General features: G+C 70.0%; 49 protein-coding genes, 1 tRNA gene, 2 rRNA genes, 1 other RNA gene and 1 pseudogene (1 of these 54 running past the window's edge). 21 read left to right on the top strand and 33 right to left on the bottom strand.

The features are described from left to right. The 3 genes from NYF13_RS33865 to NYF13_RS33855 form a co-directional block, all read right to left on the bottom strand. Positions 1–736, bottom strand: the 5' portion of a protein-coding gene (locus NYF13_RS33865) for a ThuA domain-containing protein (RefSeq protein ID WP_315662051.1). 566 nt of this gene lie to the left of the window's left edge; only the first 736 of its 1302 coding nucleotides appear in the window; the start codon lies at positions 734–736; its stop codon lies off the left edge, out of view. Between the two features lie 351 nt (positions 737–1087). Beyond that, entirely contained in the window at positions 1088–1900 is an 813-nt protein-coding gene (locus NYF13_RS33860) for a thioredoxin domain-containing protein (protein ID WP_315662050.1), read from the bottom strand. A 6-nt stretch (positions 1901–1906) separates the two neighbouring features. Beyond that, entirely contained in the window at positions 1907–2434 is a 528-nt protein-coding gene (locus tag NYF13_RS33855) for a MauE/DoxX family redox-associated membrane protein (RefSeq protein ID WP_315662495.1), read from the bottom strand. An 87-nt stretch (positions 2435–2521) separates the two neighbouring features. Here NYF13_RS33855 and NYF13_RS33850 point away from each other — a divergent pair, with 87 nt between their 5' ends. From NYF13_RS33850 to NYF13_RS33835, 4 genes are all read left to right on the top strand, one after another. After that, entirely contained in the window at positions 2522–3352 is an 831-nt protein-coding gene (locus NYF13_RS33850; RefSeq protein ID WP_315662048.1) for a glutamate ABC transporter substrate-binding protein, read from the top strand. Next, the gene (gene hrpB / locus NYF13_RS33845; RefSeq protein WP_315662047.1) at positions 3349–5781 is read left to right on the top strand and encodes an ATP-dependent helicase HrpB; all 2433 of its coding nucleotides are present in this window, start codon (positions 3349–3351) and stop codon (positions 5779–5781) included. Before NYF13_RS33850 ends, hrpB begins: the two co-directional genes overlap by 4 nt. Positions 5782–6207: 426 nt before the next feature. Beyond that, on the top strand, positions 6208–6417 hold the full coding sequence (locus NYF13_RS33840) for a hypothetical protein (protein ID WP_315662046.1): 210 nt from the start codon (positions 6208–6210) through the stop codon (positions 6415–6417). Next, on the top strand, positions 6414–7142 hold the full coding sequence (locus tag NYF13_RS33835) for a hypothetical protein (RefSeq protein WP_315662045.1): 729 nt from the start codon (positions 6414–6416) through the stop codon (positions 7140–7142). Before NYF13_RS33840 ends, NYF13_RS33835 begins: the two co-directional genes overlap by 4 nt. Here the strand turns inward: NYF13_RS33835 and NYF13_RS33830 are convergent. The 7 genes from NYF13_RS33830 to hutH all read right to left on the bottom strand — a co-directional run bounded on the left by NYF13_RS33830 (position 7124) and on the right by hutH (position 15522). Continuing rightward, positions 7124–7345 (bottom strand): hypothetical protein, encoded by a 222-nt coding sequence (locus tag NYF13_RS33830; RefSeq protein ID WP_315662043.1) that lies wholly within the window; start codon positions 7343–7345, stop codon positions 7124–7126. The two genes, NYF13_RS33835 and NYF13_RS33830, sit on opposite strands and share 19 nt — an antisense overlap. 10 nt (positions 7346–7355) lie before the next feature. Next, positions 7356–8483: an inorganic phosphate transporter gene (locus NYF13_RS33825; RefSeq protein WP_315662041.1), complete on the bottom strand. Its 1128-nt coding sequence runs from the start codon at positions 8481–8483 to the stop codon at positions 7356–7358. Between the two features lie 212 nt (positions 8484–8695). Next, positions 8696–9841 (bottom strand): imidazolonepropionase, encoded by a 1146-nt coding sequence (hutI, locus tag NYF13_RS33820; RefSeq protein ID WP_315662039.1) that lies wholly within the window; start codon positions 9839–9841, stop codon positions 8696–8698. Further along, positions 9829–11133: a formimidoylglutamate deiminase gene (locus tag NYF13_RS33815; RefSeq protein ID WP_315662038.1), complete on the bottom strand. Its 1305-nt coding sequence runs from the start codon at positions 11131–11133 to the stop codon at positions 9829–9831. Before NYF13_RS33815 ends, hutI begins: the two co-directional genes overlap by 13 nt. Further along, positions 11130–12326 carry an allantoate amidohydrolase gene (locus NYF13_RS33810; RefSeq protein ID WP_315662037.1) on the bottom strand — a complete coding sequence of 399 codons (1197 nt, stop codon included), beginning with the start codon at positions 12324–12326 and terminating at the stop codon, positions 11130–11132. Before NYF13_RS33810 ends, NYF13_RS33815 begins: the two co-directional genes overlap by 4 nt. Continuing rightward, on the bottom strand, positions 12323–13996 hold the full coding sequence (hutU, locus tag NYF13_RS33805) for a urocanate hydratase (protein ID WP_315662036.1): 1674 nt from the start codon (positions 13994–13996) through the stop codon (positions 12323–12325). The genes NYF13_RS33810 and hutU overlap by 4 nt, the downstream gene beginning before the upstream one ends. Next, the gene (gene hutH, locus NYF13_RS33800) at positions 13993–15522 is read right to left on the bottom strand and encodes a histidine ammonia-lyase (RefSeq protein ID WP_315662035.1); all 1530 of its coding nucleotides are present in this window, start codon (positions 15520–15522) and stop codon (positions 13993–13995) included. Before hutH ends, hutU begins: the two co-directional genes overlap by 4 nt. A gap of 325 nt (positions 15523–15847) precedes the next feature. On the opposite strand from hutH, the gene NYF13_RS33795 reads away from it, so the two are divergent. The 5 genes from NYF13_RS33795 (at position 15848) to NYF13_RS33775 (ending at position 20015) form a co-directional block, all read left to right on the top strand. Beyond that, positions 15848–16630 carry an IclR family transcriptional regulator gene (locus tag NYF13_RS33795; RefSeq protein ID WP_315662034.1) on the top strand — a complete coding sequence of 261 codons (783 nt, stop codon included), beginning with the start codon at positions 15848–15850 and terminating at the stop codon, positions 16628–16630. A gap of 396 nt (positions 16631–17026) precedes the next feature. After that, positions 17027–17440 (top strand): hypothetical protein, encoded by a 414-nt coding sequence (locus NYF13_RS33790; RefSeq protein WP_315662033.1) that lies wholly within the window; start codon positions 17027–17029, stop codon positions 17438–17440. Next, positions 17440–18051 carry a DUF3558 domain-containing protein gene (locus tag NYF13_RS33785; RefSeq protein WP_315662031.1) on the top strand — a complete coding sequence of 204 codons (612 nt, stop codon included), beginning with the start codon at positions 17440–17442 and terminating at the stop codon, positions 18049–18051. Before NYF13_RS33790 ends, NYF13_RS33785 begins: the two co-directional genes overlap by 1 nt. Further along, positions 18051–19259, top strand: a complete 1209-nt coding sequence (locus tag NYF13_RS33780; RefSeq protein ID WP_315662029.1) for a hypothetical protein — start codon at positions 18051–18053, stop codon at positions 19257–19259. Before NYF13_RS33785 ends, NYF13_RS33780 begins: the two co-directional genes overlap by 1 nt. 21 nt (positions 19260–19280) lie before the next feature. Then, complete coding sequence (locus NYF13_RS33775; RefSeq protein ID WP_315662028.1) at positions 19281–20015, top strand: ESX secretion-associated protein EspG; 735 nt, start codon at positions 19281–19283, stop codon at positions 20013–20015. A gap of 64 nt (positions 20016–20079) precedes the next feature. Here NYF13_RS33775 and ssrA read toward each other — a convergent pair. Continuing rightward, positions 20080–20452: a transfer-messenger RNA gene (ssrA, locus tag NYF13_RS33770) on the bottom strand. 164 nt (positions 20453–20616) lie between these two features. Between ssrA and NYF13_RS33765 the strand changes: the two genes are divergently transcribed. The 5 genes and pseudogenes from NYF13_RS33765 to NYF13_RS33745 all read left to right on the top strand — a co-directional run. After that, the gene (locus NYF13_RS33765; protein ID WP_315662026.1) at positions 20617–21300 is read left to right on the top strand and encodes a sensor domain-containing protein; all 684 of its coding nucleotides are present in this window, start codon (positions 20617–20619) and stop codon (positions 21298–21300) included. Then, a complete protein-coding gene (locus tag NYF13_RS33760; protein ID WP_315662024.1) occupies positions 21297–22433 on the top strand; it encodes a sensor domain-containing protein in 1137 nt (378 codons plus the stop codon). Before NYF13_RS33765 ends, NYF13_RS33760 begins: the two co-directional genes overlap by 4 nt. 54 nt (positions 22434–22487) lie before the next feature. Next, a complete protein-coding gene (locus tag NYF13_RS33755; protein WP_315662022.1) occupies positions 22488–23129 on the top strand; it encodes a response regulator transcription factor in 642 nt (213 codons plus the stop codon). An 89-nt stretch (positions 23130–23218) separates the two neighbouring features. After that, entirely contained in the window at positions 23219–23446 is a 228-nt protein-coding gene (locus NYF13_RS33750) for a hypothetical protein (RefSeq protein WP_315662493.1), read from the top strand. Between the two features lie 93 nt (positions 23447–23539). Then, positions 23540–24778, top strand: a pseudogene (locus tag NYF13_RS33745) (acyltransferase); the annotation flags it as partial. 24 nt (positions 24779–24802) lie between these two features. Here NYF13_RS33745 and NYF13_RS33740 read toward each other — a convergent pair. The 8 genes from NYF13_RS33740 to NYF13_RS33705 form a co-directional block, all read right to left on the bottom strand. Next, positions 24803–25699: an amidohydrolase family protein gene (locus tag NYF13_RS33740; protein WP_315662021.1), complete on the bottom strand. Its 897-nt coding sequence runs from the start codon at positions 25697–25699 to the stop codon at positions 24803–24805. Continuing rightward, on the bottom strand, positions 25696–26178 hold the full coding sequence (gene smpB / locus NYF13_RS33735) for an SsrA-binding protein SmpB (protein WP_315662020.1): 483 nt from the start codon (positions 26176–26178) through the stop codon (positions 25696–25698). The genes NYF13_RS33740 and smpB overlap by 4 nt, the downstream gene beginning before the upstream one ends. 51 nt (positions 26179–26229) lie before the next feature. Further along, entirely contained in the window at positions 26230–27123 is an 894-nt protein-coding gene (ftsX, locus tag NYF13_RS33730) for a permease-like cell division protein FtsX (protein WP_315662018.1), read from the bottom strand. 55 nt (positions 27124–27178) lie between these two features. Then, the gene (ftsE, locus tag NYF13_RS33725) at positions 27179–27868 is read right to left on the bottom strand and encodes a cell division ATP-binding protein FtsE (RefSeq protein WP_315662016.1); all 690 of its coding nucleotides are present in this window, start codon (positions 27866–27868) and stop codon (positions 27179–27181) included. 147 nt (positions 27869–28015) lie between these two features. Next, a complete protein-coding gene (gene prfB, locus NYF13_RS33720) occupies positions 28016–29119 on the bottom strand; it encodes a peptide chain release factor 2 (protein ID WP_315662015.1) in 1104 nt (367 codons plus the stop codon). Between the two features lie 63 nt (positions 29120–29182). Continuing rightward, a complete protein-coding gene (locus NYF13_RS33715) occupies positions 29183–29683 on the bottom strand; it encodes a helix-turn-helix transcriptional regulator (RefSeq protein WP_315662013.1) in 501 nt (166 codons plus the stop codon). A 307-nt stretch (positions 29684–29990) separates the two neighbouring features. After that, positions 29991–30064, bottom strand: a tRNA-Met gene (locus NYF13_RS33710). 66 nt (positions 30065–30130) lie between these two features. Further along, a complete protein-coding gene (locus NYF13_RS33705; RefSeq protein ID WP_315662491.1) occupies positions 30131–33100 on the bottom strand; it encodes a UPF0182 family protein in 2970 nt (989 codons plus the stop codon). A 165-nt stretch (positions 33101–33265) separates the two neighbouring features. Here NYF13_RS33705 and NYF13_RS33700 point away from each other — a divergent pair, with 165 nt between their 5' ends. Next, positions 33266–33826: a PPA1309 family protein gene (locus tag NYF13_RS33700; protein ID WP_315662011.1), complete on the top strand. Its 561-nt coding sequence runs from the start codon at positions 33266–33268 to the stop codon at positions 33824–33826. 85 nt (positions 33827–33911) lie between these two features. Here the strand turns inward: NYF13_RS33700 and NYF13_RS33695 are convergent, their stop codons facing one another. Beyond that, positions 33912–34931: a PDZ domain-containing protein gene (locus NYF13_RS33695; RefSeq protein ID WP_396287853.1), complete on the bottom strand. Its 1020-nt coding sequence runs from the start codon at positions 34929–34931 to the stop codon at positions 33912–33914. A 191-nt stretch (positions 34932–35122) separates the two neighbouring features. Here NYF13_RS33695 and NYF13_RS33690 point away from each other — a divergent pair, with 191 nt between their 5' ends. Further along, positions 35123–36676, top strand: a complete 1554-nt coding sequence (locus tag NYF13_RS33690) for a zinc-dependent metalloprotease (protein ID WP_315662007.1) — start codon at positions 35123–35125, stop codon at positions 36674–36676. A 446-nt stretch (positions 36677–37122) separates the two neighbouring features. Here the strand turns inward: NYF13_RS33690 and NYF13_RS33685 are convergent, their stop codons facing one another. Continuing rightward, the gene (locus NYF13_RS33685) at positions 37123–37632 is read right to left on the bottom strand and encodes a M48 family metallopeptidase (RefSeq protein ID WP_315662005.1); all 510 of its coding nucleotides are present in this window, start codon (positions 37630–37632) and stop codon (positions 37123–37125) included. Positions 37633–37852: 220 nt separating this feature from the next. Between NYF13_RS33685 and NYF13_RS33680 the strand changes: the two genes are divergently transcribed. The 3 genes from NYF13_RS33680 (at position 37853) to NYF13_RS33670 (ending at position 41337) form a co-directional block, all read left to right on the top strand. After that, on the top strand, positions 37853–38896 hold the full coding sequence (locus NYF13_RS33680) for a ThiF family adenylyltransferase (RefSeq protein WP_315662004.1): 1044 nt from the start codon (positions 37853–37855) through the stop codon (positions 38894–38896). A 60-nt stretch (positions 38897–38956) separates the two neighbouring features. Then, positions 38957–40300: an AarF/ABC1/UbiB kinase family protein gene (locus NYF13_RS33675; protein ID WP_315662002.1), complete on the top strand. Its 1344-nt coding sequence runs from the start codon at positions 38957–38959 to the stop codon at positions 40298–40300. Between the two features lie 101 nt (positions 40301–40401). Beyond that, a complete protein-coding gene (locus NYF13_RS33670; RefSeq protein WP_315662000.1) occupies positions 40402–41337 on the top strand; it encodes a hypothetical protein in 936 nt (311 codons plus the stop codon). 245 nt (positions 41338–41582) lie between these two features. On the opposite strand, the gene NYF13_RS33660 is transcribed toward NYF13_RS33670, so the two are convergent. The 5 genes from NYF13_RS33660 to NYF13_RS33640 all read right to left on the bottom strand — a co-directional run bounded on the left by NYF13_RS33660 (position 41583) and on the right by NYF13_RS33640 (position 46112). Further along, entirely contained in the window at positions 41583–42479 is an 897-nt protein-coding gene (locus NYF13_RS33660; protein ID WP_315661997.1) for a methyltransferase domain-containing protein, read from the bottom strand. A gap of 288 nt (positions 42480–42767) precedes the next feature. Beyond that, the gene (locus tag NYF13_RS33655; RefSeq protein WP_315661995.1) at positions 42768–43028 is read right to left on the bottom strand and encodes a hypothetical protein; all 261 of its coding nucleotides are present in this window, start codon (positions 43026–43028) and stop codon (positions 42768–42770) included. Then, the gene (locus NYF13_RS33650; RefSeq protein ID WP_315661994.1) at positions 43025–43384 is read right to left on the bottom strand and encodes a WhiB family transcriptional regulator; all 360 of its coding nucleotides are present in this window, start codon (positions 43382–43384) and stop codon (positions 43025–43027) included. Before NYF13_RS33650 ends, NYF13_RS33655 begins: the two co-directional genes overlap by 4 nt. Positions 43385–43535: 151 nt before the next feature. Next, complete coding sequence (locus NYF13_RS33645) at positions 43536–43814, bottom strand: hypothetical protein (RefSeq protein WP_315661992.1); 279 nt, start codon at positions 43812–43814, stop codon at positions 43536–43538. 210 nt (positions 43815–44024) lie between these two features. Next, on the bottom strand, positions 44025–46112 hold the full coding sequence (locus tag NYF13_RS33640; RefSeq protein WP_315661990.1) for an ATP-dependent DNA helicase UvrD2: 2088 nt from the start codon (positions 46110–46112) through the stop codon (positions 44025–44027). 64 nt (positions 46113–46176) lie between these two features. Here NYF13_RS33640 and NYF13_RS33635 point away from each other — a divergent pair, with 64 nt between their 5' ends. Then, positions 46177–46905: a DUF4191 domain-containing protein gene (locus NYF13_RS33635; protein WP_315661988.1), complete on the top strand. Its 729-nt coding sequence runs from the start codon at positions 46177–46179 to the stop codon at positions 46903–46905. A 99-nt stretch (positions 46906–47004) separates the two neighbouring features. Here the strand turns inward: NYF13_RS33635 and NYF13_RS33630 are convergent, their stop codons facing one another. Beyond that, the gene (locus NYF13_RS33630) at positions 47005–47490 is read right to left on the bottom strand and encodes an RDD family protein (protein WP_315661986.1); all 486 of its coding nucleotides are present in this window, start codon (positions 47488–47490) and stop codon (positions 47005–47007) included. A gap of 175 nt (positions 47491–47665) precedes the next feature. On the opposite strand from NYF13_RS33630, the gene glnA reads away from it, so the two are divergent. Beyond that, entirely contained in the window at positions 47666–49090 is a 1425-nt protein-coding gene (gene glnA / locus NYF13_RS33625; protein ID WP_315661985.1) for a type I glutamate--ammonia ligase, read from the top strand. A gap of 131 nt (positions 49091–49221) precedes the next feature. Here glnA and NYF13_RS33620 read toward each other — a convergent pair whose 3' ends face one another. From NYF13_RS33620 to NYF13_RS33595, 6 genes are all read right to left on the bottom strand, one after another. After that, positions 49222–49650, bottom strand: a complete 429-nt coding sequence (locus NYF13_RS33620) for an acyl-CoA thioesterase (protein ID WP_315661984.1) — start codon at positions 49648–49650, stop codon at positions 49222–49224. A 10-nt stretch (positions 49651–49660) separates the two neighbouring features. Continuing rightward, entirely contained in the window at positions 49661–52636 is a 2976-nt protein-coding gene (locus NYF13_RS33615) for a bifunctional [glutamine synthetase] adenylyltransferase/[glutamine synthetase]-adenylyl-L-tyrosine phosphorylase (protein ID WP_315661983.1), read from the bottom strand. A gap of 65 nt (positions 52637–52701) precedes the next feature. Next, entirely contained in the window at positions 52702–53832 is a 1131-nt protein-coding gene (locus NYF13_RS33610) for an inorganic phosphate transporter (protein ID WP_315661981.1), read from the bottom strand. Positions 53833–53926: 94 nt separating this feature from the next. Continuing rightward, positions 53927–54676: a type 1 glutamine amidotransferase gene (locus tag NYF13_RS33605; RefSeq protein WP_315661980.1), complete on the bottom strand. Its 750-nt coding sequence runs from the start codon at positions 54674–54676 to the stop codon at positions 53927–53929. Between the two features lie 166 nt (positions 54677–54842). Beyond that, positions 54843–54959, bottom strand: a 5S ribosomal RNA gene (gene rrf / locus NYF13_RS33600). A 93-nt stretch (positions 54960–55052) separates the two neighbouring features. Beyond that, positions 55053–57671, bottom strand: a 23S ribosomal RNA gene (locus tag NYF13_RS33595); the annotation flags it as partial.

The following is a 57671-nucleotide window of genomic DNA, read 5'->3' as shown; positions in this document are numbered from 1 at the left end:
GGCCGAAGTTCGCGTACAGCATCTTGTAGTTCTTGTTCGTCCACACGATCGGGTAGTACCCGCTGGACCAGGTCTGGCTCGGGTCGTCGCCCACCGGGAAGGTGGACGGGTCGAGCGAGGCCAGGACCGAGATGTCCGGGTTCCGCCGCAGGTCGTTCTGCCAGGAGTACCACTCGCTGACCGAGGACTGGATGGTCGCCGGCAGGTTCACCGTGGACGGGTGCGTGCGGTTCTCGATCTTCAGGGTCTCGGCGGTCGGGCCCCAGCTGTTCGAGACGAACCGGCCGGTGCCGAGGAAGTCGTTGTGGAACCAGTTCGCGTACGCGGGGGTGGAGTCATCGTTGTAGGCCGAAACGTGGAAGCCGAAGAACCCGCCGCCCGCGTCCATGTAGCGCTGGAAACCCTGGAACTGCGCCTGCGACTGGGGCTGGTCGTCCAGGAACACCACCACCTGGTACTGCTCCGGGGTGATGCCGGTGAGCCGGTCCCAGTCGGTGGTGGAGGAGTAGCTGAAGCCGTTGGCCGCCGCCTGCCGCGGGAACCAGGTGTTGGCTTCCTTCTCGAAGCTGATGTGCGCGGCGTCGTAGGTGCCGCTGTAGAAGGCGAGCACCTTGAACGGCGTCGCCGCGGTGGCGGACGGGGCCAGGGCCGGTGAGCCGAACGCGAGGCCGAGGCAGGCGGCGAAGAACGCCAGCACCTTGACCACGAGCCCGAACGGGCGTCGTTGGACGGGCATGGGGAACCTTCCGGCCGGGGGCGGGGAAAGGAGGGTCGGGCCCCTACGGGAAGCGGTGGGAGCGCCCCTTCCCGTGCCGGAAGAGACCCGCGCGGGCCGGTTCTCCTCGGCGAAGGACCAAACTTCACGCCTTGAATTAATGCACAGCTGCCCGCGCCGGGTCCAGACCTGGCCGGTGCCGGGTGCCGGTCACCGGGAAGCGTTTCGCACCAGGGGAAGTCCGCTCACTGCGACGATCGGAACCCCGGCAGCGCCTCTTCGACCCGAAAATCGGGCACAACCCGCCTCCTCCCCCGGCCGTGCGGCCCGGGTCGGACGACGGGTTGTACCCGATCAGGTGAAATCAGCGAATCAGCCGGCGGTGCCGTTCAACACCCCGTTCAGCCAGTCGCCCGAAGCGGGGATGGCCTTGCCGTTCACCGCGATGGTCGGCGTGCCGAAGCCGTGGCTGCCGTTCGGGAAGTCCTGGGCCAGGTTCGGGTCGTTCTCGGCCTTCTGGAATTCGCTCTGCAGCTGCGCGTCGTAGGTACCGGCGTTGACCGTCTGGGCGAACTTCGGATCGGTGATGCCGAGATCCTGGCCGAGCTTGATCAGCTGCGCCTTGTCGAACGCGCGCGAGCCCTCTTCCGGCTGGTTCTTGAACAATGCGTCGTGGAAGGCGCTGAACTTCTGCTCGTCGGCCGCGGCCAGCGCCGCGTTCGCCGATTCGACCGAGTAGCCCGGCGGGTCCGAGTGGTCGTTCAGCAGCGTTACCATGTGGTAACGCACGGTGAGCTGACCGTTGTTGATCGCCTGCTCCATCTTCGGCCCGTAGTCCTTCTGCAGCTGACCGCAGTACGGGCAGAGGAAGTCGGCGTAGAGATCGATGCTCTTCGCCGCGCCGGGCTTGCCGACCGAAACCACCACGCCGTCCCGCTTTTCCACCACGCCGGCGGCGAGGGTCGGCGACGCGCCGGGCTTGATCGCGGAGCCCGCGGTCGAGTTCTTGCTCGAGTTGATCCAGAGCACGCCGCCGATCACCAGTGCGGCCAGGACCACCACCGCGACCACGATGATCGCGATCTTCTTCGGGTCGCCCCCGGCCGTGCCCCTGGCCTGCGCGACCGACCGGGCCGCCTGGGCCTGCTGCCGGCTCTTGCGAGCGTTGCGCGCTGCTCCACCCATCAGTTCCTATTTCCCTTCGACGATGCTCGTGGAGTAGTCGTCCGCCGGACCGGCGGAGTTCCCCGGGCCGGAGACTTTCCCCTGGCCCCACCCGAGCCACCCGTCGAGTGAGAACCAGGTGCGCGGGCGGACCACCAGCCAGACCGCCAGCAGCGCGAACCCGGTGTCCCGCAGGATCTCCTGCGGGTACTCGGTCTGCCCGGCCGAAACGCTGCCACCGCCGCCGAAGCAGCCGCAGTCGATGCTCAGCCCCCGCGCCCAGACCTGGGCGATGCCGGCGATCAGCACGGCCAGCAGCACCAGCGCGGCCCCGGCCGCGTACCGCGTGGCCAGCCCGGCCAGCAGCAGCAGCCCGAGGACCAGCTCCAGCAGCGGCAGGGCCGTGGCGACGACGCCGACCAGCCCACGCGGCAGCACGTCGTAGGCCTGCACCGCGACGTAGGTCTGGCCCGGGTCCGCCAGCTTGAGGCCGCCCGAAACGAGCCAGACGGCCGCCAGCCCGAGCCGGGCCAGCGTGCCGACGGTGTCGAGCACGGGTTGGGACAGTCTTCGCACGGGCCTAGGCTAACCGGCGGACCTGAGAACTTCGTGAGTCGGTCACCTGATGCGAACGGAGGCGGTATGCGCGCCCACGCCCGGCTCGCCGCCGTGTTGCTGCTGGTCACGTGCGCGGCCTGCGGTCCGGGCCAGGTCACCGCGAGCGACCCGCTGGTGAAACGGGCCGACGACGGCGACCACCTGACGATCGGCATCCGGTTCGACGCGCCCGGTCTTTCGCAGCGCACGATCGACGGGCGCTTCACCGGTTTCGACGTCGACGTCGCCGAATACGTGGCGGGCAAGCTGGGCGTCGACCCGAAGCACATCACCTGGCACGAGACCACCCCGGCCACGCGCGAATCGGACCTCACCTCGGGCGCGGCCGACCTGATCGTCGGCAGCTACTCCATCACCGACAAGCGCAAGCGGCTGGTGTCCTTCGCCGGACCGTACTTCAGCACCGGTCAGGACCTGCTGGTGCGGCTGAACTCGACCGACATCACCGTACCGGAGACCCTCAACGGCCGGCGGCTGTGCTCGGTCACCGGCTCGACCCCGGCGCAGACGGTGCGCGACAAGTTCGCCCAGGCCGTGCAGCTGGTCGAGTACCCGCGGTACCCGGACTGCGTCACGGCGCTGCTGGCCAACCAGGTCGACGCGGTGACCACGGACGCGGCCATCCTGGCCGGCTACGCCGCGCAGGACCCGGAGCTGCTGCGGGTGGTCGGGCGGCCGTTCTCGACCGAGCGGTACGGCATCGGCCTGCGCAAGGGCGACACCGAGAGCCAGCACGCGATCGACGACGCCATCCAGGACATGATCGACGACGGCGAGTGGTCGAAGTCGCTGCAGGCCAACCTCGGCCCGTCGAACTACCCGCTGCCGCCGCCTCCGGAGGTCACCGAGCGGTGAACCTCCCCCCGGTCGAACGGCTGCCGGACCTGCCCGTCCGCGCGGTGCTGCCCGAGCTGCTGGCCGCCCTGGACGCCCACGGCACCGCGGTGCTCGTGGCCCCGCCGGGCACGGGCAAGACCACGCTGGTGCCGCTCGCGCTCGCCGGTGGGGCGCCGGGCCGGGTGGTCGTGGCCGAGCCGCGCCGGCTCGCCGCCCGGGCCGCGGCCACGCGGATGGCCGGGCTGCTGGGCGAGCCGGTCGGCGAAACCGTGGGGTACGCGGTGCGCGGCGAGCGGAAGGGGTCCGCGCGCACCCGGATCGAGGTGGTCACCTCGGGCCTGCTCGTGCGGCGGGTGCAGAGCGACCCCGAGCTGCCCGGCGTGTCGACGGTGCTGCTCGACGAGTGCCACGAACGCCACCTCGACGCCGACCTGCTGCTCGCCCTGCTCCTAGACGTCCGCGCGGGCCTGCGGGCCGACCTGCGGTTGCTGGCCACCTCGGCGACCGTCGCGGCCGGGCGGCTCGCCGAGCTGCTGGGGGCCGCGCCGGTGGTGACGGCCGAGGCCCGCACCTACCCGGTCACGCTCTCCTACCGCGCCCCCGCGCGCGGCGAGCGGCCCGAATCGGCGGTGGCCGGCGCGGTCCGGCTGGCCCTGTCCGAAGGGGACGGTGATGTGCTGGCGTTCCTCCCCGGCGCCGGGGAGATCGCGCGGACCGCGAACCTGCTGTCCTCAGTGGACGCCGACGTGCTGCCCCTGCACGGCCGCCTCCCCCCGGCTCGCCAGGACGACGCGCTGCGCCCGCGCGCCCGGCGTCGCGTGGTGCTGTCGACGGCGGTAGCGGAATCGAGCCTGACCGTGCCGGGCGTGCGGGCGGTGGTCGACTCCGGGCTCGCGCGGGTGCCCCGCGTCGACCACCGGCGGGGCCTGCCCGGTCTGGCGACCGTGCGGGTTTCGGCGGCCGTGGCCGAGCAACGGGCCGGGCGGGCGGGCCGCGAGGCGCCGGGCCGGGCCTACCGCTGCTGGGCGGAGCACGAGCAGGCGACGCTGCCCGCGTACCCCGAGCCGGAGATCCGCACCGCCGAGCTGGCGCGGTTCGCGCTGGAACTGGCCTGCTGGTCCACTCCGGACGGCAGCGCACTGTCCTGGTGGGACCCGCCGGGTGAAGGCGCGCTCGCGGCGGCGCGTTCGTTGCTCGTGACGCTGGGCGCGACGAGCGCCGAAGGCGAAGTCACCGCTCGTGGCCGCCGGATGGCCGACCTCGGCCTGCACCCGCGGCTGGCCCGGGCCCTGCTCGACGGCGCCGCGGAGACCGGGCCGCGGTTCGCCGCGGAGGTGGTCGCCCTGCTCGACGCGGGCGCGACGCTGACCGACGTCGAGGCCGAGCTGAGAAGGCTGCGCTCCGCGAACAACGAGGGGGCCCGGCGCTGGAAGACCGAGTCACGCCGGCTGGCGAACCTCGTTCGCGCGCCCGAGCGGAGCGGGCGGCCCGACGCGGCGTTGGTGGTCGCGCTCGCGCACCCGGAACGGCTGGCGCGAAGGCGTTCCGGCTCTGCCCCGGTGTACCTGATGGCCGGGGGCACCGCGGCCGAACTGCCCGCCGCGAGCGGTCTGGGCGAGGTCGAATGGCTGGCGGTCGGAGAAGCCACGCGTGATCCCGGACGGGCGCACGGCACGATCCGGCTCGCCGCGGTCGCCGACGCCGCACTGGCCGTGCGCGCGGCGCCCGGCCTGGTGTCCGAAGCGGACGAGGTGACGTGGGACGGCGACGTGGTGGCGCGGCACGTCCGCAAGCTGGGCGCGATCACGCTGTCGGCCAAGCCGTTGCGCTCGCCGGACCCGAAGCTGGTGCGCGAGGCACTGGTCACCGGGCTGCGGGACGAGGGCCTGGGCCTGCTGCGCTGGACCGGCGACGGAACCCGGCTGCGCGAGCGGATGGCCTTCCTGCACCGGGTGCTGGGCCAGCCGTGGCCCGCTGTCGACGATCCCGCGCTGCTGTCCACTCTGGACACCTGGCTCGACCTCTCCCGGGTGCGCCGCCGCGCGGACCTCGCCGGTCTCGACGCGGGCGCGGCCCTGCGCGGACTGCTCCCGTGGCCCGAAGCCGCCCGGCTGGACGAACTGGCCCCGGACCGGCTGGAGGTCCCGTCCGGCTCTCACCCACGCGTGGACTACACCGGCGACCAGCCCGTGCTCGCGGTGAAGCTGCAGGAGACCTTCGGCTGGCGCGCCACCCCCAGGATCGCCGGCGACCGGGTCCCGGTGCTGCTGCACCTGCTCTCGCCCGCGGGCCGCCCGGCCGCCGTGACCGCGGACCTGGATTCCTTCTGGCACAACGGGTACGCCGCCGTCCGAGCCGATCTGCGCGGCCGTTACCCGAAGCACCCGTGGCCGGAGGACCCGGCCACCGCCGCCCCGACCCGGCACACCACCCGCCGCGGGCGCTGACCACTGGCCGATGTCCCACCGGGTCCGGGTTCGATCGCCGCCGGGATCGGGGAGGAGCATGATCACGCCGAGCATCCCGGTCCAGCCCGCCACTCGGCCACTGCAGCGCAGCGAGCACGATCCGGCTCCCCGCACCGCCACCCCGGCCGAAGACGATCAGGACCGCCGTCGGCGTCGTCACCGCGAGCGAGACGATGGGACACCGGGGCAGACGCGCCGCGGCGAGCACGACCGGCCCGCTCCCCGCGGTTCGAACCGGACCAGGTGCCGATCACCAGCCGCGCCGCGGGCAGCAGCCGGACCCCGACGTCCGGCACCACCACCCGCACCCGCTTCGCCACCGCCCCTCGCCCGCCGCGGCGCCACTGCCGAAAGTCAACCCCGCTGTCTCGGCGCCGCGGCGGCACTGGGGCATGATGGGTCACCATGGCCGAGCGCACACTCGCCGAGCAACTCGGCGGCCCCGTCCCCGAAGGCATCGAAGCCCTGCCCGAGGACCGGAAACGCGACCTGGCCGAGGTGCTGCGCCAAGCCCGGCACCGGCAGGCCCAGGCGCTGGGCGAGGCGGGCGAGGAAGGGCTCCGGTACGTGCCGGCCCTGCTGCGCGGCGCGGTCCGCAAGGCGGTCGGGCTGTGAACCCGGAGATCCTCAAGCTCGCGCGGGTGCTCGGCGTCGAGCCCGCGCGGCTGGACTACCTGTCCGAGGTGGATGCCGGCGACCTGCGGCGGTTCCGCGAACAGGTGACCACCACGCTGTTCGACGCGAACCGCGTGGTGCTGGAGCGGATGGCCCTGGCCAGCCGGCTGCTGCCCGCGCCGCTGATCGCCAAGATCGCGGAGAAGGTGTTCGGGCCGCTGCTGTGCGCGCGGATCGCCGGTCTGGTCGACGCCTCACGCGGCGTCGACGTCGCGAAACGGCTGTCCCCGAGGTTCCTGGCCGAGGTCGCGGCCGAGCTGGACCCGCGCCGCGCGACGTCGATCATCGCGCGCATCCCGCTCGACACCGTGCTGGGGGTCGCGCGGGAGCTGACCCGGCGGGAGGACTGGATCACCCTGGGCCGGTTCGTCGAGCACCTGCCGGACCCGACCGTGCGGCGCAGCCTCGGCCTGCTCGAAGACGCAGCACTGCTGCACACCGCATACGTCCTCGACGACAAGTCACGGATCGGCCACGTGATGGGCCTGCTGCCCGAGGGCCGGTTCGCCGGCTTGCTGCGCACGGCCGCGGCCGACGAGACGCTGTGGGAGCCCGCCCTCGACGTCCTGGCGAACCTGGACGAGGCCGGGCGGGCCGAGGCCCGCCCGCTGGTCGACGAACTGCCCGGCGGACTGCGCGCCCGCGCTCAGGCCACGATCAGGTAGAGCCCGTAGGCGACCACCGCGGCGCACACGGCGAAGCAGGCGACCGAGCCGGTCATCTGCGCGGCGCCCGTGCCGCCGCGTTCGCGCGCGGTCTCCCGCTCCGACAGCCCGCGGATGCCGTAAGCGAACAGCGTGGTCAGCACCACGGCGGCCACCAGCGCGACGACGAAAACCGTGCCGAGCGCGCCCCAGTCGATGTTCATGCTCGCTCCCTCAGGCCGGAACCGGGGTGGCCTCGGCCGCCTCCGGCTCGTTGATGGTCTTGGCCGACACCGGGTTGCGCCGCGAGACCAGCCAGATGGCCAGCGCGAGGGCCACGCCGATCCCGCCGACCAGCACCGTGCCCCAGCTCCCCCGGGTCGAGATGGCCGCGGCGATCGCGCCGACGATGGCGGCGGCCGGCAGGGTCAGCGCCCACGCGATCACCATCTTGCCCGCGACGCCCCAGCGGACCTCGGCGAGCTTGCGGCCCAGGCCGGAGCCGATGATGCCACCGGAGGTGACGTGCGTGGTCGAGAGCGCGAAGCCCAGGTGCGAGGAGGCCAGGATGACCGCGGCCGAACTGGTCTCGGCCGCGAAACCCTGCGGCGTCTGGATTTCGGTGAGCTTCTTGCCCATGGTCTGGATGATCCGCCAGCCGCCGAGGTAGGTGCCGGTCGCGATGGCCAGTCCGCAGGCCACGATCACCCACAACGGCGGGCTCGAGCCGGGCGCCAGCGTGCCCCCGGCGATCAGCGCCAGCGTGATCACGCCCATGGTCTTCTGCGCGTCGTTGGTGCCGTGCGCGAGCGAGACCAGGCTGGCCGAGAGGACCTGGCCGGTCTTGAAGCCCTTGCCCACCACGTCCGCACGCGACTTCTGCGTGATGCGGTAGGTGAGGAACGTGCCGGCCAGCGCCACGATCCCCGCCACGATCGGCGAAGCGACCGCGGGGATCAGCACCTTCTCGATCACCTTGCCGAAGTGCACGGCGTCGGCCCCGGAGGCGATCCAGGTCGCGCCGATCAGCCCGCCGAACAACGCGTGCGAGGAGCTGGACGGCAGCCCGAGCAGCCAGGTGACCAGGTTCCAGATGATCGCGCCGACCAGCCCGGCGAAGATCACCACCGGCGTCACCTTCGTGTCGTCCACGATGCCGCCGGAGATCGTCTTCGCGACCTCGATCGACAGGAACGCCCCGACCAGGTTCAGCACCGCGGAGATGCCGACCGCCACTTTCGGCTTGAGCGCCCCCGTGGCGATGGACGTGGCCATCGCGTTCGCCGTGTCGTGGAACCCGTTGGTGAAATCGAAGGCGAGCGCCGCGACGACCACCACCAGGACGATCAAGGAAAAGTCCATGCGCTCTCTCCAGCTCGGCCCGACGTGCCGCTCCGACGCTACCCACCGATCGGGCGACCCCCGATCCCGCGAGAATGTCGAGTACTTGAACTCTGGATGAACCGGCTTTCCCGGTGTCGCACGGAATGCGTGGATTGAGGTGATCGTCCCGTACGAAATCATCGGCCCGATCGCCCGCGACTGGACGGCGTGGGTACTCGCGGATCGGGAACCTAACGGAGCCGATCACCACCCCGCCAGACTCCGTAGGTGAGCGGCACGCCCGGACGGTAAGCCAGATGAGTGACCGAAGGCGCGTCCAGCACGTGCACGTCCGCCCGCGCCCCGGCCCGCAACACACCCACGTCGTCCCGCCGCAGAGCCCGCGCCCCGCCCGCTGTGGCCGACCAGACCGCTTCCTCGATCGTCATCCGCATCTGCAGGACGGCCGTGGCGACGCAGAAAGCCATCGACGTCGTGTACGAACTCCCGGGGTTGGCGTTGCTGGCCAACGCCACCGTCACCCCCGCGTCCAGCAGCCGGCGCGCCGGAGCCAGCGATTGGCGCGTCGAGAGGTCACAGGCCGGTAGCAGCGTCGCAACCGTCTCCGAGGCTGCCAGCGCCGCCACGTCCTCTTCGCTCAAGTACGTGCAGTGGTCCACGCTCGCCGCGCCGTGCTCCACGGCCAGCCGGACCCCGGCGCCTTCACCGAGCTGGTTGCCGTGCACCCGCAACCCCAGACCGCGTTCGGCCGCGGCCTCGAGCACCCGCGCCGACTGGGCCTCGTCGAACGCGCCGGTCTCGCAGAACACGTCCGCCCAGCGCACCTGCCCCGCCACGGCGTCGAGCATCTCGCCGCAGACGATGTCCACATAGGACTCCGCGTCGGCCCCCGGCGGCACCAGGTGCGCACCCAGGAAGGTGACCTCGTCGGCCACCGCTGCCGCGATCCGCGCCGAGCGGGCCTCGTCGGCGACGGTCAGCCCGTACCCCGTCTTGGTTTCCAGGCAGGTGGTGCCCTGCCGCGCCGCTTCATCGACATGTCGACGCAGGTTCCGGATCAGCTCATCGTCGGAGGCCGCCCGCGTCGCGTCCACCGTGACCGCGATTCCTCCGGCCTCATAAGGCTTTCCGGCCATCCGCGCCTCGAACTCGGCCGTGCGGTCACCGGCGAACACCAGGTGCGTGTGGCTGTCCACCCACCCCGGCAGCACCGCACGCCCTTCGACGTCCACCCGCTCGTCGGCGTCCGGCGCGCGACCGGCCGGACCGGCCCAGGCGACGACCCCGCCGTCCAGCACCAGCGCGGCGTCGGCCAGTTTGCCCAGCTCGGCGTCGTTCGTGGTGAGCTCGCCGATTCCCGTGATCAGAGTTGCCACAACGCCTCGATCTCCCCGGCCAGTACGGCCTCCGGTCGCTCCACCAGCACGTGCCCGCCCTCACGGACCACCTCGCGGCCCGCCACCACCACATGGGAGACATCGGCGGCCCCGGCCGCGAACACCACCCCGGACGGCTCGGTCCCGGCCGTGCGGACCGAGTCCAGCCCCACCGTGACCAGGTCCGCTCCGGCGCCGACGGCCAGCTCACCCACCTCCGGCCAGCCCACCGCGGCGTGGTCCGTGCCCGCCGCCAGCAGCTCTTCGACGGTGAAGCGGCCGCGCTGCTCGCTCGCCAGCCGATCGTCCAGCTCCAGCGCCCGGGTCTCCTCGAACGCGTCGACCACGGCGTTGCTGTCGCTCCCGATCCCCAGCCGAACCCCGGCGTCGAGCAGCGCCCGGGCCGGGCCGATGCCGTCGCCGAGGTCCCGCTCGGTGGTCGGGCAGAAGCAGGCACCGGCCCGGCCGGCCCCGAGCCGCCCGATGTCCGCCGGAGTCAGGTGCGTGGCGTGCACGGCGGTCAGCCGCTCCCCCACCACCCCGTGGTGGTCCAGCAGCTCGGTCGGCGTCATCGCGTACGCGGCCAAGCACTGCTCGTTCTCGGCCCGCTGCTCCGAGAGGTGGACGTGCAGCGGGCGGTCCGACCGCCCGCCCCGGCCCACTTCGGAGAGCTGATCGCCGGGCACCGCGCGGACCGAATGGATCGCGCCGCCCACCCGGAACCCGTCGTCCTCCTCCAGCAGGGAAACCCGCTCCGCCCACTGCCGCGCGCTGCCGTCGGAGAACCGGCGCTGCACCTCGTCCGGCGCCACACCGATGCCGCCGGCGAGATAGCAGGTGTCAAGCAGCGTCAACCGGATGCCGGCTTCACGCGCAGCCTCGCGCAACGCCTCACCCATCGCGTTCGGCGACGCGTACGGCTTTCCGCCCGGCGCGTGGTGCAGGTAGTGGAACTCACCGACGCTCGTGTACCCGGCCAGCACCATCTCGGCGTAGACACCCCGCGCCAGCCGATGGTACGAGTCCGGATCGAGCCGCGCGGCGAGCGAGTACATCCGCTCCCGCCAGGTCCAGAACGTGCCGCGCTCGTGGTGGGTCCGCCCTCGCAACGCCCGGTGGAACGCGTGCGAATGACCGTTCGCGAACCCGGGCAGCGTGAGTCCGCCGAGGACCGTTCCACGCTTCGGTGCACCCGGCGTCACCGCGGTGATCCGCCCGTCCGAGACCTCGACCAGCACTCCCGTCGCGATCCCGCCCGGCAGCCAGGCCCGCTCGCACCAGTACGTGCTCATACCGCCAACCGCTCCAGCACCCCGGCCAGCGCCCTGGCCCCGGCCTCGACGTCCCCGGGCTCGGCGAACTCCTCCGGCGAGTGACTGATCCCGGTCGGATTGCGCACGTAGAGCATCCCGGCCGGTACGAAACCGGACAGGATCGCCGCATCGTGCCCCGCGCCCGTCGGCAGCTCCGGCGGGTCGCCGAGCCAGCCGCTCAGCTCGCGGCGCAGGCCCTCGTCGAACACCACGTCATCCGAATAGGACTCGCGCGTGACCGCCAGTCGGCAGCCCTCGGCCTCGGCCGCCGCAACGGCCGCGAACCGGATCTCCTCCACCAGCTCGGGCGTGCCGGTACCGGGCACCCGCGCATCCAGCCAGAGGTCCACTGTGGACGCGATCACGTTCGTGCCGCCGGGGGTCGGGACCAGCCGGCCGACGGTGGCCCGGGCCTCGGCGTGCGCCCGCGCCAGCCGGCGGACCGCGACCACGGTCTCCGCCGCGGGCAGCATCGGGTCCACGCGATCGGCGATCAGCGTCGCCCCGGCGTGGTTGCCCTGGCCCTCGAAGGAGAACCGCCACCGGCCGTGCGCGATCACGGTGCTGCCCACCGCCACCGGCCGGCCCAGGTCGACCAGCCCCCGGCCCTGCTCCACGTGCAGTTCCAGGAACCGCCCGATCAGCGCCAGCCGGTCCGGGTCGGCACCAATCCGCTCGGCGTCGAGGCCGGACTTCGCCGCCGCTTCGGCGAACGTGACCCCGCTCGGGTCGCGCAGCCCGCGCGCCTGGTCCGCGTCGATCGTCCCGGTCAGCAGCCGTGAGCCGAGGCAGGGCACCCCGAACCGGCCGCCCTCCTCCTCGGCGAACACCACCACGGCGAACGGTTTGACCGGCCGGAAGCCCTTCTGCTGCAAAGACTCCACCGCCGCCAGCGCGCTCGCCACCCCGAGCGGCCCGTCGAACGCACCGCCACCGGGCACCGAGTCGAGATGGCTGCCGGTGACCACCGCGTCCGGCCCCGGCGCACCCCACCAGGCCCACAGGTTGCCGTTGCGGTCGGTCTCGACGTCCAGCCCGAGCCGCTGCGCCCGCTCCACGAACCACGCGCGCAGATCGTGCTCCGGTGCGTCGAACGCGTGCCGCGAGTAGCCGCCGCGCCGGCCGTCCCGGCCGACATCGGCGATCTCCTCCAGCAGCCCGGACGCGGTCACTGCTCGTCCCGCATCGGCACCCGGACACCACGCTCGTCGGCGACCTCGGCCGCCCGGTCGTACCCGGCGTCGACGTGCCGGATCACCCCCATGCCCGGGTCGTTGGTGAGCACCCGCTCCAGCTTCTGCGCGGCCAGCGGGGTGCCGTCGGCCACGCTGACCTGGCCGGCGTGGATCGACCGGCCCATCCCGACGCCGCCGCCGTGGTGGATCGACACCCAGCTGGCGCCCGAGGACGTGTTGACCAGCGCGTTCAGCAGCGGCCAGTCGGCGATCGCGTCGGAGCCGTCGGCCATGCCCTCGGTCTCCCGGTACGGGGAGGCGACGCTGCCGGAGTCGAGGTGGTCGCGGCCGATCACCACGGGGGCCTTGAGCTCGCCGCTGGCCACCATCTCGTTGAACCGCAGCCCGGCCAAGTGCCGCTCGCCGTAGCCGAGCCAGCAGATCCGCGCGGGCAGCCCCTGGAACGCCACGCGCTCTCCGGCCAGCTTGATCCAGCGCGCGAGGGACTCGTTCTCCGGGAACAGCTCCAGCATCGCGCGGTCGGTCGCCGCGATGTCCTCGGGGTCGCCCGAGAGCGCCGCCCAGCGGAACGGGCCGTTGCCCTCGCAGAACAGCGGCCGGATGTAGGCGGGCACGAAACCCGGGAAGTCGAACGCGCGCTCGCAGCCGCCCAGCTTCGCCTCGCCGCGCAACGAATTGCCGTAGTCGAAGACCTCGGCGCCCGCGTCGAGGAAACCGAGCATCGCGTTCACGTGGTCGGCCATCGACTCGCGCGCGCGGTCGGTGAACTCGTCGGGCTTCTTGGCCGCGTAGTCCGCCCAATCCTCCACGGCGATGCCCTTGGGCAGGTACGAAAGCGGGTCGTGCGCGGAGGTCTGGTCGGTGACGATGTCGACCTCGACCCCGCGACGCAGCAGCTCCGGCAGCACCTCGGCGGCGTTGCCCACGACGGCGACCGAGAGCGCCTTCCGCTCTTTCCTGGCCGTGGTGACCCGGCGGATCGCGTCGTCGAGGTCGTCGGCCACCTCGTCGAGGTAACGGGTTTCGACCCGCCGGTGCGCGCGCTGCGGGTCGCACTCGATCACCAGGGCCACCCCGTCGTTCATGGTGACCGCGAGCGGCTGCGCACCGCCCATCCCGCCCAGCCCGGCGGTGACGGTGAGGGTGCCCTTGAGCGTGCCGTCACCGCGCCCCTTCCGGGCGAGCTTCTTCGCGACGGCCGCGAAGGTCTCGTAGGTGCCCTGCAGGATGCCCTGCGTGCCGATGTAGATCCACGAGCCGGCCGTCATCTGGCCGTACATCGTGAGGCCCTGCTGCTCCAGCCGCCGGAACTCGGGCCAGTTCGCCCAGTCGCCCACCAGGTTCGAGTTCGCGATCAGCACCCGCGGCGCCCACTCGTGCGTGCGGAACACGCCGACCGGCTTGCCGGACTGGACGAGCAACGTCTCGTCCCCCTCCAGCGCGGTCAGCTCCCGGGTGATCGCGTCGAAGCTGGCCCAGTTGCGCGCCGCCCTGCCCGTGCCGCCGTAGACGACCAGATCGTCCGGCCGCTCGGCGACCTCGGGGTCGAGGTTGTTGTGGAACATGCGCAGCGCGGCCTCGGTCGACCAGCTCTTGGCGGTGAGGGTGGTGCCACGGGCGGCGCGGACGGTGCGGGCGGTGCTCATCGGACCTCCAGTTCGGCGGCGGCCAGGACCGCGCCCGACCGCACGAGTTCTTCGGCGGCCGCGATTTCGGGCGCCAGGTGGCGGTCGGGGCCCGGGCCCTCGACCTTGGTGCGGAGCAGGTCCCGGATCCGTCCGGTGACCGGCGAGGGCTCCAGCGGTGCCCGGAAGTCGAGGGCGCGGGCGGCCGTGAGCAGTTCGATCGCCAGCACGGTGGTGAGCCCGTCGACGGCCTTGCGCAGCTTGCGCGCCGCCGACCAGCCCATGGACACGTGGTCCTCCTGCATGGCGCTGCTCGGGATCGAGTCGACCGAGGCCGGCACCGCGAGGCGCTTGAGCTCGCTGACCACCGCAGCCTGGGTGTACTGGGCGATCATGTGACCGGAGTCGACCCCGGGGTCGTCGGCCAGGAACGGCGGCAGGCCGTGGGAACGGGTCTTGTCGAGCATCCGGTCGGTGCGGCGCTCGGCGATGCTGGCGACGTCGGCGACCGGGATGGCCAGGAAGTCCAGCACGTACGCCACGGGGGCGCCGTGGAAGTTGCCGTTGGACTCGACCCGACCGTCGGCCAGCACGACCGGATTGTCCACCGCGGAGCGCAGCTCACGGTCGGCGACGAGCTCCGCGTGGATCAGCGTGTCGCGCGCCGCGCCGTGGACCTGCGGGGCGCACCGCAGCGAGTAGGCGTCCTGCACGCGGTTGCACTCCGGTCCGCGGTGGCTTTCGACGATCTTCGAGCCCTGCAGCGCCGCGAACATGCGCGCGGCCGAGGTCGACTGGCCCGGGTGCGGGCGCAGGGCCTGCAGGTCGGCGGCGAAGGCCCGGTCGGTGCCGAGCAGCGCCTCCACGCTCATGGCGGCGGTGAGGTCCGCGACGTCCATCAGCCGGTTCAGGTCCGCGGCGGCCAGCAGCAGCATGCCGAGCATTCCGTCGGTGCCGTTGGTGAGCGCGAGACCCTCCTTCTCGGCGAGGACCACTGGCTCGATCCCGGCCTGGGCCAGCGCCTCGGCGGCTGGTTTCCGCCAGCCCTCGTGGACGACCTCCCCCTCGCCCATCAACGCGAGCGCGACCGCCGCGAGTGGTGCGAGGTCACCGGAGCAGCCGAGGGAGCCGTACTCGTGGACGATCGGGGTGATGTCGGCGTTGAGCAGGGCCGCAAGCGTTTGCGCGGTCTCCGGGCGCACGCCGGTGTAGCCGCTGGCGAGGGTGCGCAGGCGCAGCAGCATGAGCGCGCGGACGACCTCGTTCTCCACCGCCGGCCCGGCGCCCGCGGCGTGCGAGCGGATCAGGCTGCGTTGCAAGTCCGTGCGGCTCTCCCTCGGGATGTGCCGCGTGGCGAGCGAGCCGAAGCCGGTCGACACGCCGTACGTCGGTGTCGTGGCGTGCGCGAGGTTCTCGATGTGCAAACGGGTGGCGGCGAGGTTCTTCCCGGCCGCCTCAGTGAGCCCGACGACCGCGCGACCACGGACGACGTCGACGACGTCCGCCGCGGTCATCGGCTGCGGGCCCAGGAGTACTTGTTCCGGCATGGGGACATTGGACAACGATCGGTGACGGCGCGGGAGTCGCGCTCGGGTGGTTCTGTCTGGTATTCAAGACAACGTGTGGCCAGAGCCTCGGCGAGTGGCACGAACGTCCCTTTCGCGCAGGTCGTAAAGCTCCAGTCGCGGCGGCCGCGGGCCTGAGTTGGCCGAGCCCGCCCAGCTCGGGCGGGGCTCGCCCGACCTCATCCGGCCGAAAATGACGCTGCACCGCTCAGCACCAGACCCGGGCGGCAAGCGTCATTGGCGTCGACCGGACCACCGGCCGCCGGGAGAATGGCCGGACCGGGCCCGCAACGATGGGAGGTCGCCCGTGAGCAGTTCGGACGTCCCCGCCCTTCGCGGCGGCCTGGCCGTGCTGCGGCTGCTCGCGAGCCACGCCGGCCCGGTCTCCGCCGCGGCGATCGCGCGTGACCTGGGCCTCCCCCGGTCGACCACCTACCACCTGCTCAACGAGCTGACCACGGCCGGTTTCGTCGCCCACCTCGCGGCGGAACGCCGTTACGGATTGGGTATCGCCGCCTTCGAACTGGGCTCGGCGTACCTGCGTCACGATCCGCTGGAGCGGCTCGCGGGCCCGTTGCTGCGCAAGCTGGTGGACCGCGTCGGGCACACCGCGCACCTGGGCGTGCTGCACGGCAACGAGTCGCTGTACCTGATCAAGGAGCGCCCGGCCCGCCCGGAAACCCTGGTCACGGAGGTCGGTGTGCGGCTGCCCGCGCACCTGACCGCGTCCGGCCGGGCGATGCTGCGCCACCTGCCCGCCGCGCACGTACGCGCCCTGTTCCCGTCCTCGGGTTCCTTCGTGCGCCGCACCACCCGCGGCCCGGACTCACTGGCCGCCCTGCGCCGCACCCTGTCCGCCGAACGCCGCCTCGGCTGGTCCCTGGAAGACGGCCACGTCACGGCCGGCTTCGCCTCCGTCGCGGCCCCCGTCTTCGACCACGGCGCCCGCCCCCTGGCCGCGATCAGCGTGACCCTGCGCCACCACTGCCCGGAGACCACCCCCTGCCAGGAGACGTTCCCCGCCCTGGCCGGCGAGGTCGCCACCGCCGCCACGGACCTGACCAGCCGCATCGGCGGCACACCGGCCTGACCGGGGTATCAAGATCCGGCGTCGGAACGGGCGTCGACTTTAGCCCGTTCACCGGAATCAAATTACCCCGATCGGTTTATTGCGCTTCCAGGGTGTCATCCCTTGCCACCACGTACACCTTTGGAGCCGACAGATCTCGCTCTTTCGAATGATGCACACAGCGTCCTCGTAACGACAAATTTACCGGGATTCCGTCCAGCGCTTTACGAAAACCCTCACCGGCAGACACCCTCGGAGACCACGTTGAGCCAGAACATGATCATTCCTCGCAAAACCGAATATTCCAGGATCTTTTTCACTCCAACGCCACACTCAAAGAAGATAGTATTTATCCCGTTTGCGAGGCAGGTGGTTCCACACACAGTGTTCGAGTCAGGCGTAGCGGGGAGAACGCAGATGACTGAACCAACAGGAGCTTTGGGCGGACCGATCGGCGGGATGAATTTCGTAGTCGACAGCCCACGGGAGAGCGATAGCAGGACACCATCGGGCGCGTCGGGCTTCTACCTCGGCCGCGAAGCTCTGGCTACGGAGCTGAGTAACCTGCAGAATCTGCGAACGCGAATCCTTAAGCAGGTCGACAGAGCTCGGCCAATGTGGTCGATTGTACCCTCAGGACAGGACCCGGCTTCCAAGCGCAACAAAGACGCGAGCAACAACTCTGGAAACTTCTACCTGAATTATCTACTTCGGCAAAGTGCGTTCCTCCAGGGGTTCATCGCCAAGATGACAGAGGCCCTCGGTACCCACGAAGGCAACGATCGACAGTCCGGTACTGACGTGCAGCGAGCCACCGAGGAACCGATCTGATGCTGGCCCCCGCGCGCTGGAAGTTCCTCGGCTCCGCCATTGCCGCTTGGCTGCTGGCCGGGTGTTCGACCGGGCCCGGGCCGGTGGCACCAGGCGTCGGCACCTCCGCACCACCTGAATCAGGCATTGCTTCGCCACTCTCCGCGCCGTCCAGGGTCACGAATCCATTGCCGGCTGGGACGCTCGATCGCGATCCGTGTCGTGCACTGACCCCTGGCCAGCTCACCAACCTCCTGGGGGCCACCACCCTCGGCGAGCCGAGCGACAGCGGAATCGCGAGGACCTGCTCCTGGGCCAACAACGATCGCGGGTCCCTCATCACCATCCAGTTCGTGTACATCTGGCGAGACGGTCTGGGCCACGTCTACGCGAATAGGGACGCAGGGTTCTTCAAGGAAATGGATCCGGTGCAAGGTTTTCCGGTGGTCGCATATGGGCCGGACGACGAACGTTCGATCGGAAGGTGCGGTGTCGCGATCGGCGTTGCGGACAACGCCGCCTTCGAAGCTGACGCCACGATATCCCGATCGAACGTCGGCAAAACCGACGCGTGTGACGCCGCCCGCCGGATCGGCGACGCCGTGGTTACCACTTTGAAAGGCGTTGCGTGATGGGGTTCGGTTCAACCGAGGACTTCCTCGCCTACCTGACGCAGATGCAGGCCGAAGACCAGATCATCCCGCCCGGTGAGCTGGTGCGCCGGGTGAAGGCCGGGCCCGGGCCGCAGAGTCTCGGTGAGGCGCAGCATGCCAGTACGGTGCAGGCCAGTGCGCAGCAGGGCATCGAGACCGACACTCGCAATGCGATCACCCGGCTGGAGAACGCCTGGTCAGGGCCGAGCGGGGACGCGGCCCGGGACGCACTGCGGCCACTGGCCGAAGCGGCCAAGTCGGCGTCGGAGGCCCTGAACCGCAGCCAAGGCATCCTCACCGACCAGGTGCACGCGTTCACTTCGACCCGCGACTCCCTGCACGATGTCTCGGACGTCCCACCGCCGCGAAGCTTGTGGGACACGATCACACCGTGGGACACCGACAGCGAGGACCGGATCAACGAGCGCAACGCCGCCATCCAGCAGAACCACGCCGTTTACCAGAGATTTGTCAGTACCAGCGCCGCGCACGGTCAGAGCATGCCCGTTGACTACGGCCAGATCTCCGACACCCCGGAGGCGACCACGCTGGAATCAGATCGGAACGCCAGCGGACACAGCCACAACCAGCCCACCGTCGCCCGCATCACCACGACCGCGAGGCCGGCAGACCGGCCAAGTTCGCCCGGCCCGCCCGAAGCTGCCGCCGTGCTGCCGAAGCAACGCGAGGGCCAGCCGCAGCTTGGCGGGCAGGAAACGGACCGCGTTCCGACGGTCTCACCTGAAGAACCTCACCCACCGGCCGGCAAAGTCCAATCGCTACCTGGTGCAAACGGCGGTTATACGGCCGATTCCCTCGCGCCCAGCACGGAACTGTCCGGATTCACCACGGATAACCACGGCACCCCGCGCACCTCGAGCCCCGTCGACAACAGTCTCGGTAGCCACCTGCCGCTGGACGCCGATGACGATGCTTCCCAGCGCGAAAATCCAGTCGTGTCAGGGAAAAAGACCGGAACCGGACGGCCTAGCGGGCCGGTCGGCCAGACGACCAGAGGAACAGCCGGTGCCCGCGGCTCCGACGGCATGCCCTTGACCACGAACACCGGCAAGGGCGGCAAGGAGGAGGACAAGGAGCACAAGACTCCCGGTTACCTGCGGGAAGCCGATCCCAGTGCGCTGTTCGGCTACGACGGCAGAGCCACGCCGCCGGTGATCGGTCACTAGGCGGCCAAACGGGGGGGCGTAATGCTGTTCGACGGGCCGGTGGTGTTGCCGCGTCTGGCGGTTGCCCAGGCGTGGGAGTGGGAGCGGATCGGGCCGGCGCATCCGGTGCTGGGCGTCGTGGACGTCTGGGTGGAGGACGACGCCGGCGAGCGGCTGGACGAGCTGGCCCGACAGGCGCTGGCCGAGCCCGGCTTCTACGACCTGCGGGCCCGCCGCGTCACCGGGAGGTTCCGCGATCTGATGTTGGCGATCGCCAACGCCGAGGACGAGTGCTACGGCTGGTCCACCGACCGCCGTGGTCACGATCGCGCGATGCTCGCCGTCCCAGCCGATCGCGATGCCGTGCTGGCCATCGTCGAGGACGATCGGCTGACCCTGGAGTCGATCAAGGCGAGTCGCCTGGTCCGCGCCGTCGTCGAGTGCCTGCCTGATTTTCCGGCTGCCGACATCCGCGAGTTCTCCGTCCCGAAGGCCGATTACGAACCGGGGACGACCGGCCATCCCGCCGCCGAACAGCTCCGCCGTCTGATGGCGGCGCGGCGAGAGGCCAGCCACCAGCTCTATGTCGCGACCCGCGCCGACGGCACCCGCCAGTCCAGCTTGCCGCTGACCGCCGTCGACACCCGGGCCCACGGCCGAGTCCTCACCTATCTCAGCCAGACCCCCGAGGACACCCTCGACATCACCTGCGGCCCCGGTCACCCCACCTACATCACCGGCACCCTGCAGAACACCCTCGACGCCCTACGCTCCTGACCCCACAAAACACGAGGAGCGAGACCGGCCCACGCTTTCCGCGGGTAGGTCTCGCTCATCTCGCGAGTGGAGGTGCCGGGAATTGAACCCGGGTCCTCTAGCGTCTTGACAGGGCTTCTCCGTGCGCAGTCCGCTATGTCTCTACTCGACCCCTTCAGTCACACGAACAAGCTGAAGTGACGGGCCCAGCCACTGTTTGCTTCCCAACCAGGACCCGTGGCCGGGACTGGCGGTGAGCCTCCTAGCTGATGCCGGCTACCGGGTCGGAGGCGATCCCGGGCCGACAGACTCACTCTGCTACTTAGGCAGCAAGAGCGAAGTCGCGCTGGCTATTGGCCTTGGCGCTTATTGGTTTGCGATGACGCTTGCGGTGGTCTCTCGCCTGCACCGGCACGCTTCCCCTGACTCAACGTCCAGAGTCGAAACCGTTCACCCCCTCGTCGGTGGTACCTGACCTGTTCATCATAACGCCATCGGCAAGCCGGTTGATTCCCCCTGGGGTGGGGCTGTCCCTACCCGCAAGATGCCCGCTCGCCCCCTGTCCCCGCGGGGGCGGGAGAAGCGATGCTGTGCAGGTCAACGCACAGAATAGGAGCTCGCCATGGTCACCACCGCCACCGGGAGGCACCGCAACCCGCCGTTGAGCGGGGCGCTGGCCTTCCTGCTGCTCAACCTGCCGCTGGGGATCGTCGCGTTCACGGTGGTGGTCACGCTGTTCTCGGTCGGGATCGCGACGGCCGTGGTCTGGGTGGGCGTGCCCGTGCTCGCCCTGCTGGTCCTGCTGACGCGCGGCGCCGCCCGGATGGAGCGGGCGCGCGTATTCTCCCTGCTCGACACCTTCGTCGACTCGCCGTACCTGCCGTTGCCGGAAGGCGGGCGGTCCCGCTGGGTCACCCGGCTGAAGGACCGCGCCACCTGGCGTGACCTCACCTACTTCCTCCTGCTGTTCCCGGCCGGGATGATCGAGTTCGTGCTGGTCGTGACGTTCTGGGCGGTCAGCCTCGGACTGGTCGCGCTGCCCGTCTACTACCGCTTCCTGCCGGACGGGGCCTACTTCTTCCCGAGTTACGATGTGCGCTGGATCGTCGTCGACTCGACGGTGGCCGCGCTGCCGTGGGCGGCGCTGGGAGTGCTGTTCGCCGCGCTGTCCGTGGTGCTGACCAGGGGGCTGGCCCGGCTGCACGCCGGCTTCGCCGTGGCCCTGCTGCGGCCGACGGTGGCCCAGCGCCACCGCATGGAGCGCTCCTGGAACGCGATCGACGGAATGAGCACGGTGACCGGATGACCACGGAGCGACAGGCGCCGCCGGAGCACCCACTGCCCACCCCGGCCCGCACCATCGTCTACATGCTCCTCAGCTTCGTGCTCCGGCTGCTGCAGTTCATCCTCATCGTGGTGGGCGCGGTGGTCGGGGTCGGCACGGTGGTGGTCTGGATCGGCTTCCCGATCCTGCTCGCCACCACCGCGTTCGTCCGCTGGTCGGGTGATGTGGAGCGGCGCTGGGCCCGCCGGATGCTGCGCACGCCGCTGACCACGGTGGAGCGGCTGCCGCTCGAGGGCCAGTCCCTCACCCGCCGCTGGCTCACCCGGCTGACCGACCCGAGCACCTGGCGCGATCTCGGGTACCTGCTGATCGCGTTCCCGCTGGCGATCGTGGAGCTGCCGGTGGCCATCGCGTCGATCGTGCTGCTGCCGATGGCGATCTGGGTGACGCCGTGGCTGGGCTGGCTGCACGGCAACTTCGCGATGTCGCTGCTGGGCCCGAACCGCACGAGGACGCTGGAAGCGAAGGCCGAGCACCTGCAGGCGTCGCGGGGCCGCGGGGTCGGCGCCGCCGAGGCCGAGCGCCGCCGGATCGAGCGTGACCTGCACGACGGCGCGCAGCAGCGGCTGGTGGCGGTCGCGATGAGCCTCGGCCGCGCGAAGTCGAAGTTCGACAACGACCCGGACGCCGTGCGCGAACTGATCGACGAGGCGCACTCGGACGCCAAGCTGGCCGTCTCGGAGCTGCGTGACCTGGCCCGCGGCATCTACCCCGCGGTGCTGGGCGACCGCGGCCTCGACGCGGCGCTCTCGGCGCAGGCGGCGAAGTCCCCGATCCCGGTGGACGTGCACGTGGACGTCGAGCCGCGCCCGCCGGCCGCGGTGGAGACCACGGCGTACTTCATCGTCGGCGAGACGCTGACCAACATCGCCAAGCACTCCGGCGCCTCCGAGGCGATCGTGAAGGTCTGGCGCAGCGACACCCACGTCGTCGTCGAGATCACCGACAACGGCCACGGCGGCGCGGAGGTGCGCCCCGGCGGCGGGCTGGCCGGGCTGGCCGACCGCGCGGCCACGATCGACGGCGTCATCACCGTGGTCAGCCCGGTGGGCGGCCCGACGGTGATCCGGGCGGACCTGCCGTGCCAGTGGTGACCGGCTCGTGAGTGAATAGCGCCGGAGCTTTTCACCCACGAGCCTGGGGGCCTGATGCGGGTAGTGATCGCCGAAGACGCGGTGCTGTTGCGAGCCGGGGTCATCCGCCTGCTCGCCGACGAGGGCATCGAGACCGTCGCCGCCGTGGACAACGGTGACGACCTGCTCGGCGCGATCACCGAGCACCGCCCCGACCTGGCGATAGTCGACGTACGGATGCCGCCGTCGTTCACCGACGAAGGACTGCGCGCCGCGCTTTCCGCACGGGCGGCCATACCGGGCCTGCCGGTGCTGGTGCTCTCGCAGTACGTCGAGGAGAGCTACGCGGTGGAGCTGCTTTCCGGCGGTGCGGGCGGGGTCGGCTACCTGCTCAAGGAGCGGGTCGCCGACGTCGCGGAGTTCCTCGACGCGGTGCGCCGCGTGGCTGGCGGCGGTACCGCGATCGACCCCGACGTGATCGCCCAGCTGATGGCCCGAGGCCGCCGCAACCCGCTCGACGCGCTGACCGCGCGGGAGTCCGAAGTGCTCGGCCTGATGGCCCAGGGTCTGTCGAACACCGCCATCGCGAACTCGCTCGTGGTCTCGCACGGCGCGGTGGAGAAGCACATCGGCAACATCTTCGCCAAGCTCGGCCTGGAGGCCAGCTCGGAGGAGCACCGGCGGGTCCGGGCCGTGCTCACCTACCTCGGCCGCTGACCCGGGGGAGAATTCCTCACCCGTTTCCACGGCAGCCCCGGTGCCCCGCCCTCGCCTACCATGGACCGATGCCGAGTGAGGAGCGCCCGATGACCGACCGCAGCGTCCGCTTCTTCGGCGGCCCGCTCGACGGCCGCGTCCAGGAGCTCACCGAGGCCGATCCCGCGCCGGGCACGGTCGTCCGGCACATCCACCTCCACGGCGGACCGAAGATCGAGACGCTGTACGAGCTCGGCGCGACCGAAGCCGGCTGGGAGTACCGCGTGTGCTCGGATTCGCACAGCGAGGCCGAGCCGGAGCCGGACGGGCTGAGGTAGGGCCAGCCCCCATAGCGCGCTCCGGCTGGCCGGAGCACGGAAACGGCGGCCTGCCCCGCTGTCCGGCCCCGCCGTTTTCGCCAGGCTTCAACGATGACGCCAAGCCAGCTGCGGATCAGCACCCCAGCCGCGAAGGGCGGCCGGGACCGGTTCCTCGACGTGGTCCGGGCAGGTGCCGTCCTGGCCGTGCTCACCCAGCACTGGGTGATGCCGGTGCTCTCCTATTCCGACGGCACCCTGGTGACCGGGAACGCGCTCGCGACACCCGGCTGGTGGACGGTGAACTGGCTGTCCCAGGTGATGCCGCTGGTCTTCTTCGCCGGCGGCGCCGCGAACCTGATCTCCCTGCGCCGCGCCCCGTCGTCACGCGCCTGGCTGGCCGCGCGCGTCCGGCGGCTGCTCGTACCGGTGCTGCCCCTGGTGGCCGTGGGGCTGGTGGGGCCGGACCTGCTGCAGGGCATGGGGATTCCGCCGCAACCCCGGCAGGTCGCCGGTGCGGTCGCCGCGCAGTCGCTGTGGTTCCTGTCGGTGTACCTGCTCACCGTGCTGGTGACACCGCTGATGGTCGCGGCGCACCGGCGCTGGGGCTGGAAGGTGCCGTCGGTGATGGCCGCCGCCGGGGTGCTCGTCGACGTCGCCCGCTTCGACGGCCTCGGTTACGCCAACGCCGCGTTCGTCTTGGTCGCCGTGCACCAGTTGGGCTTCCACTACGTCGAGGGCCGGCTGGGCGAGCTGGGCCGGCGCGGCGCATTGGGCCTGTCCGCCGCCGGTTTCGGCGCCACCGCGCTGATGGTCGCCCTGCCGGGCGCCCCGGTGTCCAACCTGAGCGCACCGACCGTGCTGCTCGTCTTCCTCACGGTCGGGCAGATCGGCCTGCTGCTGGCTCTCCGCCCGCAGCTCAACGCGCTGGCCGCGAAGCCGCGCTTCGACGCCGCGCTGAGCTGGATCGGCGCGCGGTTCATGACCGTCTACCTGTGGCACATACCGGCGCTGATCGTGGTTTCCGGTCTCACCGTCTACGGACTGGGTTACGCGACCCCGGAGCCCGGCACCACGCTCTGGCTGACGATGGTGCCGATGTGGCTGGGCGCCTGCGCCGCGGTGCTGGCGGGTCTGCTGCGCCTGTTCGCCCGCTTCGAGGTGCGGCGGCGTGGTCCGGCGGTCACGGCCGGCACCCCGCGGCTGGTGCTGGCCGGGCTGCTGGCCTCAGGCGGGTTGCTGGGGCTGGCCGCGCACGGCTTCCAGTCGCTGAGCGCGGGCCTGGTGCACGGCCCGCTCCCGTGGGCGCTGCTCACCGCGGCCGGGTTCGCGCTGGCCGGGCGCGAGGCGCCGGGGCGGCCTGCCACTGCGGTGCCCTCAGCCGTTCAGCAACCGGGACGGGGTGTCGTGCAGCACCGCACGCAGGAACGGCTCGCCCAGACGGCCGTCCTCGGCCCAGCCGGCGATCGCCCGGAGCTGGGTGGCGTAGGAGTACGGGATGTTCGGGAAGTCCGTGCCGAGCACCACCCGGTCGGCGACACCGGCCAGCCGCGCCGTCCAGTCCGGGGGCAGCGGTGACATCCGCTCCGCGAACGGCACGCCGACCATCGTGGTGTCGAGGTGCACCCGCGGGTACCGGTCCATCAGCTCGAACGCGGTGGTGAACTCGGGCATCGCGGCGTGCGCGAGCACGGCCGTGAGCCGAGGGTGCTCGGCCAGCACCTGGCCGAAGACGGTCAACCCGGTGAAGTCGCCACGCAGCGGTCCGTGTCCACAGTGGACGACGACCGGCACGCCCGCCTCGGCCAGCGCGCCCCAGACCGCCCTCAGCTGCTCGTCGCGCGGGTCGTACGCGCCGACCTGCACGTGGGCCTTGAAGCAGCGGGCGCCCGCCCGCAGCGCGGCGTCCACAGAGGACGCGGCCGAGGGCTCGGGGAAGAACGTGCCGGTGCGCACGGCCTCGGGCACCTGGTCCGCGAACTCGCCGGCCCACGAGGTCAGCCATTCGGCCATGCCCGCCTTGTGCGGGTACACCAGCGGAGCGAACTGCTTGACCCCCAGGGACCGCAGCGTCTCCAGCCGCTCCTTCTCCCCGGTGCGGTAGAACACCGGCCACTCGGTGCCGTAGTGCTCGGTCGCGCGGTCGAAGTACGCCCACACCTTGTCCATCACGGGCTTGGGCAGGAAGTGCACGTGCAGGTCGATCAGCCCGTCGAGACCCAGTGACGCCGTCCACCGCGTGATGTCGGCGTCCGATGCCGGGCCGGCCGTCACTCCGTGAACCGGCCCTTCAGCGCCCGGCCCATGGCCTTGCTGATGTCCCGCTCGGCGTCGCGCTTGGCCAGCGTCTGCCGCTTGTCGTAGGCCTTTTTGCCCTTGGCCAGCGCGATCTCGACCTTGACCTTGCCGTCCTTGAAGTACATCGACAGCGGCACCAGCGACAGGCCGCTCTCCTTCGTCTTACCGATCAGCTTCTCGATCTCGCCGCGGTGCAGCAGCAGCTTGCGGGTGCGCCGCGGCATGTGGTTGGTCCAGGTGCCCTGCGTGTACTCCGGGATGTGCACGTTGCGCAGCCACACCTCGCCGTCGTCCACGGTCGCGAACGCGTCGGCCAGCGAGGCCTTGCCCTCACGAAGGCTCTTCACCTCCGTGCCCTGGAGCACCAGTCCCGCTTCGTAGGTGTCCAGGATGGAGTAGTCGTGCCGAGCCTTGCGGTTCGACGCGATGACCTTCTGACCACGTTCTTTGGGCATGATGACAACTCTACGTGATTTCCGGGCCCCGAGCAGGTGGTTAACCAGCAGCTAGTGGCGGACGTACAGACGGAGCGTGACGTAACCGGTGATGGCGGAGATGACCACCGAGACCGCGAGCAGGATCGGCGCCACCGGGAAGAGCAGTTCCAGCGTGGTGATCTGCGGGAACACCTCGCCGGTGAACACGGTGTCGAGGAACGAGACCTTGGTCAGGATGAGGAACACGGTCCCGAGCACCGCACCGACCACGCCGGCGACCACCGCCTCCAGCAGGAAGGGCAGCTGCGTGTACCACCGGGTCGCGCCCACCAGCCGCATGATGCCGACCTCGGTGCGCCGGGTGAACGCCGAGACCTGGATGGTGTTGGCGATCAGCAGCAGCGCGGCCACGGCCATGATCAGCGCCATCACGAACGCGATGTTCCGCACGCCGTTGAAGACGTTGAACACCCGGTCGAGGAACTTCTTCTGGTCGTCGACCTTCCGCACGCCGGGCTGGCCGGTGTACTGCTTGATGATCGCGTCGGAGCGGTCCGGGTCCTTGAGCTTGACCTGCAGCGAGGCCGGCAGCGCCTCCGGCCCGGTCAGCTCCAGCAGCTCGGGCTGGCTCGCGAAGATCTTCTTGAACCGGTCGTAGGCCTGGTCGCGGTTTTCGAACACCACCGACTCGACGCCCGGGTTGTTCTGCAGCGACTGGCGCAGCCCGCTGCACAGCGCCTGCTGGCAGCTCTTGTCGTTGGCGCTGATGTCGTCGACCAGGCTGATGGAGATCTCGACCTCGGCGAGGAAGTTCGCCTTCATCTTGTCGATGGTGCGCACGGCGAGCAGGCCACCGCCGAGCATGGCGAGGGAGACCGCCGTGGTGAGGATCATCGCGATGGTCATCGTGACGTTCCGGCGCAAACCGGTGAGAACCTCGCTGAAGACGAAACTGGCGCGCATCGCAGGTGTGTGTCCCTTGTGGTTTCGGGCGGTCGGGAAGGGTCTGGGCGGCCGGTCAGCGACCGATGCCGTAGACCCCGCGGGCGTCGTCACGGATCACGCGGCCGAGCTGGAGCTCGACCACCCGGCGCCGCATCGAGTCCACGATGGAGTGATCGTGGGTGGCCATGAGCACGGTGGTCCCCGTGCGGTTGATGCGTTCCAGCAGCAGCATGATGTCCTGGCTGGTGTCCGGGTCCAGGTTCCCGGTGGGCTCGTCGGCGAGCAGCACCAGCGGGCGGTTCACGAACGCGCGCGCGATGGCCACGCGCTGCTGCTCACCGCCGGACAGTTCGTTGGGCAGGCGGTCGGCCTTGCCGTCGAGGCCGACGAGCTCGAGCACCTCGGGCACCACCTTCTTGATGGTGAGCCGCGGCTTGCCGATGACCTCGAGGGCGAACGCGACGTTCTCGGCCACGGTCTTGTTCGCCAGCAGCCGGAAGTCCTGGAACACGCAGCCGATGGTCTGGCGCAGGCGGGGCACCCGGCGGCGGGCCAGCTTGGCGACGTCGAAGTTCGACACCATCACCCGGCCCTTGCTCGGCACCTCTTCGCGCAGCAGCAGCCGCAGGAAGGTCGACTTCCCCGACCCCGACGGTCCGATGAGGAAGACGAACTCACCCTTGTCTATCTCGACCGACACCCGTTCGAGGGCGGGACGGGTCGAGGTCTTGTAGACCTTGGAAACCTCTTCGAGCCGGATCACGGTTCGGCATACTACCCAAGCGACTCGTTAAGCCCGGGTTGCCCGTGCCCCGCGACGCGGACGAGGGACCCCCGCGGTCGCCGAACGTGGCGAAACCATCGCCGGGCGGTCGCGGAAGTCCCTCGTCGTGCGGTCGGGGTGAGGGGATCAGGCCACGCCGGCCTGCTTGCGCCAGCGGATGCCGGCCTCCAGGAAGCCGTCGATGTCGCCGTCGAGCACGCCCGAGGGGTTGCCGACCTCGAACTCGGTGCGCAGGTCCTTGACCATCTGGTACGGGTGCAGCACGTAGGAGCGCATCTGGTTGCCCCAGCTCGAGCCGCCGTCCTTGAGCGCGTCCATCTCGGCGCGCTCCTCTTCCTTCTTGCGCAGCATCAGCCGGGCCTGGAGGACCTTCAGCGCCGCGGCCTTGTTCTGCAGCTGCGACTTCTCGTTCTGGCAGGAGACGACGATGCCGGTGGGCAGGTGGGTGATGCGCACCGCGGAGTCGGTCGTGTTGACGCTCTGCCCACCGGGGCCGGACGAGCGGTACACGTCGACGCGGATGTCCTTCTCCGCGATGTCGACGTGGTCGACCTCCTCGACCTCGGGCAGCACCTCGACGTGGGCGAAGGAGGTCTGGCGGCGGCTCTGGTTGTCGAACGGCGAGATCCGGACCAGCCGGTGGGTGCCCTGCTCGACCGAGAGGGTGCCGTAGACGTAGGGGGCGCTCACCTTGAACGTGGCCGACTTGATCCCGGCCTCTTCGGCGTAGGAGATGTCGTAGACGTCGGTGGGGTAGCCGTGCCGCTCGGCCCAGCGCAGGTACATCCGGAGCAGCATCTCGGCCCAGTCGGCCGCGTCCACGCCGCCGGCTTCGGAACGGATGGTGACCACGGCGTTGCGCGCGTCGTACTCGCCCGACAGCAGCGTGCGGACCTCAAGCCCGTCGACGTCCTTGGTCAGCCCGGTCAGGTCGTTCTCGGCCTCGGCCATGCTGGCGGTGTCGCCCTCAGCCTCGGACAGCTCGTAGAGCACGGCGAGGTCGTCGAGGCGCTGGCGGAGGTCGGAGACGCGCCGCAGCTCGCTCTGGCGGTGCGAAAGCCGGCTGGTGACCTGCTGCGCCTCCTCCGGGTTGTCCCAGAGGGTGGGGCTGGAGGCCTGCTGTTCAAGCTCGGCGACCTGGGCGCGCAGCGCGTCGAGGTCCATCACCGACTCGATCTGGGTCAGCTTGCCGGTCAGGTCCTTCAGCGCCGCATCGAACTCATCACTCACGTTGGCCAAGGTTACGGCAAAACCCACGACCGGTTGCGCACCGGTCGTGGGCAGTGCGCGACCTCAGGCCTGGGGGATGGCGTCGAGCAGCTTCAGGGCGGCCTTGGCCTGCGCCTGGGCGAACTCGGCGACGGCCTTGGCGTAGGGGCCGTCGGCCGCCTTCGTCGCCGTCTTGGCGTCGTCGAGCTGCTGCTGGTAGCTCGCGCGGGCCGTGTCGAGCAGGGAGGCGCGCTGCTTGACGGTCAGCGAGCCGGCGTGCACGAGCCGCAGGATGAGCGGGCTGCGCAGGTGGTCGGGGCCGGCCTCGGACGCGAGCCAGGTCTTGAAGGCCTTCTTGCCCGCCGCAGTGAGCACGTACTGCTGGCTCGACCGGGGGCCCTGCTTGCCGAGACGGACCAGGCCCTCCTTGGACAGGGCCGGCAGCTCGCGGTAGACCTGGCTGCGGGTGACGCTGAAGAAGGCGCCGAAGCGCTCGTCGGCTCCCGCGACCAGTTGACCGCCGGTGGCGGGACCGTCGTGTAGCAGACCGAGCAGAGCGGCGGCAGTTGCATTCAATTCGGACACCCCTCTACGTTCCCACTTATTCGCCTCTGTGTCCACAGTGGCCTCCACATCTGTCCATTGTGGCTAGTGTTATCCCCTCGTTCGGCCCAATCCGAAAGCCGGTCCACAGTGGACCCGGCCACGCTCCGCAACCGCCGTGGTCCCCATCCACTCCGGTCCGGCTCCCGCAACCACCACCCGGGGCACTCTCCCCCGCCGCTGCCGCCCGCTCGCGCATCCGCACGCGCACCCTCCCGCGCACGGGACTCATCAACGCACAAAAAAGACCCGCCTCCACGTTTACCGTGAAGGCGGGTCCCAACCTCTGTAGCGGGGACAGGATTTGAACCTGCGACCTCTGGGTTATGAGCCCAGCGAGCTACCGAGCTGCTCCACCCCGCGTCGTAGGACCTACCTTACGCCCGGGTGTTTTCCGGACGTGAGGCAGGTCCACTTAACCGGGCGGGGTCAGCCGCCGGGCCGGTTGCCGCCGCTGCTCGGCGGGGGGCTGGTGGCCGGTTTGGCCGCCGCGTACTCCTTGGTCGCCGCGTCGAGGGCGGCGAGCGCCGCTCCCTGGTCGGTGAAGTTGCCGGACTGCTGGGCGGCCTTGAGCTGGGCCAGGGCCCCCTGGATGTCGGTCACGGCCTTGTCCAGGGCCGGGTTGCTGCCGCCGGAGTTCGGCGGGGTCGACGTGGGCGTGGCCGGGTTCGTCGACGAGGTCGGCGGGTTCGGGGAGTCGCCCTGCGGGGGGCTGGTCGCGGACGCGCCGGTGCCGCTGCCGAACACCTGGTCGAGGGCGCCGTTGAGGGTGGAGTCGAAGCCGATCTTGGCGCCGAAGGAGACCAGCACGCGGGCCAGCTGTGGATAGCTGCCCTGGTTGCGCTGCCGGATGTACACCGGTTCGACGTAGAGGAACCCGTCCGCGACCGGCAGCGTGATCAGGTTGCCGTAGATCGGGATGACGCTGGGGTTGTTGAGCAGGGTCCGGTCTTGGGCGACCCGGGGATCGCTCTGGAACCGGTTCTGCACCTGCACCGGGCCGTCGACCTGGTTGGCGCCGCTGGCCGGTGGCAGCCGGAGCACCCGGATCGTCCCGTAGTCGCCCGGATCGGAGGAGACCGACATCCAGGACGCGAGGTACTGCCGTTGCAGTCCGGTGAGCGCGCTGGTCAGCTGGAAGGTCGGCTTGCCCTCCCCGGCCGCGTCGGCGAGCACGTAGTAGCCGGGCTGGTTGGCGACGTTGGCCGCGGCCGTGGTCGAGCTGCCGTCCTCGGTCGGGTCCTGCGGCACGCTCCAGAAGGCCTGCTGCGCGTAGAACTCCTGCGGGCTGGAGACGTGGTAGCGCGCGAGCAGCTCACGCTGGATCTTGAACAGGTCCTCCGGGTACCGGAAGTGCGAGCGCAGTTCGGGCGAGATCTCCGAGCTGGGTTTCACCAGCCCCGGGAACACCTTCTCCCACGCCTTCAGCACCGGGTCCCGGTCGTCGGCCGAGTACAGCGTCACGGTGCCGTCGAACGCGTCGACGGTGGCCTTCACCGAGTTGCGGATGTAGTTGATGGAGTTGTTGGCCTGCTTCGTCACGCCGTTGAGCGAGTCGTTGGTGGCCTCGCCGAGCTGGGTCTGCTGGGCGTACGGGTAGTTGTTCAGCGTGGTGTAGCCGTCGACGATCCACTGGATGTGCCCGTCGACCACCACCGGGTACGGGTCGCCGTCGAGGGTCAGCCACGGCGCGACCTTGCCGACGCGCTCCCGCGGGTCGCGGTTGTACATGATCTTGGAGTTCTCGCCGATGGCGTCGGAGAACAGGATGTTCCGCTCGCCGTACTCGGCCGAGAAGACCAGCCGGTTGAACCAGCTGTCGAGCGAGACGCCGCCCTTGCCGTCGTAGATGTACCCGCGCTGGCTGTCGGTGTCGTACTCCCCCGGCGCCGAGCCCTGGGTTCCGCCGACGATGGCGTAGTCGTTGGTCAGCTCGCCGTAGTAGATGCGCGGCTGCTTGACCTCGATGCCCGGCTGGCCGCCCGCGGAGGCGGCACCGGAGGGGTTCGTCGTGTCGCTCGTGGTGGCGATCGGGTAGCCGCCGTCGGAGTTCGAGTCCTTCACCGCGCGGTCGATGGTGTTGGCCGGCGCGGCGACGAACCCGTTGCCGTGGGTGTAGACGAGGTGCTTGTTGATCCAGCTCGTCTGGTTGCCGGTGAGGCCGTCGGTCTTGATCTCCTTGGCCGCCACGATGTAGTCCTGGGTGGTGCCTCCGACGTTGTAGCGGTCGATGTCGAGCTTGGCCGGGAAGCCGTAGAAGTTCTCCCGGCCGACGCGCTGGGTGAAGGTGTCGCTGAGGATGTTCGGGTCCAGCAGCCGGATGTTGGACACCGTGCCGGTCTCCGCCTTCACCGCGGCCTGGCTCGCCTCGGTCTTGCCCGCGTAGTCCTCGTACTTCACGTTCCCCAGGCCGAACGACTGCCGGGTCGCGTCCATGTTGCGCTGGATCGACGCGGCCTCCTTGTCGTTCGCGTTCGGCTTGACCGAGAACTGGTCGAGGATCGCGGGCCAGGCCACGCCGACCAGCACGTTCGACAGGATCAGCAGCACGAGCGCGATCGCCGGGAGCTGGAGGTTGCGCAGGAACGCGCCGGCGAAGAACGCGACGGCGCAGATCACCGAGATGCACAGCAGGATCAGCTTCGCCGGGAGCACCGCGTTCAGGTCGGTGTAGGTGGCGCCGTTGAACAGTGGCATGTCGCGATCGGACAACAGGAGGTTGTACCGGTCGAAGAAGTAGTCGACGGCCTTCAGCAGCACGAACAGCCCGACGGTGATGGCGAGCTGCGCGCGGGTCGGCCCGGCGAGCTGGCCGCCCCGGCCGGCCAGCCGGATGCCGCCGAAGATGTAGTGCGCGATCAGCGCGCCGAAGAACGAGATGACGATCGTGACGAACAGCCAGCCGAGCAGCCAGTTCACGAACGGCATGTCGAAGGCGTAGAAGCCGATGTCGTGGCCGAACTCGGGATCGGTCTGGCCGAACGGCGTCCCGTTGAGGAACAGCTGGATCAGCTGCCAGTCGCCCATCGCGGACGCCCCGGCGATCAGCCCGGTGACCAGCGGGATGCCGATGCCGAACAGCCGGATGCGGCTGACGATCAGCGAGCGGTAGCGCGACAGCGGGTCGTCCGCGCCCGAGACCGGCACGAACACCGGCCGCGTGCGGTAGGCGACGGTGAGGCTGATCGCCAGCGCGCCGCCGACCAACAGGCCGACCGCCACGAACAGGACGGCCCGGGTCAGCAGCTCCGTGGTGAACACCGACCGCGCGCCCACCTCGCCGAACCACAGCCAGTTGACGTAGGTGTCGAGCAGCCGGACGCCCAGCAGCAGCGCCAGCACGACCACCACGGCGATGATGAGGAGTATCCGGCTGCGGCGGGACAGCTTCAGGCTCACGGGGGGCCGAGTCGCCACGGCAACGCTCCTGTCTTCGTGAACACGTACTCGGGGACAGCGATGTCCCCTGACGCTCTAACTCTACGGATGGGGTCGGTGGTTCCCGGGACCGCCCGAACCGGGCGTCCGGCGGCGGCGCGCGGACCGGCCTGGGACGATGTCGCCATGTCACCGAGTGAGCCGCCTGCCGCCAACCCCGTCGCCGGCCTGGCCCGGGAAGTCGAAGAATTCGTCGCCGCCGGCGGCTGGGAGCAGCCGCCGCAGCTGTTCGCCCTGGTGCCGACCGCGGCGCTGCTCGACGAGCAGCCGGAGCTGGCGGGCCAGCTCGACCGGTCGAGCCCGCTGACGCCGGTCGCGCAGGAGGCGCTGCCCGAAGGCGACCTGGCCGAATCGCTCGGCCGGATCGCCTGGCCGGAGATCGTCGTGGGCTGTGCGCTGGCGCAGGAGATCATCGTCCTGCCGCCGGACGTCGAGGCCGAGCTGCCGGGACTGGCGGAGGCCGACGCCGGCCGCCTGCGCCGGGCCGCGGCGGACCACCCGCGACGCACCGAGGCCCGGCTCGTCGCGGCCGTGCTGCGTGAAGGCGACGCCGCGTGCGTCATGCGCCTGCGCGGCGCGCTCCCCGGTGCCCCCGAAGGTGAGGACGAGGCCGTCGACGAGATCGTCGAGAGCCCGGACCTGGCCCCGAATCTGCTCGAAGCGCTCAAGGCCACGCTGATGCCCTGACCGGCTTCGTGCTCGCACCGTCCGGAGCGGGGGACTCCTGCTGAAGGCGCTCCGCTCCGGACGGGCGTCAGCACTCGGCCGTCCTTCAGCAGTGGGTGGTCGGGCGGCCGGCCTTGAGGTTCTCCAATTGGGTCAGCGCGTCGTCCAGAGTGGACACCTTGATCAGGTTGAGCCCGTCCGGCCGGGCCGACACCGCCTCGGCGCAGTTGTGCTCCGGGACCAGGAAGTCGGTGGCCCCGGCCTCGCGCGCACCCACGACCTTGAACGAGATGCCGCCGATCGGCCCGACCACGCCCGTCTCGCTGATCTCGCCGGTGCCGGCGATGTGCTTCCCGCCGGCCAGATCGGCCTCGGGCTTGCCCGGCGGGGTGAGGCGGTCGATGATCGCCAGGGTGAACATCAGGCCCGCCGACGGGCCACCGACGTCCTGCAGCGAGATGCCGACGTCGAACGACGCCACGGCGTGGTCCGAGGCGGTCAGGCCGAGGAAGCCCTGCGCGCGGTCGGACCGCTGCGAGAGCGTGATCGGCACGGTCCGGACCGGCTGGCCCTCGGCCTGGAACGAGACCGGCACGGACTGGCCGGGCTTGGTCGAGGTCAGCGCGGCGGCCACGTCCGTGGCCTCGGTGACCGTCTTGCCGTTGACGGTGACCAGCTTGTCGCCGGGGGCGAGCACGTGGTCGGCCGGGCTGCCGGAGACGATCGTCCGGGCCACGACCTCGACCGGGTAGCCGAGGTGGCGCAGGGCGGCGACCTGGGCGTTGCTCTGCGAGTCCTGCAGTTGCTGGATGTTCTCCTGCTTGACCTGCTCGTTGGTCTCGCCGGGCTTGTAGTACTCCTCGCGCGGCGCGAGCGCGTAGCGGCCGCTGGCCCAGAGGCCGAGCGCGGTGAAGAGGTTGAGGCCGTCGTTGAGCGAGACCGTGGTCATCCGCAGCTCGCCGGTCGTCGGGAAGGTCGGCTTCCCGTTGACCTGGATCACCGCGTTGCCGGCCGCGTCGCGACCGAGCGTGTCGTAGGTCGGTCCCGGGCTGATCGCCACGTACGGCACCTGGACCAGGAAACCGACAACGACGAACACCAGGAACAACGCGCCGCTGACCAGCAGGGTCCAGCCGCGGCGGGTCAGCCGCCGCTCGGTGCGGGCCCGCTCCCGCGGCGGCTCGCTCCGGCTGTTCTCGGTCGCGGTCTCCTCGTCGGGTTTGGTCACGTGCGACAGCGTACGGTGACGGTGTTCGCTTCACGGTTAAGCCCACGGTTGACGCGCTGAGACGGGTCTGACCCGCGTACGGTGGACCCATGAGCAAACCCCCGTTCGGTTTCGGATCGCCCGATCCCGACAAGCGAGGCGACAACGACCCCTCGGAGCAGCCGACCGGCCCCGAGGCCTTCAACCAGCTCGGGCAGATGCTGAGCCAGCTGGGCCAGATGCTCAGCCAGGCGGGCACTTCGAGCGGGCCGGTCAACTACGACCTGGCGAAGCAGATCGCGCTGCAGAACCTGAGTGGCAGCGAAGACGGCAAGATCGGTTTCTCGTCGTCCGGCGCCGCCGGGGACTCCTCCACGGCCGTGCGCGACGCCGCGCACCTGGCGGAGCTGTGGCTCGACGCCGCGACCATCCTGCCCGCGGGCGCGACCTCCACGGTCGCCTGGTCCGCGCGCGCCTGGGTGGAGAAGACCTTGCCCACCTGGCAGCGGCTGTGCGACCCGGTCGCGCAGCAGGTTTCCGGCGCGTGGATGCACGCGCTGCCCGAGGAGGCCAAGCAGGCCGCCGGGCCACTGCTGTCCATGATGGGGCAGATGGGCGGGATGGCCTTCGGCTCCCAGCTCGGCAACGCGCTGGCGCAGCTCGCGCAGGAGGTGCTGACCTCCACGGAGGTTGGTCTGCCGCTGGGCCCCGCCGCGACGTCCGCGCTGCTGCCGGCCAACATCGAGAAGTTCACCGAGGGCCTGGAGCTGCCGAGCAGCGAGGTGCTGGTGTTCCTCGCCGCGCGTGAGGCCGCGCACCAGCGTTTGTTCGCGCACGTGCCGTGGCTGCGCCAGCGGCTGCTGGCCACTGTGGAGGAATTCGCCCGCGGGATCACTGTGGACACTTCGGCGCTGGAGTCGCTGGCCGGCCAGATCGACCCGTCGAACCCGGCGAGCATCGAGGAGGCCATGTCCTCGGGCCTGCTGGAGCCGCAGACCACACCGGAGCAGCAGGCGGCGCTGAAGCGCCTGGAGACGCTGCTCGCCCTGGTCGAGGGCTGGGTGGACGTCGTGGTCGCCGAGGCGATCGGCGACCGCCTCCCCGGCGCCGAAGCACTGCGCGAAACCCTCCGCCGCCGCCGCGCGACGGGCGGCCCGGCCGAGCAGACCTTCGCCACCCTCGTCGGCCTGGAACTGCGCCCCCGCCGCATGCGCGCGGCGTCCTCCCTGTGGAACCTTGTGGGCGAACGCCACGGCATCGAAAAGCGCGACGGCCTCTGGTCCCACCCGGACCTCATGCCGACCGCCGAGGACCTGGACGAACCCCTGGACTTCGCCGACCGCCTCGCCGAACCGGCCACCCTCCCGCACGACCTGGACCCGATCGCGGAGCTGGAGAAGACCGAGCGCAAGGAGCAGGAAGCCCGGGACCGCGCGAACCCCCCGGCCTCGGACACGACGCCCTCGGACACGACGGGTTCCGGGCCTTCAGTCTCTTCGGGTTCCGGGCCTTCGGGTTCCTCGCCTTCCGGACCTTCGGATTCTTCGGGTTCCTCGCCGTCGGGGCCTTCGAGCTCCTCGTCTTCGGACCCGTCGAGCCAGGACCACCCGTCCGATCCCGCCCCGGACTCCGGCAAGGACGAGGGACCCAGCCCCTCGAACTGACCACTCCGATCCGCCGCCCAGCTCCCCGCCAGGCGGCGGATCCCTTTACGCCCCAGTCCACTCAGGACAATCCGACCGACCCGGGCACGTAGCCGGACCATCAAGACCGGGCAACCCCCCTACTCCGGCGAACGAGCTCCGGCAATCCAGCCCGCGCCCCACGGCCCCGATCACCCCGGCGAAGCGAACCGGTCCCACGATCGACACCCGGCCAGCGACCTCGAACCCATCGCCCCAGCAGCCAGCAACTCCGGCCACGACGCTCACGCGTCCATGCCCACCCCAGCAGTCAGACCCGCTCCGCCATTCACACCGGCTACACCCACTCCGCCGGTCGTGGCGGCCTCAGCTGCACCCACTCCACCGGCTCATATCGCCCTCACCTGAGACCCACTCCATCGGCCGTGTCGATCTCGTCTGCACCCACTCCACCGGCTAACTCGATCTCAGTCGTCCGTAGCGATCCCCCAGCCCGCCGCCGCGGACAGCCCCTCCAGGTAGCCCATGGCCCGCTCGGTCTTCGGGTAACGGTTGACCAGTGCCCAGAACGCCGGGTCGTGACCGGGCTCGCGGAGGTGGGCCAGCTCGTGGACCAGGACATAGTCCAGGACCCACGGCGGGACCCGCTGGAGCCGGTCGCTCACGCGGATCGTGGCGTCGACCGGTGTGCAGGACGCCCAGCGCGTGCGCATGGGTGGCACCCAGCGCACGCTGGCGGGCAGCGCCTTGCCGTCGAGGTACCTCGACGCCAGCAGGGCGCATCGGGCCAGCAGCGCTTCGTCCGACGCCTTCGGTGGCGCCCCCTTCCTGGGCTCGGAGCGCTGGAGTTTGCGCTCCATCTCCGCGACCCAGTGCTTCTCTTCCGCACGGGTCATCCGCGCCGGAATGAGCACCACCAGGGTGTCGTCGTTCCAGTACGCGGTGACCGTGCGGTGCCGGCGCTGGCTGCGCCGCACCTCGACCTTGTGTTCAGGAGTGTCCGATGGGGGGCTCGCTGCCCCCTCGCCCCTCAGCGAGGGCATCCGTGCTTCGACCACACGACAACGGTAAGGCCAGCCACCGACAACTCCGAGATCCGAACGGTCACAGGCCCGAGTTGTCCACAACTGGACCTTCCTGTGGATAACTCGCCCTTCCGCCGAGGCTGCCCGCCGCGCGGGTGCCAAGCTGACCGGCATGATCTTGTCCGCAGTCCCACCACCAGATGTACTCCTCCCGGCGTACCCGATCCTGCTCCCCGGTCTCCACCTGCTCGAACGAGGCGGCGACGAGGTCCAGCTCGGCCTCGACCCGCGTCACGGCATGGTGGTGGCCGGCCTGCCGCCGAACGTCGTCGACCGCGTGCGTGGGCTCGACGGCAAACACGGTGTCGAGGCGATCCTGCTCGCCGAGAGCGAACATCGGGACCAGCTCCGGCTGCTGCTCAAGCAGTTGACGGCGCTGGGCCTCGTCACGGAGGCACCCACCGCGGCCGCACGCCGCATCGAGACCGGCCTGTGGTCGCTGCGCGCCCGTCACCACCAGACCGCGCTGACCGAGCGAAGGCGGCACAGCGTCGTCACCGTCCGGGGTGATGGGCGGCTGGCCGTCGCGGTCGCGCTGCTGCTCGCGAACGCCGGCGTCGGGCACATCGATCTGCGGATGAAGGGCACGGTGACCGAGTCCGACCTCGGCTCCGGGCTCACCGCAGCGGAGCTCGGGCTGCCCCGCCGGCGGGCGCTCGCGGACGTCCTCGCGCGCGTGGCCCCGGACGTCGTCACCACCCGCAACCACAGCGGGCGCGCGCCCGACCTCGTCCTGCTGACCGACGCCGTCGTCACTCCGCCGGAGGAGGTCGCGGAGCTGATGGAAGCCGGCATCACCCACCTGCCCGCCCGGGTGCGCGACGGCACGGGCGTCGTCGGCCCACTGGTCTCGCCCGGCCGAAGCACCTGCCTGCGCTGCTGCGACCTGCACCGGACCGACCTCGACCCGGCGTGGCCACGCGTCGCGAGCCAGCTCGTCGGGTACGTCCAGCGGCCCGACCTCGGTGCGATCCAGGCCTGCGCCGCGCTGGCCGTCGCGCAGGCCATGCGCGTGCTGTCGCCGAGCCTCGAACCCCCACCGACCTGGAACACCACCTTGGAGCTCGACGCGTTCGAGGGCCGGCTGCACCACCGTTACTGGGAGCCACATCCGGACTGCACTTGTGGCGCTCCGTGCGTACTGCGGGAGACGTAGCCCACAGACACGGCGTCGACGGGCTGCGGAGGCCGTCTCGTCCAAGGCAGAATCTCCAGTGTGACCGACTTCGACGACCGCCCAGGAGACAGCGAACCCGCACTGCCGCGTCGAGGTGCCGCCCGCACCGCGAAACTGGCCAGTCTCCCGCTGGGGATTGCCGGACGCGCCGTGGGCGGGTGGGGAAAGCGGCTCGCCGGGCAGAGCGCGGAGCAGGTCAGTGCCACGCTGTCGGCCAAGGCGGCCGAGCAGCTGTTCGAGGTGCTGGGCACGCTCAAGGGCGGCGCGATGAAGTTCGGCCAGGCCCTGAGCGTGTTCGAGGCCGCGGTGCCCGACGAGATGGCCAAGCCGTACCGGGAAGCGCTGACCAAGCTGCAGACGGCCGCGCCGCCGATGTCCGCGCGGCAGACCCACCGGGTGCTGGCCGAGCAACTGGGGCGGACGTGGGAGGGCCGGTTCTCGGCCTTCGACGACGAGCCGGCCGCGTCCGCGAGCATCGGCCAGGTCCACCGCGCGACCTGGCACGACGGCCGCGAGGTGGCGGTCAAGGTCCAGTACCCGGGGGCCGACGACGCCCTGCGCAGCGATTTGCGCCAGCTCCAGCGGTTCAGCCGGCTGTTCCAGGCGTTCGTGCCCGGCACCGAGGTCAAACCGCTCCTGGCCGAGCTGGCCGAACGGATGGACGAGGAGCTCGACTACCTCGCAGAGGCGGACAACCAGCGAGCTTTCGCGAAGGCGTTCGAAGGGGACCCGGCGTTCCTCATCCCGCGCGTCGTGGCCAGCGCACCGAAGGTCGTGGTGAGCGAGTGGGTGACCGGCACCCCGCTGTCCCGCGTGATCGCCGACGCCGACCAGGAGACCCGCAACCTGGCCGGCCGGCTGCTCATGGAGTTCCACTACTCGTCGCCGGCGCGGGCCCACCTGCTGCACTCCGACCCGCACCCGGGCAACTTCATGCTCGCCGAAGACGGCCGCCTGTGCGTGATGGACTTCGGCGGTGTCTCGAAGCTGCCCCACGGCATCCCCCGCCACCTGGGCGAGATGACCCGGCTCGCCCTCGACGGCCAGTCCGACGAGCTCATGCGCCTGCTCCGGGAGAACCGCTTCATCCGCGGGGACTCGGACCTCACCGCCGGTGAGGTGCTGGCCTACCTTTCGCCGTTCACGGAGCCGCTGGCCACGCCCACTTTCCACTTCACCCGCCGCTGGATGCAGCGGCAGGCGGGCCGGGTCGGAGACTCCCGTGGCCACGACTTCCACGTCGGCCGTTCGCTGAACCTGCCGCCGGAGTACCTGATGATCCACCGGGTCACGGCGGGCTCCACCGGCATCCTCTGCCAGCTCGATGCCGAGGTACCGGCGCGGGGCATCGTGGAGCGCTGGCAGCCCGGGTTTGCCGCCTGAGTTGTCCACAGGCAAGCGCGGGAAGCAGACCCGAAGCCGGAGTTATCCACAGATTGGTGTGATCGGTTCCACCCGGATGGCCGAGCGGTCATGCTCGACTCATGGCGATCACAGAAAGCGCAGGAGCGCTGGCCCTCAGTGACACCGCGTGTGGTGTGCTGACCAGCAGGCAGCTACGCAGTGCCGGGGTTTCGGCCCGGAGAGCCGCGCGGCTGTCCGGTCCCGGCGGTCCGTGGCGAAGGCTGTATCCCGGGGTGTTCCTCCTGCACGACACCCCGCCGACCCGGCGCCAGCTACTGCACGCGGCGATGAGCCGGCACGGTCACGAGGCGGTGATCACGGGGGTGGACGCGCTCCGGGCCCACGGCGTCCATCGCCCGCTCACCGAGCAGGTTCACCTGCTGGTCCCGCACTACCGGCGCATGGCGCCCGACGCAGGCGTGCTCACCTGCCGCACAGCCCGGATGCCCGAGCCCGTGACGATCGACGGGCTGCCTTTCGCACCGGTCGCGCGCGCGGCCCTGGACCTGGCGCGCCGGGAGCCGAACCCGTCCGTCGTCGAGCAGCTGGTGACGCTGCCGTTGTACTGGGGCCTGGCCGATCGCGCGGAGCTGATGGCCGAGCTGGACGCGGGTAACCAGCGCGGCTCGGCGACCGTCCGCACGATCCTGCGCAATCTCGACGAGCGCGACACCTTCGCCCACGGCTTGGCGGCGAAGGTGCTTCGCGGCACTCCCCTGCCGGCTCCGATGTGGAACGTCGCCGTCTGCGACCGTCGCGGCCGCCGCATCGGCACGGCCGACGCCTGGTGGGACGAGGTCGGTCTCGCCTGGCGCTACCTGACCGGTGTCGGCGTCGGCGACTTCACGCACTTGGCCCTGACCGCGACCGGGACCATTTTGGCCCGCTGCACGATCCAGCAGCTACTCGACCATCCGGGTGAGGTCGGCCGCGAGCTGATCAGCGCCTATACGCAGGCTGCGCGCACGCCGCGGCCGAAGGTGCGCGCGGTGCACCACGTGGGGACCGCGGCGTGAGAGCGCTTCTCTTGACGTGGCTTCGAGCGATGGCGGCGGACCTGGTCGAGCGCGGGCGTTTCCCTGCTACCAGTACTCGTCGGGGAGTTTGGCCTCGATGTCTCGGACGTGGTCACGCGCACAGGGTGGGCAGAGCCAGCGCTCTCGTCCGTCTTCCCTGGTGGAGACCCAGGACAGGGCAGCCAGCGCGTCCGGCTCGGCGACCCGGGCGCGACCACAGCGGGAGCAGGTGGCTTCCGGTCCGGTCACGGACGGCGTCCACAGTGGATGGTCTTGGCCCCGAGCAGGTAGAGGTCCTGGCGGGCGCCGACGAAATGGGGGCCGGTCCGGTCGAGGAGGGTGTCGACCGTGGCCAGGTCGTCGGCGGTGAGGTGACCGCCGGCGAACTCGCGGAGGCGGCCGAGGCGGTTGACCACGTAGTCCGCGAGCGATTCCGGGCCCGGCGACGGGTGGTGGACGAGCGCGCCGAACGAGTCGACTTCGGTGAGACCCGCGCGGTCCAAGGCGGTGGACCAGCCGTAGGGCATGGGGACGGCACCGTCGATGCCTTCACGCATCCCGATGAACCACTCGGCCTGCGCGGCCAGCATCCGGTTCTCCAGCCCAGGCCGTCCGATCCCCAGATCCCACGGCAGGCAACGGAAGTCGAGCCCGCCCTCGGCCAGCGCGACGAGGCCGCCGGGCTTCGCCACCGCCGCGACCGCGCCGACCGCGGCCTGCTGGTCCGCCAGGTGGTGCACCACGTGCGACGCCCAGACGAGATCCGCCGAAGGCACCGCGTGCGCCAAGCCGGTGTCGGCGAGGTCCCCGAGAACCGCGCGGATCTCGACGGACCCGCGGCCGTCCGAGGCCACGTGCAGATCGGCTGCCGAGTTCGCCGCACGCTCAGCCTCTTCGAGCAACGCCGGGGTCGCGTCCACGAGGACGATCACACCACCGGAAAGGCTGCCGAGTTCGCGGGCGAAGTGCGCGCTCATACCGCCCGCGCCACAACCGAGGTCGACGATCGTCGGCCTCGGCGGCAAGCCCGCGACGAGTCGCCGCGCGACCGCAGTCATCGCGACAGCGTCGAGAGCATCGGCCGCTCGCAACAGGGCAAGACGGTCCGCCCAGTCAATGTGGTCATGCGTATGTCCAGACACACTCTCATTGAACACCAGCAGCCAACTCCCCAGCCGACCTTCGACGGCCGCGGCTGCACCGCGGCGCTTCAGTCACGAACCGGCCGAGGGCGGCGCCGGACGAGCACCGCCCCACCATCGCCGCGAACCGCTCACGAGCGGCGCTCAGCACGCCTCGTCCACCCGGTCCCGGGCAGCGCCGGGCGAACACGGCTATGCCCCGGCCGTGAGCGGGTCACGGCCGGGGCGGAAGTACTGGAGACGCCGAGGGCCCGGAGGGCCGGCCGGGAAGACCGGCCCTCCGGCGGCTCAGCGCACGTCCCGGTACCGCTCGGCGCGGTCGGCGGCCCAGCGGGCCACCCGCGACCACCGGTGCTCGGCTCGGGCCCGGCGCCACGGGCGCTGGACCGCGAACTCGTGCTCGAGCTGCCGTATTCGGGCTCTGGACAGTTCTTCGTAGAGCAACATTTCACTCGGCTCCTGGATCTTGATCTGCTTCAGCTGCGGATGGGCGCGGTCGGTATCGGTACGCGCTTCGTAATCCCTGGTGGTGATGGGTTCGACGATCATGCGGCGGCACTCCTGGCTGCGGCGGCGGGCTCGAGTGCGGCGTTCTTGCGCGGACGTCCGCGGGGACGCTTGCGCGCGATGACGGCACCACGCTCGAAGATCTCGCCACCCCAGACCCCCCACGGCTCGCGCCGGGCGAGTGCTCCCGAGAGGCAGGCCGTGCGGACCGGGCAGTCGGCGCAGAGCGACTTGGCGCGCTCGAGCTCTGCGGGCGACTCGGCGAACCAGAGGTCCGCGTCGCGCGATCGGCAGGGGAGGTCGAGTTCCGGGGCGGCGATCCCGTCGAGCAGATCGCCGATACCGACGTCGAACCCGTCGGTTAAGGCCCCCTCGGCGAGGGCGATGGCCGAAGACATTTCCGTGCTCCTTGTGGTCGAGGCGGTTTTGGCGGGATGGGTGATCGAACTGGACAACTTGTTCCTTGCGGTTGTGCAGCCACAAAAACACGAAGGCCGCGGATCCGGTTACCGGTTCCGCGGCCTTCGTGAGCCTCTAGTCCTGACTAGGTCAGGAACTTCGCTCCCGTATGGACAACGGAACACGGAACTGCTTGATGGTCGGCAGATCGGCATCAACCTGCGGGTACGCGCCGATGACGGCAGCGGCCTTGACGAGGTCGATTCCGAAGGTGGCCTGGGTGCGCTCGACGCGGCGCGGGCCGAACTGAGCGTGAACGCTCGCGGACACACCGGTACCCTGGCGCGGGGCGGCCGAGACTCCGCAGGCCGAAGCTCCGCAGAGGGACAGACCGGTGCCAGAGTTCATGAGCTTCATGTTGCTGATCATTTCACCGGCACCGCCTTTCACTGTCCGGACGTGCTCCGCCTGAGGCGGTACTCGTCGCAGGGATCCCCAGACCGGGCGCTTCCCGCCCGGGTACCAGCAGATTATTGCCCCTCGCACACGGGGGCAACTTATTTTCCCGAAATCTCACCGAAGCTACGAAGATCGCCTTCGAGCAGCGGGTTCGCCGCACCGATCAAGGTGCGAACGCGGTCAAGAGCGCGTCGCGGCGCGGACGACGTCGAGGACCTCCGCGCCGAAGCGCTCCAGCTTAGTCGCGCCGATGCCGGAGATCGACACGAGTGCCCCGTCGTCGGTCGGCCGCTGCTCGGCGATGGCCATCAGGGTGGCGTCGGTGAACACCACGAACGCGGGCACCTTCAGCTCCCGCGAACGCTCACCGCGCCAGGCCTTCAGCTTTTCGAGCAGCCCTTCATCCACAGTGGACGGGCAGCGCGAGCACCGGCCGAGCTTGACCTCCATGGTCTCCAGCAGCGGGCCGCCGCACAGCCGGCACCGCGCCGTCACCCCGGCCGGCGGCTTGCCCTGCGAACGCGCGATGCGGGCGGCCGGGTGGTCCTCGGGGATCAGCCCGTAGAGGAACCGGCTGCGGCGGCGGTTGCGGCGGCCGCCCGGCGTGCGCGAAAGGGACCACGAGAGCGACAGGTGCTCGCGGGCCCGGGTGACGCCGACGTAGAAGAGCCTTCGCTCCTCCTCGATCGACGCCTCGTCGTCACCGGCGTGGAGGATCGGCATGGTGCCCTCGGACAGGCCGACCAGGAAGACCGCGTCCCACTCCAGGCCCTTCGCCGCGTGCAGCGAGGCGAGGGTGACCCCCTCCACCGTCGGCGGGTGCTGGGCGGCAGCCCGCTGTTCGAGCTCCGCGACGAAGCGGGGCAGGTCGGCTTCGGCCACGGTCGCGGACAGCTCCTCGGCGAGCTCGACGATGGCGAGCAGCGCGTCCCACCGCTCCTTCGCCGCCCCGCCCGCCGGTGGCTGCTCGGTGAGACCGACCTTGGCCAGCGCCGAGCGAACGGCGGTGACCAGGTCCGGACCGGTGGGGTCACCCGAGGCGACCCGCAGCGCCGACATCGCCTGCCGCACCTCGGCCCGGGCGAAGAACCGCTCACCGCCGCGGACCAGGTACGGGATGCCGGCTTCGGTGAGCGCCTGCTCGTAGGCCTCGGACTGGGCGTTGATCCGGAAGAGCACGGCGATCTCGCTGGCCGGCGCTCCGCCGTCGAGCAGTTCGCGCACCCGGCGGGCGGCGGCCGCGGCCTCGGCCGCCTCGTCCTCGTACTCGGCGAAGCGGGGCTCCGGACCCGGGGGACGCTGGCCGACCAGCTTGAGCCGCGACCCGGCCGGGCGGCCACGCGCCGCCCCGATCACCTGGTTGGCCAGCGAAACGACCTGCGGCGTCGACCGGTAGTCGCGCTCGAGGCGGATCACCGTCGCCTCCGGGAAGCGCCGGGTGAACTCCAGCAGCGGGCGCGGGGAGGCGCCACCGAAGGAGTAGATGGTCTGGTTGGCGTCGCCGACCACGGTGAGGTCGTCACGGCCGCCGAGCCAGGCGTCGAGCAGGCGCTGCTGCAGCGGCGTGACGTCCTGGTACTCGTCGACCACGAAGCAGCGGTAGCGGTCGCGGAACTCGGCGGCGACGGCCTGGTGCTCCTCCAGCACGGCGGTGGTGTGCAGCAGGAGGTCGTCGAAGTCGAGGAGCTGGGCGGAGTTCTTGATCTCCTCGTACTGCCGGTAGACCTCCGCGACCTGCGCGGCGGGTGCGGGGGTGTCGCGCTGGGTGCGCGCGGCAACGGCCGGGTAGTCCTCCGGGGAGACCAGCGAGGCCTTGCTCCACTCGATCTCGCTGGAGAGGTCGCGCAGCACCTCGGTCTCCGTGCTCAGCCGGACCCGGGTGGCGGCCTGGGCGACGAGGCGGAACTTGTTGTCGAGCAGGTCCCACGGCCGGTCGCCGATCACGCGCGGCCAGAAGTAGCGGAGCTGGCGGCGGGCGGCGGCGTGGAAGGTCAGCGCCTGCGCCGCGTCGACGCCGAGACCGCGCAACCGGGTGCGCATCTCCCCCGCCGCGCGGGTGGTGAAGGTGACCGCGAGCACCTGCCCGGCGGACACGTGACCGGCCGCGACCAGGTGCGCGATGCGGTGCGTGATCGTGCGGGTCTTGCCCGTGCCCGCCCCGGCGAGGACGCAGACGGGCCCGCGCGGGGCGGACGCGGCGGCCCGCTGCTCGGGGTCGAGCCCGTCGAGCAGACCCGGACGACGTTTTTCCGACGATGCGCTGACCACCCCGCGATCCTCGCAGAGGGGGCCGACGGATTCGTGGCCGGGCACGCGGCCGTATCCTGGTCAGATGGCGGGAAAGCAGGACAAGGAAGCGGCCAAGCTGGCCAAGAAGGAGAAGCGCGCGGCCAGCAAGGCCCGGCGCGGGCAGCTCTTCGAAGCGTTCAAGATGCAGCGCAAAGAGGATCCGCTGCTCATCCCCTGGATGGCCGGCTCGATCATCGTCGTCGCCGGCGTGCTGTTCGGTGTGGGCTTCATCTTCGACATCCAGTGGGCGCTGCTCCCGCTGGGCATCGTGCTGGGCATTCTGCTCGCCGTGATCATCTTCGGGCGCCGGGTGCAGCGCACGGTCTACTCGAAGGCCGACGGGCAGCCGGGCGCGGCGGCCTGGGCGCTGGAGAACCTCCGGGGCCGCTGGAAGGTGACGCCGACGGTGGCCGCCACCACGCAGCTCGACGCCGTGCACCGCGTGCTCGGCGGGCCGGGTGTCATCCTCGTGGCCGAGGGCGCTCCGCACCGGGTCAAGACGCTGCTCGCGCAGGAGAAGAAGCGCGTTTCGCGGCTGGTGGGCGACACCCCGATCTACGACCTGACCATCGGGCACGAAGAGAACCAGGTCCCGCTCAAGAAGCTTCAGAGCCACCTGATGAAGCTGCCCCGCAACCTCAAGCCGAACCAGGTGGACGCCCTCGAGGCGAAGCTCGCCGCCCTCGGCAACCGCGGCGCGGCCATGCCGAAGGGCCCGATGCCGGCCGGCGCGAAGATGCGGAACGTGCAGCGCACCATCCGCCGTCGCTGAGTTGCCCGGCCGTCGAGGTGCTCAGCCGCTGAACGTGAAAGAAGGCCCCCGCGGTTTCGCGGGGGCCTTCTTCACGTCCGTGTCCGGACCGATCCGGGCTCAGCGCATCCGGACGACGACGGTGCCGGTGAGCCGGTCGAGCCAGCTTCGGCCGTCGACGTTGCGGACCGCGGCCGGGATGATCACCACGGTGAGCACCATGCGGACCGCCGCGCGCCCGAGGCCGACCAGGGACGCGCCGTCGAGACGGGCCACCCGGATGCCGAACATGCCCATCGCGGGGGTGAAGCCGAAGAACGCGGCCGACACCGTGCTGATCGCGGCCCAGACCACGCCCGACCACAGGTTGAACGTCTGCATCACGGCCGCGTCCTGCAGGTCGTAGCGGACGAAGATGGCCGTGACCAGGGAAGCGAGCACGAGGTCGACGATCAGGGCCAGCAGCCGCGAGCCCCCGCCCGCGGCGGAGCCCACGCCGGACTCGGGCAGGCCGAGCCGCTCCCCGCGCCAGCGCGGTGCCTGCTGATCGGCGGTCGCGGGGCCGTCACCGGCGCCCGGCAGCCATTCACCCGTCCATCTAGCCACCCGTCCAGGGTATGCCGGTGGCGCGCACCACGTCCGACCTGGTCGACTACCCGGTGTCCACCGACCCGTTAACACCCGCGAAACATTCGGGTGACGGTCGGGCAACACCGCGCTTTTAGCGTGAGCCGAAGAGAGTACTGCCGAGCGAGCTCGATCGAAGAAGGAGTCACCGAGGGTGCCCACTACTCCAGACGATATTCAGCGCCTCATCGCCGACGAGAACGTAGAGGTCGTCGACGTCAGGTTCTGCGACCTGCCGGGCGTGATGCAGCACTTCACGGTACCCGCGAAGGCTTTCACGGAAGAGGCTTACGAAGAAGGCCTCGCGTTCGACGGCTCCTCGGTCCGCGGCTTCCAGTCGATCCACGAGTCCGACATGCTGCTCCTGCCGGACCCCGAGACGGCTCGCATCGACCCGTTCCGCAAGGCGAAGACGCTCTCGCTGAACTTCTTCGTGCACGACCCCTTCACCCGCGAAGCCTACAGCCGCGACCCGCGCAACATCGCGCGCAAGGCCGAGCAGTACATCGCGGAGTACGGCGTCGCCGACAACGTCTTCTTCGGCCCCGAAGCCGAGTTCTACATCTTCGACTCGGTGCGCTTCGACTCGGCCGAGCACGCCTCGTTCCACGAGATCGACTCGGTCGAGGGCTGGTGGAACACCGGCGCCGACGAGATCGGCGGCAACCAGGGGTACAAGACGAAGTTCAAGGGCGGCTACTTCCCCGTCCCGCCGGTCGACCACTTCGCCGATCTGCGCGACGACATCGTCCGCAACCTTGAAGGCTCCGGCTTCGAGATCGAGCGCGCGCACCACGAGGTGGGCACCGCCGGCCAGACCGAGATCAACTACAAGTTCAACACGCTGCTGCACGCGGCCGACGACCTGCAGTTGTTCAAGTACATCGTGAAGAACACGGTCTTCGCCCAGGGCAAGACCGCCACGTTCATGCCGAAGCCGCTCGCCGGCGACAACGGCTCGGGCATGCACTGCCACCAGTCGCTGTGGAAGGACGGCCAGCCGCTGTTCCACGACGAGTCCGGCTACGCGGGCCTGTCCGACACGGCGCGCCACTACATCGGCGGCCTGCTGCGGCACGCCCCGAGCCTGCTGGCCTTCACCAACCCGACGGTGAACTCCTACCACCGCCTGGTGCCGGGCTTCGAGGCGCCGGTCTCGCTGGTGTACTCGCAGCGCAACCGCTCGGCCTGCGTCCGCATCCCGATCACGGGCAACAACCCGAAGGCCAAGCGGGCCGAGTTCCGCTGCCCGGACTCCTCGGGCAACCCGTACCTGGCGTTCTCCGCGATGATGATGGCCGGTCTGGACGGGATCAAGAACAAGATCGAGCCGCCGGAGCCCATCGACAAGGACCTCTACGAGCTGCCGCCCGAGGAGGCCAAGAACGTCAAGCTGGTCCCCGGCGACCTGGGCACGGTGCTCGAAACCCTCGAAGCCGACCACGACTACCTGCTGGAGGGCGGGGTCTTCACGCCCGACGTGATCGACACCTGGATCTCCTACAAGCGTGAGAACGAGATCGACCCGCTGCGGCTGCGCCCGCACCCGTACGAGTTCTCGCTGTACTACGACGTGTGATCGACCGCCGCTCGTCGCGGCGTCCCGGGAACGGGGCGGTGGCTGTGGGGAACACCCCCCGGCCTCCGCCCCGTTCTTCGCGTTGTCCCCCGGCGTTGCCGCAGGTGCCGCGGCCGGGGAATCTCGGCGCGTCACTCCGTGGTCGAGAGCACCTTGAGGTCCAGCCCGGCGCGTTCGAAGTGTCCTCGCGGGTCGGCCACGAGCTTGCGCAGCCGCAGGTCCATCACGCCCAGCGTGCACTTGATCTCGGCCGACAGCGTGCCGTCCAGCTTGAAGATCTGCGAGGTCATCCAGAAGACCTTGCCCTCCCCGAACGTCGTGTCGCAGGTGACGTCCACGACGTCGCCGCCGCGCAGTTCGCGCCGGTAGACGATGTTCGATTCGAGCAGGACCGGGGCCCGGTGGTCCTCGCCGACGCGCGCGTCGCCCGCCGCTTCGAAGGCTTCGAGCCGCGCGACCTCGCCGTAGGAGTGGTACACGGCCTGGTTCACGTGCCCGAGCGCGTCGAGCTCGTACTGCCGCACTTTGAGCCGGGTCCGGAAGGGTTCGCGATCAGTCACGGGACCCAGACTAGTTCTCGTAGAACAGTTCCTCGACCACGGCGTGCGCGCGCCGCGTCACCCGGCGGTAGTGGTCGAGGAACTCGCCGGGGTCGTCGTCCGGGGAGTAGCCGAACACCCGCGCCACGGCGGCCAGGTCACGGCCCGAGCTGGGCACCTCGTCCACGGCCTTGCCCCGCACCAGCATCCCGGCGTTGCGCACGCGCGTGGCCAGCAGCCACGCCTCCCGCAGCGACTCGGCCGACCCCTCGGGCGCCAGCCCGGCGTCCGCCAGCGCGGTGAGGCCGTCGAGCGTGGACGTGGTGCGCAGGCCCGGGACTTCGTGAGCGTGCTGGAGCTGTAGCAGCTGTACGGTCCACTCGACGTCCGCGAGCCCGCCGCGGCCGAGCTTGGTGTGCCGCGTGGGATCGGCGCCTCGGGGCATCCGCTCGGTCTCGACCCGCACCTTGATCCGCCGGATCTCCCGGGCGTTCTTCGCGTCCAGCCCGCCCTCGGGATAGCGGACCGGGTCGATCATCCGGATGAACCGCTCACCCAGGTCGTCGTCACCGGCCACGAAACGGGCTCGCAGCAAGGCTTGTGCTTCCCACACCTCGCCCCAGCGCGTGTAGTACGCGCGGTACGACTCGAGTGTGCGGACCAGGGCACCGCTGCGTCCTTCCGGCCGCAGGTCCGCGTCGACGACCAGCGCGGGGTCCGAACTCGGCGCGCCCAGCATCTTCCGCACGGTCTCGGCCACCGAGGACGCGAACTTCACGGCCTCGGAGTCCGAAACGCCTTCGGCGGGCTCGCAGACGAACAGCACGTCGGCGTCCGAGCCGTAGCCCAGCTCCGCCCCGCCGAGGCGGCCCATGGCGATGACGGCCACGGTCGCCGGCGTGCGGCCCAGCTCCGCCTGCCGTTGCCGGTACGCGGCGGCCAGCGCGCCCTGCAGCACCGCGACCCAGATGCTCGACAGCGCCGCGCACACGGCCGGAACATCCAGCAGCCCCAACAGGTCCGCGCTCGCGACGCGCAACAGCTCGTGCCGCCGCAGCGAGCGGGCCGCGGCCACCGCAGCGTTGATACCGGGCTGACGGCGGACGGTCGCGCGCAATGATTTGGCGACGTCCGCGGGGTCGCGGCCGATCAGCCGCGCCGGGTCGCCGAGCAGTTGCAGCACCTCCGGCGCTCGCACCAGCAGGTCCGGCACCAGCCGCGAGGTGCCGAGGAGGAAGGCCAGCCGCTCGACCACGGTGCCCTCGTCCCGCAGCACCCGCAGGTACCACGGCGTCTCCTCCAGCGCCTCCGACACCTTGCGGTAGGAAAGCAGCCCGCCGTCGGGGTCCGGGGTGTCGGCCAGGAGGTCGAGCAGGACCGGGAGCAGCGCCTGCTGAATGGCCGCGCGGCGCGAGACACCGGCGGTCAGGGCCTTGATGTGCTGCAACGCGCCTTCCGGAGCCGCGAAACCGAGCGCGGCCAGCCGGCTGGCCGCCTGTTTCGTGGTCAGCCGCAGCGCTTCCGTCGGCACGTTGGCCACCGACTGCAGCAACGGGCGGTAGAACAGCTTCTCGTGCAGCCGCCGGACGCTCTTGGCGTGCCGGCGGAACTCGGCCAGCAGCGTCTCGCCCTGGCTGCGCCCCCGCACCCCGCGGATCCCGCAGGCCCGCGCCAGGATCCGCAGCTCGTCGGTGTCGGTGAACTCCGGGAACAGGTGCGTCCGCCGAAGCTGGCGCAGTTGCAGCCGGTGCTCGACGGTGCGCAGGAACTCGTACGAGCCCGCCATTTCGGCCGCGTCCTCACGACCGACGTAACCGCCGTGGCCGAGGGCGTCCAGTGCCTCCAGAGTGGACGTCGAGTGCAGTTCCGGGTCGATGCGGCCGTGCACGAGCTGTAGCAGTTGCACGGCGAACTCGACGTCGCGCAGCCCGCCGCGGCCCAGCTTCAGCTCGCGCTCGCGGTGCTCCTCCGGCAGGTGACGCTCCACCCGCCGGCGCATCTGCTGGACCTCGGTGACGAAGTTCTCGCGGTCGGCCGCCGACCAGACCATCGGCGCGACCATCTCGGCGTACTGCCGTCCCAGTTCGGCGTCGCCGGCCACCGGGCGCGCCTTCAGCAGGGCCTGGAACTCCCAGGTCTTCGCCCACTTCCGGTAGTACGCGGTGTGGCCTTCCAGCGTGCGGACGAGCGCGCCGCTCTTGCCCTCGGGCCGCAGCGCCGCGTCGACCTCGAAGCAGGCCTTGCCGACCACGCGCATCATCGTGCTGGCCAGCCGGGTCGCGATCGAAAGATCACCCGCGCCGACGAAGATCACGTCGACGTCGCTGACGTAGTTCAGCTCCCGGCCGCCGGTCTTGCCCATCGCGATCACCGCGAGCGAGCCCTCGGTCCCGGCGCCGACCTCCGTCTCGGCCACCGCGAGCCCGGCGGTCAGCGCGGCCTCGGCGAGTACCGTCAGCTGGCTGCCGACGTCCTTGAACGGCGGGTGGTCGAGCCCGGGCTCCACCAGGTGCCCGAGGTCGGTGGCCGCGATGCCCAGCAGCAGCCCGCGGTACGCCGCGCGCAACGCCTGTTCGGCGGCGAAACCGGTGAGGTACGCGCCGTCCTCGCCGCGCACCCGGTCCAGCAGCCGCTCGGTGAACTGCGCGGGCTCGGTGCACCGGCTGTTGACCAGGCAGCGCCATTCGGCGGGGTGCGCCGCGAGGAAGTCGGACAGCGCGGTCGACGTGCCGAGGACGGCGAACAGCCGGCCGCGGAACGTGCGGTTCTCCCGCAGCGTCCGGTCGAGCTCGGGCCAGGCTTCTTCGTCGGCCTCACGGAGGCGATCGAGACCGCGGAGCGCGAGGTCCGGATCGGCGGCGCGCGAGAGCGCGGCCAGGAGGTCGGTGACACCCTCGGCCGGGCCCGTGGCCTCCCACCAGCCCGCCGCCCGCAACTGCCCGTCGGCCCGGGTGTCGGTGAAGCCGTACCTGGCCGCCGATGCGGCCGTCCGCGCGCGCTCTGCCATCACGACCACCGTAGCCGGATCAGACGCGGCCGAGCAGCCGGGCGCGCGAGGAGTTCGCCACGCGTTCAGGCAGCGAGGCGTTCCGGTTCCGGGCCGGGGGCCGAGGGCTCCGGGACCGTGAAGCTGTGTGCCGTGACGGGCTTGCGTCGCGAGAGCAGGTAGATCCCGACGCCGAAGGCGACACCGGCCAGGCCGACGCCGATCGTCCCCACCTCGCCGAGGGAGGCGAGCTTCCCGGCCGCCGCACCGACCACGGCCGCCGCGGGCAGCGTGAAGAGCCAGGCGACGACCATCCGGCCCGCCATCCGCCAGCGGACCGGCGCCTCACGCCGTCCGACGCCGGAGCCGATGATTCCGCCGGAGCACACGTGCGTGGTCGACAGCGGGAAACCGAAGTGCGAGGACAGCAGGATCACCGCAGCGCTGCTCGTCTGCGCCGCGAAGCCCTGCGGGCCCTCGATGTCGGTCAGGCCCTTGCCCAGGGTGTGCGTGATCCGCCAGCCGCCGAGGTACGTGCCGAGCGCGAGCGCGGACGCGGCACTGACGATCACCCACACCGGCGGCGCCGAGCCGGCCGGGAGGCTGCCCGCGGTGACCAGCGTCAGCGTGATCACCCCCATGGTCTTCTGCGCGTCGTTGGTGCCGTGCGCCAGTGAAACGAGCGAAGCCGAGATGATCTGGCCGACGCGGAAGCCGCGGCTGCCCCGCCTGCGCACGAAGAGCCGGTACACCAGGTAGGTCGTCCCGGCGGCCACGAGCCCGGCGATCACCGGCGACGCCGCCGCCGGGACCAGGACCTTGTCCACGATCTTGGCGAAGTGCACGGAGTCGGCGCCCGCGGAAACCCAGGTGGCGCCGATCAGCCCGCCGAACAGCGCGTGCGAGGAGCTGGACGGGAGCCCGACGTACCAGGTGAACAGGTTCCACGCGATCGCGCCGATCAGGCCGCCGAAGACGATCTCAGGGCCGATCTTGGTTTCGTCCACCAGACCGCTGGAGATCGTCTTCGCCACCTCGACCGAGAGGAAGGCGCCGACCAGGTTGAGCACGGCCGAGATCGCCACCGCGACTTTCGGCCGCAGCGCTCCCGTGGCGATGGACGTGGCCATCGAATTCGCCGTGTCGTGGAAACCGTTCGTGAAATCGAAAACCAGCGCCGTGACGATCACGACGACAACCAGCAACGAGGGGTCCACCCCGACCTCCGAGCCCTACGGGAACACCTCCCGCAAGGTACCTGACCGATCGGGTGAATCGTTAACGCGCCGTAAGTGATGTGGACATCAGGCATCAAGCCAGCGGTAACCGGTGTTGACTCTTCGCCGCAGCATCCAGCTCCCCCGCGGCCAAGCGGACGAACCGCGCCGCGAACGGCCGCCAGCTCTCTTCGAGGTCCACGTGCACGGCAGTCAGCTTTTCCGGCGTCAGCGCGCCCGGACGGGTGAGTTCCGCCATCTCCGGTGACGATTCGGCCCACGCGAGCACGACGTCCGGCGTGGTCTCGATGTGGAACTGGATCCCGTAGGCGCAGCGGTTCAGCCGGAAAGCCTGGTTCTGGTACCGCGGCGCCGACACCAGCAGCTCGGCGCCCGCCGGCAGGCGCCGGATCACGTCGTTGTGGAACTGCAGGACGTCCGGCATCAGCGGGAGCTCGGCGCACAGCGGGTCGGTCCAGGCCGCGTCCTTCTTGGACACCAGCCCGGGCCCGACCTCCGGCCCGTCTTCCCCGACGGTCACCTCTCCCCCGGTGGCCACCGCGAGCAACTGGGCGCCCAGGCAGATCGCGAGCGTCGGCACCGCGGTCGCCGCGGCGGTGCTCAGCAGTCTCCGGACATCGACGAGCCAGGGATGCTGCTGGTCATCGAGCGCACCCATCCCGCCACCGAGGCAGACCAAGCCAGCGTAACCGTCGAGGCTGGCCGGCAGTTCCTGCCCGGGCGGGAGCCGTACGTCCAGCTCGGCTCCGGCCTCGGTGAGCCAGTCGCCGAGCCGGCCGAGCGGATCGCTGACGTCGGGTTGGATGATCAGCAGACGAGTCACGAGTTCCAGGGTACGGAGGACAGCACGAGACCGGTCAACAGGCGCGGCATGGGCCCATAGAACTGTGCCTGGGCCTCGGAGCTTCAAAGAGACCTGGATATAGCAGTAGGGCCCCGGGAGGACGGGTGGTGTCCTCGACCGGGGCCCTACTGCTGTTTCATGTTAAGTTCGGCGGTGTCCTACTCTCCCACAACCCTTCGGTTGCAGTACCATCGGCGCTTCCAGGCTTAGCTTCCGGGTTCGGAATGGGACCGGGCGTTTCCCTGGGGCTATGACCACCGAAACACTGTAAAACAACACACACCCACCACCCATATTCTTCTGGTGGTGTCGGGTGTGGTGTTTCAGAGCTGTAGAGTGGATGCGTAACATCTTCGTGGGCAAGTCCTCGGCCTATTAGTACCAGTCAACTCGACAACACATTACTGTGCTTCCATTTCTGGCCTATCAACCCAATGGTCTGTTGGGGGCCTTAACCCACACGGGGTGGGATACCTCATCTTGGAACAGGCTTCCCGCTTAGATGCCTTCAGCGGTTATCCCTTCCGAACGTGGCCAACCAGCCATGCCCCTGGCGGGACAACTGGCACACCAGAGGTTCGTCCGTCCCGGTCCTCTCGTACTAGGGACAGCCTTCCTCAAGTATCCTACGCGCGCGGCGGATAGGGACCGAACTGTCTCACGACGTTCTAAACCCAGCTCGCGTGCCGCTTTAATGGGCGAACAGCCCAACCCTTGGGACCTACTCCGGCCCCAGGATGCGACGAGCCGACATCGAGGTGCCAAACCATGCCGTCGATATGGACTCTTGGGCAAGATCAGCCTGTTATCCCCGGGGTACCTTTTATCCGTTGAGCGACACCCCTTCCACCAGGTGGTGCCGGATCACTAGTCCCGACTTTCGTCCCTGCTCGACATGTCTGTCTCACAGTCAAGCTCCCTTGTGCACTTGCACTCAACACCTGATTGCCAACCAGGCTGAGGGAACCTTTGGGCGCCTCCGTTACTCTTTAGGAGGCAACCGCCCCAGTTAAACTACCCATCAGGCACTGTCCCTGAACCAGATCATGGTCCGAGGTTGAGATTCCCAATTCGACCAGAGTGGTATTTCAACAACGACTCCACCACCACTAGCGTGACAGCTTCACAGTCTCCCACCTATCCTACACAAGCCGAACCGAAAACCAATACCAAACTATAGTAAAGGTCCCGGGGTCTTTCCGTCCTGCCGCGCGTAACGAGCATCTTTACTCGTAGTGCAATTTCGCCGGGCCTGTGGTTGAGACAGCCGGAAAGTCGTTACGCCATTCGTGCAGGTCGGAACTTACCCGACAAGGAATTTCGCTACCTTAGGATGGTTATAGTTACCACCGCCGTTTACTGGCGCTTAAATTCTCAGCTTCACCCCCCGAAAGGAGTTAACCGGTCCTCTTAACGTTCCAGCACCGGGCAGGCGTCAGTCCATATACATCGTCTTGCGACTTCGCATGGACCTGTGTTTTTAGTAAACAGTCGCTTTCCGCTGGTCTCTGCGGCCACCCACCCCTAGCCCGTCAAGAGCTTCAGGATGTTTGGCCCCCCTTCTCCCGAAGTTACGGGGGCATTTTGCCGAGTTCCTTAACCACAGTTCACCCGATCGCCTTAGTATTCTCTACCTGACCACCTGTGTTGGTTTGGGGTACGGGCCGTGCATGCACTCACTAGAGGCTTTTCTCGGCAGCATAGGATCACTCTACTTCACCTCAAACGGCTACGCATCACGTCTCAGAGTATCTAAAGCACGGATTTGCCTATGCTTTCTCCTACACGCTTACACCAGGACAACCAACGCCTGGCGGAGCTACCTTCCTGCGTCACCCCATCGCTTGACTACTACGAAATCAGGTCCCACGCTCCACACGACACCTCCGTCCGAAGACATCAGCGCCGGCTTCGGGTGGTTAGTATCAAACGCCTCGTCATGGGCGCACATGCTCGGGTACGGGAATATCAACCCGTTGTCCATCGACTACGCCTGTCGGCCTCGCCTTAGGTCCCGACTTACCCTGGGCGGATTAGCCTGGCCCAGGAACCCTTGGTCATCCGGCGGCAGAGTTTCTCACTCTGCATTCGCTACTCATGCCTGCATTCTCACTCCCACACCCTCCACGACTCGTTCACACGGCCGCTTCCCTGGATGCAGGACGCTCCCCTACCCATCAACACGACTACACAACCCCCTCAAGGAAGGTCGCGGATCTCCTGTGTCAATGACACAGCTTCGGCGGTGTGCTTAAGCCCCGCTACATTGTCGGCGCAGGACCACTTGACCAGTGAGCTATTACGCACTCTTTCAAGGGTGGCTGCTTCTAAGCCAACCTCCTGGTTGTCTGGGCAATCCCACATCCTTTCCCACTGAGCACACACTTAGGGGCCTTAGCTGGTGTTCTGGGCTGTTTCCCTCTCGACGACGAAGCTTATCCCCCGCCGTCTCACTGCCACACTCTCACACCACGGTATTCGGAGTTTGGTTGATTTCGGTAACCCGGTAAGGCCCCTAGACCATCCAGTAGCTCTACCCCCGTAGTGAAACATGTGACGCTGCCACCTAAATGCATTTCGGGGAGAACCAGCTATCACGGAGTTTGATTGGCCTTTCACCCCTACCCACAGCTCATCCCCTCAGTTTTCAACCTAAGTGGGTTCGGGCCTCCACGACGTCTTACCGTCGCTTCACCCTGGCCATGGGTAGATCACTCCGCTTCGGGTTAGACCACGCGACTATGTTCGCCCTGTTCAGACTCGCTTTCGCTACGGCTACCCAACACGGGTTAACCTCGCCACGCAGCACTAACTCGCAGGCTCATTCTTCAAAAGGCACGCCATCACCGTAACGTCTCACAACGTGCTCGGGCTCTGACGGCTTGTAGGGCACACGGTTTCAGGTACTCTTTCACTCCCTCCCGGGGTACTTTTCATCTTTACCTCATGGGTTACTAGTCCGCTATCGGTCTTC

The organism is Amycolatopsis sp. PS_44_ISF1, assembly GCF_032335455.1.
GTDB lineage: Bacteria > Actinomycetota > Actinomycetes > Mycobacteriales > Pseudonocardiaceae > Amycolatopsis.
The sequence above is the reverse complement of the archived record's forward strand: the minus strand, read 5'-3'. Positions and strand labels throughout refer to the sequence as shown.

What these genes read in the sequence shown, in the direction of transcription:
- NYF13_RS33860 (WP_315662050.1), bottom strand. Translation starts at nt 1,900, where the DNA reads ATGGGTGGAGCAGCGCGCAACGCTCGCAAGAGCCGGCAGCAGGCCCAG.
- NYF13_RS33850 (WP_315662048.1), top strand. Translation starts at nt 2,522, where the DNA reads ATGCGCGCCCACGCCCGGCTCGCCGCCGTGTTGCTGCTGGTCACGTGC.
- NYF13_RS33840 (WP_315662046.1), top strand. Translation starts at nt 6,208, where the DNA reads ATGGCCGAGCGCACACTCGCCGAGCAACTCGGCGGCCCCGTCCCCGAA.
- NYF13_RS33830 (WP_315662043.1), bottom strand. Translation starts at nt 7,345, where the DNA reads ATGAACATCGACTGGGGCGCGCTCGGCACGGTTTTCGTCGTCGCGCTG.
- NYF13_RS33825 (WP_315662041.1), bottom strand. Translation starts at nt 8,483, where the DNA reads ATGGACTTTTCCTTGATCGTCCTGGTGGTGGTCGTCGCGGCGCTCGCC.
- NYF13_RS33815 (WP_315662038.1), bottom strand. Translation starts at nt 11,133, where the DNA reads ATGAGCACGTACTGGTGCGAGCGGGCCTGGCTGCCGGGCGGGATCGCG.
- hutU (WP_315662036.1), bottom strand. Translation starts at nt 13,996, where the DNA reads ATGAGCACCGCCCGCACCGTCCGCGCCGCCCGTGGCACCACCCTCACC.
- hutH (WP_315662035.1), bottom strand. Translation starts at nt 15,522, where the DNA reads ATGCCGGAACAAGTACTCCTGGGCCCGCAGCCGATGACCGCGGCGGAC.
- NYF13_RS33790 (WP_315662033.1), top strand. Translation starts at nt 17,027, where the DNA reads ATGACTGAACCAACAGGAGCTTTGGGCGGACCGATCGGCGGGATGAAT.
- NYF13_RS33785 (WP_315662031.1), top strand. Translation starts at nt 17,440, where the DNA reads ATGCTGGCCCCCGCGCGCTGGAAGTTCCTCGGCTCCGCCATTGCCGCT.
- NYF13_RS33780 (WP_315662029.1), top strand. Translation starts at nt 18,051, where the DNA reads ATGGGGTTCGGTTCAACCGAGGACTTCCTCGCCTACCTGACGCAGATG.
- NYF13_RS33775 (WP_315662028.1), top strand. Translation starts at nt 19,281, where the DNA reads ATGCTGTTCGACGGGCCGGTGGTGTTGCCGCGTCTGGCGGTTGCCCAG.
- NYF13_RS33765 (WP_315662026.1), top strand. Translation starts at nt 20,617, where the DNA reads ATGGTCACCACCGCCACCGGGAGGCACCGCAACCCGCCGTTGAGCGGG.
- NYF13_RS33760 (WP_315662024.1), top strand. Translation starts at nt 21,297, where the DNA reads ATGACCACGGAGCGACAGGCGCCGCCGGAGCACCCACTGCCCACCCCG.
- NYF13_RS33755 (WP_315662022.1), top strand. Translation starts at nt 22,488, where the DNA reads ATGCGGGTAGTGATCGCCGAAGACGCGGTGCTGTTGCGAGCCGGGGTC.
- NYF13_RS33750 (WP_315662493.1), top strand. Translation starts at nt 23,219, where the DNA reads ATGACCGACCGCAGCGTCCGCTTCTTCGGCGGCCCGCTCGACGGCCGC.
- smpB (WP_315662020.1), bottom strand. Translation starts at nt 26,178, where the DNA reads ATGCCCAAAGAACGTGGTCAGAAGGTCATCGCGTCGAACCGCAAGGCT.
- ftsX (WP_315662018.1), bottom strand. Translation starts at nt 27,123, where the DNA reads ATGCGCGCCAGTTTCGTCTTCAGCGAGGTTCTCACCGGTTTGCGCCGG.
- NYF13_RS33700 (WP_315662011.1), top strand. Translation starts at nt 33,266, where the DNA reads ATGTCACCGAGTGAGCCGCCTGCCGCCAACCCCGTCGCCGGCCTGGCC.
- NYF13_RS33690 (WP_315662007.1), top strand. Translation starts at nt 35,123, where the DNA reads ATGAGCAAACCCCCGTTCGGTTTCGGATCGCCCGATCCCGACAAGCGA.
- NYF13_RS33680 (WP_315662004.1), top strand. Translation starts at nt 37,853, where the DNA reads ATGATCTTGTCCGCAGTCCCACCACCAGATGTACTCCTCCCGGCGTAC.
- NYF13_RS33670 (WP_315662000.1), top strand. Translation starts at nt 40,402, where the DNA reads ATGGCGATCACAGAAAGCGCAGGAGCGCTGGCCCTCAGTGACACCGCG.
- NYF13_RS33655 (WP_315661995.1), bottom strand. Translation starts at nt 43,028, where the DNA reads ATGATCGTCGAACCCATCACCACCAGGGATTACGAAGCGCGTACCGAT.
- NYF13_RS33650 (WP_315661994.1), bottom strand. Translation starts at nt 43,384, where the DNA reads ATGTCTTCGGCCATCGCCCTCGCCGAGGGGGCCTTAACCGACGGGTTC.
- NYF13_RS33645 (WP_315661992.1), bottom strand. Translation starts at nt 43,814, where the DNA reads ATGATCAGCAACATGAAGCTCATGAACTCTGGCACCGGTCTGTCCCTC.
- NYF13_RS33635 (WP_315661988.1), top strand. Translation starts at nt 46,177, where the DNA reads ATGGCGGGAAAGCAGGACAAGGAAGCGGCCAAGCTGGCCAAGAAGGAG.
- NYF13_RS33615 (WP_315661983.1), bottom strand. Translation starts at nt 52,636, where the DNA reads ATGGCAGAGCGCGCGCGGACGGCCGCATCGGCGGCCAGGTACGGCTTC.